Here is a 41,960-nt window from a genome sequence, read left to right on the forward strand (position 1 = left end):
ACCTGGAGCTTCTCCATGGCTTTCAGCCGCTGCTTCACCAGCCGTAAGTCTCGTTTCTTCTCCACCACTTTTCGCTGCGGCCGTAATAATCCTTCGGCCCGGAGTATTTTTAGTACCGTCGTTACACTTACCGGTAGCTCTAATTCTTGCTTCAACCGTGTTGCACTCTTTCGTTTGCCTGCCCGCTGTAGCTCCTCTACAATTGCATGAACGGCTTGGGGCCGGTATAATCTGACCATGGCTGAACGTTTTAACTTCCCTACAGCACTGGTGCTTTCCGATACCCACGGGGTTCTGCAGAACCTGGCGGCGGTTCTGGACTGGGCCAAGGGCTGCCGGGGCATTGAACAGCTCTGGTTTTTAGGAGACGGCATCGCGGACCTCCCCCTCGTGGCTGAACGGACCGGTTACCGCCCCGAATGGGCACTGGTGCGGGGAAACGGAGACTTTGATCATCAATATCCACCAACCCGTATAGTAGAATTTTCAGGGAAGCGGTTTTATCTTACCCACGGTCATATTCAGGGAGTTCACGATAGCCTTGACACCCTGCTCCGCCTTAGCACCGCGGATGAGGCGGATGGTATTATATTCGGTCATACCCATAGACCCTATTGGGAAGAGATAGAGGGCCGGCTCGTCCTTAATCCAGGCAGTCTCGGTAAGCCCCGGAATCCCCAGGGGCCAACCTTTGCGACCCTCACCGTCCCCGCGGACCAATGGTTTATCGTCCGGTTCTGGCATCTTGTCCCAGGCACCTTAGGGCGCCTTGCGGTACGGGAACTGGAACTGTAGGATCTGGGCAGATCCATTTTGGTTTCTTTTATGGCTCAGCATGAGCTATGGGTTCACCAATTTTGCGTGGATTTGGCTCCTCTTAGATCGGGATGGGCATGGGGTTGAATGGTCACTGCTTATAAGCGGCATCCGCCCGCCCTTATGGCAGCCCCTCGTTATCAATTCGTTAATCGAAACAAACTTGGGGATGCCCTATATTTATCTTATTCATAAACAGGTTACTAAAACCTGGAAAGAAGACTTAACAAAACAAGGGTAGATGCGGCGAAGCGGCGGCCTTATTTATCGATATACCGCACCGTCATTGATGAAAACAGCCATAGAGCTGTATCAATTCCCGCGAGACTCGGCCGGATTTCGCCATCCGATCCATCAACAGATCCCACACCAATCGGTTCAAACCGAGCCTCTCGGGGTCCAGATCCAATATCGATCTCCGCCCGGTAAACAACCGAAGGTTGACCGTTCACCCCCGCATTCTTCTTTGTGTATGTCCCGTTCCAATCGTAGGATCGGTTTGTCTCCAGCATTACCACATAAGGCCCCGCAGGAATACGGGAAACAATGTTATTGCCATACACCACATCTTTTCCAACCGTGGTCGGAGAAGAAACCGCGTCTACTTTACCGGACTTCCTCGCAGTCCAAACAGGCAAGGCTTCAGGACGCCCCTTTTGGGGTGCAGCTCGATACTTTCCCGTAACCGCAAGTTCGGTAACATAGATGGTATCAAGGTAACGACCGTCAGGGGTTTCAATCCATGCAGCCACCTGAGGCCATACGGTATAGCGGATCCACAGCATGCGCATATCCTTTGCGTAAAAGGGGCCCGGTTCCAGATGCAGTTCTAAACGGGGCCCTGAGACAATTCCCGTTTTTGGAGCAGGCCGATTTTCTGGTTCGCTTGAGCAAGCCACCGCAAACATACTCACCAGAATAAAAAGGACAATTGTGCCCGCATTACTTCTCATATTCCTAACCATTGTGTTTCCTCCGTGCCAAACCTTTTAATGTTGACACTTCCAACATTATACAGTTTAGTGTTGGCAGTGTCAACATCTTATAATACAGCATAGATTCCCTTTGACGAAACAATCAATGAAAGAGTAAAATGAGGAAGCATAGCATGAATAAACAGCAAACAAAAAAAGAAACCTATCATCATGGCCGCCTGCGGGAAGAGCTTATTAGAAGAGGCTTAGATGCTCTGGAACGCGAAGGGGTCGAAGCTCTGAGTCTGCGTGCCCTTGCAGAAGCAGCTGGGGTTTCCAAGACAGCCCCGTACCGGCATTTTAAAAACAAAGACCTTTTCCTGGGAGCCCTCGCCGACGAAGGATACAGGCTCCTGTATGAAGCTTTAGCGGTTTCCCTTGAAACACAAAAAGATAAAACAGTCGATGAAAGTCCACTCAGCCTTATGGGCAGAACATATATGGAATTTGCGGTCGCACGACCTGCTCTTTACAGGTTGATGAACTCTTCTCTGATATGTGTCATGCCTAATGAGTATACAGGATGGGCACGCAAATCCCTCCAGCTGCTTGCGCAAACCCTTGCAGCCGGAAATGGCGCTGCACCACACACACCAGATGCAGGCGAAACGGAATCCATAGATTTGGACATTACCACCGCAGCCTGGGCTTACATACATGGCCTTACCATGATCCGGATTGATAAGCTTTACCCCACAGACCTCCCTGAGCCAGACTGGGACAGATTAATGAAGATAATGCTGAAGATTCCAATTTCATGAAATAATTCCCTTAATTGTTTTTTATCGGGTATAGGTGAATCCTGAAAGAGTCAATACAAAAGAGCCGTTTTGAACGAATGCGCAAAGGAATAAGGCCGCTGAGCCACACCCGGTCACCTGTTGTGCCCCGCCATCCGGAGGGATAGCGCCACAAGCGGGCACAGGCCCTCCGCACCTCATGGAGTAATTATATAATTAGCCAGAGCCTCGGCAAACTGTGCGTTTTTGCTGCTCCTTTTTGTTGCCATCTCTAAGCCCCGGGCAATAGACTCCCGCACATTGGCGCTTGGCTGCTGGAAGTCAGCCTCGAGGTTTATAAATGGTTCAGTGGAAGCAAGGACTTTAATAAACTCAGTGCCATAGGGAGCGCCGAGCTTGAATGCAAAGGGATCATGTGGGCCGGGGATGGTGAGCAGGGTATTGGCTAAAATACGGCCATCTTTACCGCCATACGAATTGGGCCAAATGAGCGTTGCGGCGCCCGATACATCAATATGATACAACCTCACATAGGCGTCCTGGTTTACATATACATAGATTTTTAAGCTATCCCCGTCACGGTACACCCCGCCAGCCCCCCGATCGGTTGCAACAGATACGGTAAGAATTGTACGCTGGCTCGAGGGGTCATTTACATCGGTACTGATAAAGTTAGAAAGGAGCTGGGCCCGGTCCACGGTCTCCTTATCCGGTACAATGGCTATATTTTTTGGGAGATCCTTAAGCAGAAAGCTTACTTCTTCAGAGCCAATGAGATTACCATTTCTTAAACTTGTCAGGTCAAATTGCACCCGGACGCGGTCCTGTTCCTTAAAAAACTTGCCCGAAAGCATGGCATCCACCTGATTGGTGGCAAAAAAATCAGCATATTGGGCCCGGAATGCGGGATCCATGGCAAACACCGCCGCTCGGTTAAAAAGCCGCACTCGTTTGGAGCTCGGCGCTGCCCGGGTTAATTCGTCTTCCAGCCACCGCGAAAAGGGAGTCGCGATTCCAGAATACTCATAGGTAAAGGACCCAAAGGCTACTTGCAGATGATCTTCGTAGTAAGAAGAGGCAAGCATGTCCATCAATGTGGATAAACGAGTGTTCGGGGCTGCCGGCAGTAATACAGTAAGAATGCTCAATAAATTGATGAAAATTAATGTTCTTTTCATAACCGTACCTATTTTAGGTTAATTTTTCTGCTTGAGCTATTTCAAATAATTTTTTGTCGCATGACAATATTTTGGCTACGTTTCTTCTTGCCACGACAAGATAAAACATATCATATGGAGATGAATTGTTCTTAATTCCTTCTAAATATGCCTCGCGCCATAGTTCTTTTGAATCCACGAATATATCCACTAAATTGATACAAAACTCAATCCCAGCAATACACACGTCATCAGTAAATTGTTGGAATTTTTTATATTTCCAAAATACATTAGTAACCTCAGAAACAAATGTATCGGGAGCTAATACTACTGATGAGTTTTTAACTTTTTCTAAAAAAATTTTAGAGTGTTCTCTTTCGAGAGCAATTTCTATGGCTGCGCTCGCATCAAGCACTACTCTCATCGCGAATCCCGATCTTCTCTTACCATTTGTTCTGGGCTCGGTAAATTTTTTGTATCAATACCGAGGCCTTGAAAGGATTCAAGAAGTTTTTTTCTTCTTTCACGATTATTTAATCTATTTTCAATTCCTTCTTTCAAAAGAACAATGGTCTCTTGCGCTAAGCTACGATGTTCTTTTTCAGCGAGAAAACTTAACTGATTGTATAATTCTTGCGGCAAATCTCTTACTTGAAGCGTCGGCATTCACCACCTCGCATGCATTATACATGCATAATAATACCAAAAAGGAGGGTCGTCAATCTAATTTTCCCCATCGCCTTGCCCCGGCTTGGCAAAAATCAGTATAATGCGAACCAATTCCAAGGAGTATACCCATGCGCAAAATATCGCTTACCGGCATTAAGCCAACCGGTTCTTTACATATCGGCAACTATTTTGGGGCCATCAAACCGGCCCTGGAACTGGCTCGGGATTACGAAGCCCGGTATTTTATAGCCGACTACCATGCCCTGAACTCAGTAAAGGACAGCAAGGAGCTCACGACCTATATCAGAGAGGTTGCCGCGGGATGGCTCGCCGCAGGGCTGGATCCAGAAAAGGTGGTCTTTTACCGCCAAAGCTCGGTCCCCGAAACCTTTGAACTCTCTACCATATTGATGGCCTTTACCGCCAAGGGGCTCATGAACCGGGCCCATGCGTACAAGGCAGCAGTCCAGGCGAACAATGAAAAGGGCGAAGACCCCGATGCGGGGATAAACATGGGGCTCTATACCTACCCGGTCCTCATGGCGGCGGATATACTCCTCTTCGACACCGACGTGGTTCCCGTGGGAAAGGACCAGGTCCAGCATGTAGAAATGGCCCAGGACATTGCGGGGGCCATCAATTTTAACTATAAAAAGGACCTGCTCGTTATTCCCCAGGCCTTAATACAGGAATCCGTGGCGGTAATCCCCGGCCTGGACGGCCGTAAAATGAGCAAAAGCTACAATAACTATATTCCCCTCTTTGCGCCTGAAAAACAGCTCCGCAAGCTTATCATGCGGATTGTTACCAATTCACAAACAGTGGAGGAGCCCAAGGATCCCGATACCTGCCAGATTTTTGCCCTCTACAAGCTGTTTGCTAACAAGGAAGAACAGGAAGCCCTGGCTGCCCGGTACCGTGCAGGGGGCATGGGCTGGGGCGAGGCAAAGGAAGCCCTGTTCCAGGTGGTGAACCGGGAACTTACCCCCATGCGGGAACGCTTTGAGGCCCTCATTGCAGACCCTGCGGGCCTGGATAAGACCCTAAAAGAGGGGGCAGAAAAGGCCCGCAGCATTGCGAGCCGCACCATCGCTCGGCTTCGCAAGGCTATCGGAATCGACTATTGATGAACCTCCGGTCCATCAAATTAGTGGTAGCCTACGATGGGAGCCGCTTTAAGGGCTGGCAAAAGGGTAACGGCAGAACCGTCCAGGCGGTACTGGAAGCGGCCCTCCTTGCGGCCCTGCCCCGCGCTTCGGGGGGCGCGGTAGCGCCGGGGAGCTACACTGCGGAGGCACTGCACCTTGTGGGGGCAGGCCGCACCGACGCGGGGGTCCACGCAGCGGGCCAGGTGGCAAGTGCGGTGGTTCCCGTCAAAGCAGACCTGGAAAAACTCTTCCGGACGGTCAACGAGGAGCTGCCCGCCGACGTAGCGGTGCGCTTCATCGAGCCCGCCCCGGAGCGCTTCCACGCCCGGTACCACGCAAAAACACGGACCTACCGCTACAGTATTATAACGGGGCCCGCTGGAGACCCCTTTCGGGCAGCCTACTCCTGGCATATCCGGGACCAGTTAGACATTGCAGCCATGGAGGCCGCAGCGAAAGTTCTTGAAGGCACCCATGACTTTACCAGCCTTACGGCGGATAAATCCAAAACAAACCGGGTCAGGACTATTCACCGCATCGGCATTAAACAAAAGGGCCCTCAGCTCGACATTTTTTTTACCGCCGACAGCTTTCTTTGGAACCAGGTCCGCATTATGACCATGGTTCTAGTCCAGGCAGGCCTTGGCAAGCTGCAGCCACAGGACATTTCTGCCCTGCTACACGCCCAGGACCGTTCACGGGCTCCCGAACCGGCCCCGGCACGGGGTCTCTGCCTTATGTCCGTATCATACGAATAGTAGCCGAGCCAGCCCATAGTTGATATAGTACCCCTATGAAAGAACGCACCTTTGCCATGCTGAAACCCGGCGTTTTACAGCGCCGCATTGTTGGAGAAGTGCTTTCCCGTTTTGAACGGAAGGGCCTTAAAATCGTTGGATTAAAATTGATGCAAATGGACCGCTCCCTTGTGGAAGCCCATTACCGTGAACATGTGGGCAAGGATTTTTACGATAAACTGGTGGCCTACACCCTTTCCGGACCTGTGGTCGCCATGGTTTTGGAGGGTGACGGGGTTATCGCCACAGTGCGCCGCCTCGTGGGTCCCACAGACGTTACTAATGCCCCGCCCGGTACCATCCGCGGCGACTTTGCCTATCAAACAAGGCTGAACATTGTACACGCCTCCGATTCCCCTGCCAGCGCAGAGCGGGAAATAGGCCTATTTTTTAAGGAATCGGAAATCATCGATTGGGAGGACGGCAATGAACGCTGGTTCTAAACTTCCCCGCTGGAACCTATCCAGTATCTATAGTTCCTTTGATGCCCCTGAATATCTGCGGGACAAGGACCTTTTGGCCGAACAGGCCCAAAAACTCCTGGACCTGCTCCAGCAGCCCTGGCCCGAAGATAAGGACCAGTCTGCACGTCTGGTGCTGACCTGGATTCACAGCTACGAAGATGCCTCTGACCTGGCCGAAAACCTCGAAGCCTACGCTTCGGCTATCTATACCACGGACACCCGTAATTCCCGTGCATTAAACGAAATTAACAGCCTGGAAACCCTCGCCCTCCCCCTGGGGAAAGCCGCAGTTATCTTAAGGACCCGGCTCGCCGAGCGGGCGGACCTGGTACTGAACCTGGCGGAAACAAACGAACAGCTTAAAGCATACAAGTTTTTCCTCTCCGATGCGCTCACCCGAGCCAAATACCAGATGGCCCCGGAACTGGAAGACCTGGCAAATGACCTGAACCGGAGCGGCGGCGACGCCTGGAGTCGGCTCCAGGAGGCAATTTCATCAACCGTAAGCGCCCTCTGGGACCCCGCCACAGGCGAAAAAAAGACCGTTATCGCCCTGCGAGACCTGGCCCACAATCGAGACCGGACAATCCGGGAACGGGCCTATAAGGCAGAACTCACCGCCTGGGACTCCATGAAAATCCCCTTGGCTGCCTCATTGAACGGCGTTAAAGGCTTTGCCATTACGGTCGATAAGCGCCGGGGCTGGCAGTCCGCCCTGGATAAGGCGGCCTATCAATCCCGGATCAGTCGGAAAACCCTGGACGCCCTCATTTCCGTCATGGAAGGCTCCCTCCCCCTGTTCCGCCGGTACCTCAAAGCCAAAGCCCGGATCCTCGGCGTAGACCGATGCGCCTTTTACGACCTCTTTGCCCCCGTCGGCACAGCGAGCCGCACCTGGACCTGGGAAGAAAGCCGGGACTTTATCATCGATAAATTCAGTGCCTTTGATCCCGGCATGGGGAACTTTGCCCGCCACGCCTTTACCTTTTCCTGGATCGATGCGGAAGGCCGGGAAGGCAAGATTGGCGGCGCCTACTGCACCGACTTTCCGCTGGCCAAGGAGTCCCGCATTCTCTGCAACTTCGAAGGCTCCTTTGACTCGGTCACCACCGTGGCCCATGAACTGGGTCATGCCTGGCACCACGAGGTCCTAAAGGACCTGCCGGGAACCCTGGCGGCCTATCCCATGACTCTGGCAGAAACAGCAAGCACCTTTGCGGAAACCATCATTCTGGAAGAGGCCCTTAAAACGGCGAGCAGAGAGGAACGGCTCAGTTTAATTGAGGGAAACCTTAAAGATGCCTGCCAAATTATCGTTGACATTTTATCCCGCTTCTATTTTGAACGGGCAGTCTTTGAAAAACGCGAACAGGGTGAGCTTTCGCCGGAAGAATTCTGCAGCTTGATGAAAGAAGCCCAGCTTGCCACCTATGGCGATGGTTTGGATCCGGAACTGCTGCATCCCTATATGTGGGCCGTAAAAAGCCATTACTACAGTCCGGCCCTCGCCTTTTATAACTTCCCCTATGCATTCGGCCAGCTCTTCGCCTACGGCCTATACGCTCAGGCCCGTGAAAAGGGGCCGGCCTTTGCAGAAACCTACAAGGAAATCCTCAGGCTCACTGGCCGAGCCAGTGCGGAGGATGTGGGCAAAGCGGCGGGCTTTGATCTGGAAGGCCCCAGCTTCTGGCAGAATGGCATCAACCTGATACAGGAGCGGGTTATTGAACTAGAATCACTCTTGAACACTCTGGAGGAAGAGAAAAAATGAGTGCAAAGGTAGGAGTACTGGGCGCGGGAGCCTGGGGAACCGCGGTCGCAAAAGTTATAGCGGAAAAGGGTATCGATGTTGATATCTGGAGCCACGAAGCCTCTACGGCGGAGGATATTAACCTCCGGCACGAAAATTACCGGTATTTACCGGATGTAAAACTACCAGAAAACCTTAAGGCCTATACCGATCCGGCGGCCACTGCGGACGGTAAGGAATTTCTTATCCTGGCAAGCCCCTCCCTGTACTTGCTGGATTCGGTCAAAAAAATACTTTCCGTTCCTTCCATCCGGGAAGGGGAGACCGCTATTGGGGTCATTACCAAAGGTTTCATTCCTACCGCCAAGGGCCCCCGGCTCATCCTGGAAACCCTGGAAGATTACCTTCCGGGTTTTTACCGCCAGTCCCTGGTGTATATCGCGGGCCCGAGCCATGCGGAAGAAGTTTCCCGGGGCAAAATAACGGGCCTTATCGCCGCGAGCGAAAACGCAAAACAGTCCATCCGATTCCGGGACCTTCTTAAAACCAACAGGCTCCTTGTATTCTCTTCTTTTGATGTACGGGGGGTCCAGGTTGCGGCGGCCTCCAAAAACGTTATAGCCATCGCCTTCGGTATGCTGGATGCCCTTAAAACCACTGCGGCTGAACGGGGCCTGGAAGACATTTTTGGCGACGGCACCGAATCGCTCCTCCTTGCGGCGGGACTCAATGAAATCCAAACCCTGGGCCGGGCCCTGGGAGCCACCCACCCGGAAACCTTTACCTCCATATCCGGGGTGGGCGACCTGGACGTAACCTGCCGGTCTATATTCGGCCGGAACCGCCGCTTTGGCCGGGAAATTATCGAAAAGGATATTTTAAAGCCCTTTGCGAACCTGGAAGACCTTATCACCCGGATCGGAGAAGTGGGGTACCTGCCTGAAGGTGTCGTGGCGGCCAAATATGTTAAAATGCTTGCGGAACAGCACAACCTTAAAATGCCGATTTCTCTCGGTTTGTACCGTATTTTAAACCGGGAACTGACACCGATCGAATTTCTGCACGGCTTTATCAAAGACTTAGGATAGGATTATGCTCGAAAAACTGACCGGAAAAATCCAGGATGCCCTGCGGACCATTAGCGGCAAGGCAACCATAACAGAAAAAAATATCGAAGACGCCGTGGAAGCCATCAAAATGGCCCTCCTTGAAGCGGATGTAAACCTTAGGGTCGTGCGGCGCTTTGTAAATGCCACCATAGAGGAAGCCAAGGGTGAACGGGTGCTCCGTTCGGTAGACCCAGGACAACAGTTTGTAAAAATCGTCCACGACAAGCTCGTGGCCTTCCTTGGGGATACCAAACAAGATCTGGTCCTGAAAGGCCCTGACACCCAGTCGATTATTCTTATGCTGGGCCTCCAGGGTTCGGGAAAAACCACAAGCTCCGCCAAGCTCGCTCTGCGGCTTAAAAAAGAGGGCCGCAAGGTACTTCTCGTGGCCTGCGACCTGGTCCGGCCCGCGGCCATGGAACAGCTTTCGGTCCTTGGGTCCCAGATCGGGGTGCCGGTCTACAAAGAAGAAGGAGCTAAGGACCCTGTTAAGGTGTATAAGGCTGCCCTGGACACAGCCCGGAAAAACCTTTACGACACCCTTATCGTGGACACCACGGGCCGGCTACAAATAGACCAGGAAATGATGGCCGAATTGGTCCGTCTGCGGGATGCCGCTAAGCCCGACGAACTGCTCCTCGTGGCCGATGCCATGACCGGCCAGTCAGCGGTGGATATCGCTAAGGCCTTTGATGAACAAATAGGCCTGAGCGGTGTTATCCTGACCAAATTCGACTCCGACACCCGGGGCGGTGCGGCCCTCTCCCTCAAAACCGTGACGGGCAAACCCCTCAAATTTGTCGGTGTCGGCGAAAAACCTGAGGACTTTGAACCCTTCTACCCTGACCGTATCGCAAGCCGTATTCTTGGCATGGGCGACATTGTGAGCCTTGTGGAAAAGGCCCAGCAGGTGGTGAACCAGGAAGAAGCCGCAGCTCTGCAGAAAAAGATGCTCTCCGAGGATTTCACTCTCCAGGACTGGCTCGATCAAATCCGGTCTGTTAAGAAAATGGGCTCCCTCCAGTCTATGCTGGAAATGCTGCCCGGCATGGCAGGCCAAATTTCCGAAGAGGACCTTAACAAGGCGGACCTGAAAACCCAGGAAGCCATTATCTGTTCCATGACCAAAAAGGAACGGCAGAATTATCTTATAATTGGCCCATCCCGCAGGGCCCGCATCGCCCGGGGTTCCGGGACATCCGTAGCCGAGGTTGCTCGGCTCATCAAAAAATTCGAAAAAATGCGAACCATGATGAAAAAGGTTGCAAAACTGGGTAAAAATCCCCAGGCAGCCCAGGCAATGATGAGCCGCATGGGCGGTATGGGCGGCCGTTGACTAAAGCCCGATTTTCGGATACATATAAGGCTTACGCGCCCAACCTAGCGCAACTGCGCAGCGCAATCGCGCAGCATAACCGCGCTGGCAGGTTTTGATAGCCCGCAGCCCTGCCAACGCATAAGTACTAAAGACGGGCCTTCCCCAGATGGGGAAGAGATTGAGGAGGATACCTTTGAGTGCACGCATTCGACTTAAGAAGTTCGGAACCAAAAAACGGCCCTATTACCGGATTGTCATTATGGATTCCCGAGCGCCCCGGGATGGCAAAACCATCGACGAAGTAGGAATCTATCACCCCATTGCAGCTGAGGGTTCCCAGGTTTCTTTTGACGCAGAAAAAGTAAAATCCTGGCTCAGCAAGGGTGCGACTCCCACCGATACGGTCCGCAAGATCCTGAACAACAGCAATTTCACCTTCTAAGTTATAGCAAGGAGCCTCTATGGAAAAGGATCTTGTTGAATATATCGCCAAAAGTCTTGTTGATGATCCTTCCGCAGTGCAGGTAAATGTCATTGAAGGCGAAAAGAGTACCATCCTGGAACTCCGAGTAGCACCGGACGATATCGGTAAGGTTATCGGTAAACAGGGCCGTATCGCCAAAGCAATACGGACCATCCTGCAGGCAGCCACGGTTACAACCGGAAAACGGACGGTTCTGGAAATTCTCGACTAACGGACTACAGGTGTGACCGAACGTTTCATTACCGGCATCATAGGACAGCCCTTTGGGGTCAAAGGGTATGTCAAAGTGAGGCTGCCTTCTGGTGACTGCAGCCATTTTGAACAGCTTGATCAGGTAACGGTACGGTTCGGCTCTCAGGAAAAGACGCTCATAATAGAAAATATCGGCAATGGGCCGACTTCGTTTATCGTCAAATTTAAAGGCTATGACAGTCCGGAATCGGCAAAGGCTTTGCAGGGCGGCGAAATCTTGGTAGACCGGACGAAAGCAGCCCCGCTGGACGAAGACGAATACTATATAGAAGACCTTCGGGGCCTGGCCGTTCATCTGGGACTTGCGTCCGGCCCCAAGGTCGGTACGGTAACTGACGTGGTGGAAGGCGGCGGTGGACAGCTTATGGAAATTGAAACCGCCAACAACGAACGCCGGCTTGTCCCGTTTAGAAACGAATTTATCGGAGATATAGATATCAGAGGTGGAACCGTGGTGCTCAAAGAAGGGTGGATTCTGGAGTGAACTACACCGTTCTTACCCTCTTTCCGGAAATTGTGGATGCCTTTTTTGCGACTTCTATAATGGCCAAGGCGATCCACCGGGGAGTTATTGGGTACCGTTCCATAAACATTCGGGACTTTGCAACCGACAAGCACCATAAATGCGATGATGCACCCTACGGCGGCGGCGCGGGGATGCTCATGCTACCGGAGCCCTTAGGAAGGGCACTGGAATATGCGGGGGCGCAAAAAAAACTGATGCAAGCAGAAGCACAGGAAGCCCCCAATCGACACAACAAGAGAGCCCGGGTGGTGTATCTATCCCCTTCGGGCCGTCTCTTTGACCAGGATCTGGCCAGGGAACTCGCCACGGAGCAGGAACTCATCCTGCTGTGCGGCCGCTACGAAGGAATCGATCAGCGGATTATCGATTCCTATGTGGATGATGAAATCTCCATTGGAGATTATGTCCTCTCTTCGGGCGAAGTTGGAGCCCTGGTACTTATTGATGCAACCTACCGGCTGGTAGAAGGGGTCATTTCAGCGGAATCCTTGGAAGAAGAAAGTTTTTCCGATGGACTTCTCGAATATCCCCAGTATACAAGACCGGAGATTTATGATATGCTACGGGTCCCGGAGGTGTTGCTTTCCGGACATCACGAGCAGATTCGGCGATGGCGCCTGCGGAAACGGGTTGAAAAAACCCTTCTGGTTCGACCAGACTTGATAGCAAAGGGGCTGGCGGCAGGCCGGTTTTCTGCTGAAACACGAAAACTTATTCAAGAACTGCAGATACAGTCCAGTGGCGGGCAAGGTGCTGCAGAGTTCGAAGGGGATACGGATGAACGAAATTAAGGCTATCGAAGCGGCTCAGATGAAAAGCGAGCTGGATTCATTCAAAGTGGGTGATACAGTAAAGGTCCACTTTAAGATTGTGGAAGGGAAAACCGAACGGATCCAGGCCTACGAAGGGCTTGTAATCTGTATGAAAAACTCAAAGATCGGTAAAACCTTCACGGTACGCAAAAACTCCTACGGTGTTGGCGTAGAACGGGTATTCCCCATGCATTCGCCCCGGGTTGTAAAGGTCGAAGTTATGCGGCCCGGTAAGGTTCGGCGGGCTAAACTGTATTACATTCGTGACAAGATTGGAAAGGCTGCCAAGATTAAGGAGCTTATTTCCAAGAAGCCCCACGAAGCTGCTGCAAGTCAGGAAAGCGCCCAGGCCTAACAGGGGCTATGAAAAGCGAAAAATCTGACGGCAATAAGCCTGCATATCCGCGCTTATTGCCATCAGATTCGATACAAAAAAAAGACAACCCTCGTAAAGAATATCATTCTCGTCCTGTACAAGAACAGATCTTCTCTGGATATCCACAAAAGGCTTCTCTTTCTTCTGATGTAATTGCCAAAAGGCTATCCCTTTCTCCTACACCGCTAATTCGGTCCGCAATTAGTTTTGCCCTTCATTTCGGGATCCCGCTTAAAAAGGAAGCTATAGAGGGGCTTATAGCTCAAACAAGCCTGCTTGCAGAGGATCTCAAAGAAGCGGGACTTGTGGCATCTTTAATCGCCCGTACCAAGGGGTTAGGTCTTTCTAAACCCGCTCTTGAAGAACTAGCTGCCCTGCTTTCCGCCTACTCCGAAAGGGCTCAGCACACGAAGGTTCACCAAAAGGGAGAAAAAGCACCGCTAAAAAGTTCGGTTCATGAAAATGGTTCAGCCAATCCAGATGAAGAGCCCGATAAAGAAGCCGCAGACAGGGAAGCCGCAGAAACACCCACCGATCCGGCCTTGGCTGCCCACTATTGCAGCGACGGCGCCAAGCAGCATGCACTCATCAATCTATTGAACCGGTTCCCGCATCATCATAAACAGCGGCTTTTGATTTTACCATTTCAATTTTCAGAGAAAACCTACACGCTCAAAGGAACGCTCCGCCTTCTCTGCACCGATAATCCGCAGGGTATACTGGAAGTCCAAAGTCTTGTTCTGGACGCGGCAACCGAAAAGCGCCGCTGGTATGTACAAGCTGCTGGCAATAATGGGAAAAAACCCAATGTTACCATGTGGATATTTCCCCCGCCGGCAAGCAGCATGGCTAAGGAATCTATTATAAAATCCCTGTCCACAATTTCCGATACTGTACAGGTAAGGTTCGACAAGCCCGAATCATTTCAGGAATTCAAAGAACAAAACTATACAAGCTTTGAATTTCACATATAGAGTGCTATACTTATGAAGATAAAGCGAGCCAGCGCCCTTAAATACACAATGGGAGATTACGCACCTCAGGTGGTTGCCTCAGGGACCGGCAAAGCGGCAGAACACATTATAGAACTTGCTGAAAAATCAGGAATTACTATAATTGAAGATGCAAACCTTGCAACCGTACTTACGGAAGAACTTTCTGTTGGCGATTATGTTCCTCCCTGGTGTTGGGAGCTTGTAGCAAAAGTATTTTCGATTATTAAAAACGAGGAAACATTGTGAGAAAGATACCAGTCAATGCATTGCGGGAAGGGCAGATTTTTACAGAACCGGTATACATCCAGGATAACAATCTCTTTGTCCCCGCGGGGATTCCGGTGAAAAAAAAGGACATTGACCGTCTTATAAAATGGGGCATAGACAACGTTTTAACCAACGGGACTGTTGTGTCCGATACCGCCGATTCAGGGAAAGCAGCCGCAGAAAGCAAAAGCAGCCCTTCCATAGGCGACAAAAAACAAGAGGCCCCGGTCAGTCTACTCTCCCTGCCATCGGTCATGGATAACGCTCCTAGTTATCGAACCTATACAGATCTCATTGCAAAACTCGGATCTCTTTTCCAAAATATAGCCGAAGGTTTATCGGTAGAAAGCCGCAGCATCGACGGTATCGCAGGAAGGCTTCTGCAGGCTGTCCGGGAACACCGGGACCAAATAGTCGGCTATATATTAGGCGGCGAGGTTACCAGCAATCTTCTTGCCAAAAGTTCAGTAAATACGGCTATTCTTTCCACCCTTATTGCCATGGAACTGCGGATTCCGAACCACAAAATACTGCAGATTACCACCGGTGCCTTGCTCCATGACATCGGAATGCTGAAACTACCCAAGGATATTGTGGAAAAAAAAGGCGGTCTTTCTGAAACAGAACTGTCCCGCATCCAGGCCCACCCCTTATATGCCTATAAAATGATCTGCAAGGAACTCCTGTACCCCGAAGATGTAGGGGTCATTGCCCTGCAGCACCACGAGCGGTGGGACGGGGAAGGCTATCCCCGGCGCCTTGCAGGTGAAGCCATAGCTCTCGGAGCCCGGATTGTCAGTGTGGCCGACGCATTCGAAGCCATGGTATGCGAAAAACCCTATCGGAACTCCATGATTGGCTACCAGGCTATGAAAAATCTTCTTTCTGACAATGCCCGGCGTTTCGATCCGGAGGTGCTCAAGGCCTTCATTAAGACCATGGGTATTTATCCTATTGGATCCATCGTGCTTCTTAATACCGGAGCCATAGCCAGGGTTATCGAAGGTCACAGTGATGCCCCCTTACGGCCCAAGATACGCATTCTCGTAGACGAGTTTGGCAATGCCTTTAACAACGACGACGGGGAAATCATCAATCTGCTGCAAGAAAAGAGCATGTTTATTGCCCGGGCGATTGACCCCAAGGAACTCACTAAGGGCCGTGAATAGACGAAATAAAGGGTTCGATGGCGAAGAACGCGCTGCAGCCTACCTAGAATCCCAGGGCTTTAGGATAATAGCCCGCAATTTCCGTTTTACAGGGGGCGAAATTGATATTATCGCCCAGCACGATGATACCCTTGTATTCATCGAAGTAAAAGCCTGGACATCCTTTGGTATAGAAAATTTGGAATACGCTCTTAACAACCAAAAACAAGCCAGAATCATTAAAACGGCTAAGTTTTTTCTTGCAACCCATCGAGAATATAACAGTATGGCTTTGAGATTTGATGTACTATTTATCGGAAAAGAAAGCATTCACCATCTTGCCTCAGCCTTTATGGAGCGTGTATTATGATGGTTCAAACAGAGAACCACCAGAACAACCACAAACTGGAAGAACTAAAACGGCTTATCAATGACGATCTGTATCTGGCAGGGGCGATACAGAGAATTGCCCAGGTTCTCAGTGAAGAGTTGTTGGAAGGACCAAAATCAGGAGCTATACATGGCAGAAAACGGCAGAGATGGATATAACCGCCGGCGAAATAAATATAAAGATCGGGACCGGCAGCAAAACAAAGATAAAGCACCGCAAAAGGCAGCACAGAAACCTGTAGATAAACCCCGGTTTGATAAACAAAAGGGAACGCTCATCGACCGGCCCCAATGGGTGCCGCCCAAACTTGGCCAAAATCAGCTTCCCCGGTCCGAATGCCCCTATTGCGGGAAACCCCTTAATGACCTGTCGAGTGCGTTAACAGATCCGGTTTCACTTGCCCCGGTGCATTTCGATTGCGCCCTGAGACGAATCAGCGACCGGGAAAATCTGCAGGAAGGTGAGAGTCTCACCTACATCGGCGGCGGCCGTTTCGGGATCATTCAGTTCCCCAATCCGCAGGACACAACCCATTTTGTTATAAAACGGGTGATTCAGTGGGAAGATAAAGAAAAAAGAGCCCCCTGGCGCAGGACTGTGGCTGATAATTTTTCGCAGACCTAAAGGGGTTTACCCTGCAAGGAAGGCCGTTATGCAGGATACAGATGAATTCCTGAGCAACCCCAAGGTATTAAGCCAGTACAATCTCCTCCAGGAGCTCGGGGTTTTCCAGTACATCGACACCCTGAAAACACAGATCCGAAACGGCGAAGCCCTCATCAGTTCGGCAAAAAAAATACTGCATTGTACATCTATCGATGATATTTTAGAGAGTACAGTAAAAGAGATTTCAGACCGCTTTCTCCCCTCTTTTCTTATTTTCCTTTGGAAGCCGTCGAGTACCCATAAGGATGTAGTAGTCCGGGGGTATAAAAATTTTAAGAATTTTGATCTTAATTTAAAAATTGAAGATTTATGCCCCTTCGAGGCCTTTTTTAAACAATATTCCCAGCCTATCAGCTTTGATTTGCTTGAATACCAGCTCAACAATCCGCAGCTAACCGATGACATGAAAGAATACAGCCCCGAGGTGGTAATTCCAATACTTGGGCCTTCGGGACTCTACGGAATGATCCTCGTGGGTTCCAAGCTGCTGGAAGAACAATATTCGCTGCAGGAACTGTCCTTCCTTGATAAACTCATGTCATTTACCAGCCTGGCTATTCAGAATTTTATCCACTATCAATATTCGGTACGGGACGGAAAAACAAGCCTCTTTAATCATGGTTTTTTTATGATTCGGCTCAGGGAAGAAATAGCCCGTTCTTACCGTATCAATCAGCAATTTGCGCTTATCATTATCGATGTGGATAAATTTAAAGCATTTAACGATACCTACGGGCATCTTGCAGGAGACGCGGTGCTGGAAGAACTGGCCCGGACAATCCAGAAAAACCTGCGGAGCCAGGATATTCCTTCCCGTTTCGGCGGGGAAGAATTTACCGTATTATTACCCGAAACAAACCGAGCCTCAGCCTGGGTGGTAGCTGAACGGCTAAGGAATGCGGCTCAAGCAATGCATGTTCATTGGGATCAGCCGCTGCCACAGGTAACCATTAGTCTCGGAGTTGCACTGTTTGACGGGACAGAACAACTCGAACCGGAAGAACTGGTAAAACGGGCCGATGAAGCACTGTACCAGTCAAAAGCACGGGGACGCAACCGCACAACCGTATGGGGAGCAGGACTCCTCTATAAGACCCAGCAGCTTAAATCAAATCTCAAAATTAAATAATAAAAACGACATATCGTCCTGTTGTGGCACCCCTTCTCTAAACAGATCGATCTGCTCAGCTAAACGCTCAGTAAGCAGTTGGCCATCTCCCGACAAGGATAGCAGCAGTTTCTTAAGCCGTTCTTCTCCGAATTCTTCCCCCACCCCATTAATCTGCTCAGTAATACCGTCGGTATACACAAAAAGCCGGTCTCCCTGCTGCAGCTGAAGTCCCATAAGAGAGGGCGACACATCTCCTTCTATTCCGATAGGTATATTGAGCAAACGGCCCTTAATAGGCCGTATATGCCTATTCCGGATTAAATACACATGGGAATGCCCCATATCGGCGCACAGCAATTTTGAATGCTCTGGATCAAAGATCATAAAAAAGCCGGTGAGGTATTTTTCCATATGGAAGGTCGATACAATAGCTTTATTAATGGTCACAATAAGGTCCCTCAGGCCCCGCCTAAAATCATAGGTCCGCAGCATACCCCAAAGCATAGAAACAATGAGGGATGCAGAAACGCCCTTTCCCGAAACATCACAGAGGGTAGCAAAGAGCATTCCATTTTGAATTTCCTGCATAAAATAAAAATCCCCGCCCACCCCTTTTGCGGATCGGGACCAGCCAACAACAGAATAACGGCTTCCCTCAATCTTTGTGGTGGACAAAAGCCGTTCCTGTATCCTGCCGGCCAGCTCTATATCATTTCTGGTAATGGTAGCAAGATATTCGTTCAAATCATACAGGGAAAATATCCCCTGAAAAATACCGTTTTCATCAACAAGGGGATAATATTTATTGGGTTTTCCTATCTCTCCCGTATCGCTTGTAACTTTAGAATTCTCTTCGTCCTTTCGGTGAATCTGCTGGGCTACGGTTAAAGAATTTTGCCGTCCGTCAAAGGGTGAGACATGGGTAAGCAATTCTTTTATTAGACTCCGCTGCAGAACTTCCCGGCCGAAGGGCTTACCAACCAAAGAAAATAGGGCCTCCCGTTCAACAATTCCAAGGTACCGTCCTGCCCTGTCTACCACCGCGAAGACCGCAATCTCTGGGTGTAGCTGCAATTCATCAGTCAGATCAAGGACCTTGACCGATGCCGGCGCATACCACAGATATTTTGCAATATTTAAAATTGAGTTGGAGTAGCGTCTCTGTGGATTGGTTTGGGAAAGAATTGTTTCCCTAGCTTCTAAAGTTTTCATAGCATAACCAGATTCGCATATCATTGTTAAAAGAATATTAGACTTATCTTTTTTTACGGTTTTCTCACATTTCTTTGATAGTTTTTTGACAGTAGTACTTTTAATTACAGCCATGGAAACTATGGATATGATAGACAAGAACCATGGCTGGTATTCACTGGCGATCAGCGGAGACGTGGATCTCTATTCCGCGGCGGATTTACTTAAAAAGACTCAGGAAATTCTGCAGCAGAATATTTCGCACCTGCATATTGACTGCTCCCGAGTCAATTACCTCGATAGTTCTGGAGTGGGCACCATTATTCGAACCATGCAGGCCGCTAAAACAAAGGGCATTAAAATAACCTTTTCGGGTATCCAGGGAACTCCGCGAAGGGTCCTTTCCATGGCAAACATTCTGCCCATCATCACGGAAGCGGCCCCGCCGCATCAGAAACAGGAGACCCGTTCATGAAACAGCTTATAGTACGGAAGCTCATTGTTGATGAACATAACGAGCTCTTCGATGCCCAGGGCATGCGGTATATTGAATTCCCCAGTGACTACCAACGGATCCGGGAATATACTGCTCTCGTTCTTAAAGACTGTCCCGAAGAATTCATGGAAGGGAACCTCTTGGAACAGCAGCTTTCTGAAATTATTAAAAACGGAATAAAACACGGGAACAAAAAGGATCCAACAAAAAAGCTCAAGGTGTGGTACGACCTTCGCAAACGGGTCCGCTTCATTGTAGAAGATGAAGGCGAAGGATTTACTAACCTTGAAGAGTGGAACGAATATTACCGTAAACGGCAGGAAGCCCTGTACCGCGAAGACTTCGATACCTTTCTCAGTATGGCAAGCTACCGCGGTCCCCACAGTGAGGCGGATGACGGCGGTAACAGCCTTATTGCAGCCCTGGAATATTGGAACGGCGGCATGATATACAATACAAAGAAAAATAAAGTCGGCGTCGTTCGCTGGTTCACTAACGGATCAGGCATCACCCATCAATAAAGCCCCCGGTTCAGAGGGGGCCTCACTTCATCACGCGGTGGCATTTCTCAGATAAATCACCTCATCAGGGGCTCCCCCTCGCCACACGGCCATTCGTAACGCAACCCCTCGCCAGGGAGCCTGTTTTTTTGCTACAATGACAGCCAGAAAGGAGCCCAGCGTGATAGGAATTATAGGAGCAATGGAAGCGGAGGTAGAGCTTCTGCGTTCTGCCATGAAGGACCTCAGAGAGACACGTATCGGGTCTTTTACATTTTATACAGGCCGCATACAGGATAAAGAAACGGTCCTGCTCCAATGCGGTATCGGTAAGGTACAGGCCGCCGTCGGCTGCGCCCTCTTGCTGCAGCATTTTAAGCCCCAATGTATTATCAACACGGGGTCCGCAGGGGGTATCGCAGCGGGCCTGCACTTCGGCGATGTGGTCATTTCAGAGGGGCTCCTCTATCACGACGTGGATGTGACCGCCTTCGGCTATCTCCCGGGGCAGCTCCCCGGACACCCCCAAATTTTCGCAGCCGACGGCGGCCTGCAAAGCAAGGCAGAACAGGCGTTACAAACCCTTAAAGAACGGGGCCGCCTGCCCGATAGCCTCAGTTACCAAAAGGGAATCATCGCATCAGGAGACATCTTTATGCATGAGCCAGAAAAGATTATACAGCTCCGGAAAACCTTCCCCCAGGTAAAGGCCGTCGAAATGGAAGGAGCAGCCATAGCCCACTGCTGCACCCTTTTTTCTACACCCTTTTTGGTACTCAGGGCCCTCTCGGACATCGCCGGGGAAGAATCACCACTTAAGTTTGATGAATTTCTTCCCATAGCTTCCCGCCATTCAAGCGAAATCGTCATGGAGCTCATGCTTCAGCTTTAGCATAAGGAGACCCGCAATGGAAAAAATTGCCAGTTTTACCGTGGACCACACTAAAATGAAGCGGGGCGTCTTTGTGTCCCGCAAAGACCGTTTTGGCGACACGATTATCACCACCATCGACATCCGCATGAAAGAACCCAACCGGGAGCCCGTACTCGACGTACCCGCATCTCACACCATTGAGCACCTGGGGGCAACCTTCCTCCGGTCCCATCCCCAGTGGGGAAACCGGGTCGTCTACTTCGGCCCCATGGGCTGCAGAACCGGTTTTTATGCCCTCTTCGAAGGAAACCTATCGTCTTTAGATATACTGAGCCTTATCACCGAAATGTACGAGTGGATTGCTTCTTATATTGATGAAATTCCGGGTGCTCAGGCGGCGGAATGCGGGAACTGGCGGGATCATAACCTGGATATGGCACGGTATGAGGCGCTCCGCTTTCTGGATGTGCTCAAAAAGCCCCTCACGGAGAACCTGGAGTACCCGTCATAAAACGCTGCCCCCTGGAGCGGCCGACGGGAGTCGAACCCGCGTCACGAGCTTGGGAAGCTCGGGTAATACCGTTATACGACGGCCGCTCCAGGGGGCAGAATGTAGCAGCACTATACCTAAAAAACCATTTTTCTGTCAATACTGAGGCACTTTCAAAACTCTAAAAATCCCGTTCTATCGCAAAACGCCGAAAGGAGCCTTGTGGCATAACCTTTCGCACGTGTACACGCTCAACACGGGCACCAGGAGGTCCCTTATGCAGCCATTGCACAAATTGCTGTAATTGAGCGGGCTCCCCTTCTGCATAAAGCTCTACTGAGCCATCAGCGCAGTTTTTTACCCACCCTACTAGTCCAAACCGGCCAGCCTGAGCTTGAGCGGAATACCGAAATCCAACGCCTTGAACAATACCAAAAATCTGGCATTCAACCGCTTCAGAAGGCATAGAACTAGCCTCGCTGCTTTTTATCCCTTATTTCTGCAAGCATGGCAGCCATTTCGGCATAATCAAAGGGTTTGTACACCACCGGGTAAGTTATTTTAAAATCGGGCTTTAAGTAACCAGAGGTAATAATAACATCAAGGTTAGAACAAAAGGTATTTAAGAATCGGATCCAGTAATCACCGCCAAATATATCCATCCGGTAGTCCGATACAATGACATCAACCTTTGTATCCAATAGTATTTTAATAGCCCCAACTCCATCGGAGGATACGAGCACCGTAAAGCCCTTGGCTTTGAGATAATCCCTCAGGGACAGACGAATGTCATCATCATCTTCAACTAAAAGTACGATAAAATCAGAATTACTCATGGATACCTACAGAGATCTTGGATAAAAGATCCTTTACCGTATTGATAATCGATTCAAAATCGAGGGGTTTTCCAAAAAAGGCATCGGCCCCTTCGTCTAAAATTGCCCGCTTTTCTTCGGGAATATCCAGGCCTGTCATGGCGATGATAAAAGGCTTACCAAAGGCCGGATCTTCTTTAATTTTTTTGCACAATTTATGTCCATCAACCCCGGGGAGATCGATATCGAGGAAAATAAAACCGGGTCGAATGTCAGAAAGGGCCTTTCCCGCTTCGAAACCGTCATAGGCTTGGTGTACCGTGTAGTCTGGAAGCTTCTTTTCCAAGTATCTTCTTAATAAATCATTAAGATCCTTATCATCATCCACAATAAGAATGGCCTTCCATTCTACTTCATCCTGCATAAGTTCATTTAACTCATCAGGAATCCGCATACCCCGTTCTTCCAGAAAGGTTTTTAAATCCTCTGCATAAACCCTATATTGACCACCCGGGGTGGTAAAGGCCTTAAGATACCCATTGCGAATCCAATTAATTGCAGTCTGATTAACTACACCGCAGATATTGGCAACTTCAAGAGCGGAAAATATGCGGATTTTACGACCATTTTTTGCCATAACAGCTTCCTCGTTCGATTATTGCGGGCAGATTTATCGCTGCCGCTGCGCCTAATCGCGGATTTCAAGGTTGCTCTTACAAAAGCACTCCATTACATCCAATTGTGCCAATTTCAAAAGTCTATAACTACTCTTCAGGTTTTGAAATTGGCTTTGCGATTGCTTGCGGTTGCGTTGCAACCACTGCGCCTAATCGCGTATTTTAAAGAAGCTATTTTAAAACTACCTAAGTTTTAAAATAGCTTCAATTTCTAAATTATATCTATAAAATCCATATAGTCAATGTTATAGATATTAAATTTTACCATATTTTGTCCTATTTGTATATGTCTTTTTCTAGATACTGTCGAATAGCCTGTTGAGAAAAGCCTGCTTTTCGTAAGGTCTGCATGATTTCAAATCGATCCATACTGCCGAGGTCAAGGCGTTTTTTCTTTATATAACGGGGAATTGCCGTGGCTTCACAGTTGGCTGGATACAATTCATTTACCACAGAACTAGCGGTTCGGGCATCGAGGCCCCTTTTAACGAGCCCAGAAACAAGCTGCATGTTACTTTTAGTGCTGGATATACCAAGCTGGGTATGTATCCAGGCCTCTGCGAAACGGCGATCATTAATTAGGTCCAAGTCTGTAAGACGGTCAAGGACCCTGCGAACAACCGGTTCAGAATGACCTCGTTGTTCTAATTTTAGCATAAGCCCCTGATGGGATTGTTCTGCCCGGCCAATGAGTTGGAGGGCCTTTCGTTCAGCCCTGAGACATTCTGCAGAGCTCTCTAACGCCTGATATTCTTCTTCCGAAATCTCGATAGGGATGTTGGCAGACAAAGAGATCCAAGAGGCTATTTTAGATGCCAAGACTGCAGGTAAATAGCTGAGGCGTATAAAAAACAAAGAGCCGTCGGACAACCCAATTTTGAGTATATCCGAATCGGCTCCTGTCTTGACGGAAAGTACCGTCATGCTGCAAAAGTAAAATTAACGCTTGGAGAACTGGAAGCGCCGGCGAGCACCAGCCTGACCATACTTTTTGCGTTCGACCATTCTCGGATCCCGGGTAAGGTATCCATTAGCCCGCAATGCGGTATAGTTGGTATGATCGACCTGGCACAAAGCCCGGGCAAGACCATGCCGGCAGGCACCAGCCTGTCCGTTCGGGCCGCCGCCGTACACGTTGATCAGTATGTCGAACTTGTTTTCGCTCGAAGTAACCATAAGCGGCTGACGAACCATCATGGCGTGTTCGTTAAGGGTAAAATACTGGTTCAGTTCTTTGCCGTTAACCACAATTTTTCCGCTTCCGTCCCGAACAAAAACCCGGGCTACGGCAGTCTTTCTTCTTCCGGTTCCAATACCGAGATTCTTAATCACCTTGCTACCTCTCGCTTACAGTTCAATAACCTGCGGATTCTGGGCCGCATGGGGATGATTGGCACCCGCATAAACCTTTACATTCTTAAACAACTTCCGTCCCAGAGGACCCTTAGGAAGCATACCCTTTATTGCCAGCTCCAGCGGATCAGCGGGATGCTTTGCAATAAGACTTTCAAAGTTGGTGGACTTCATACCGCCCACATAACCGGTGTGACGGTAATACATCTTCTGAGTTGCCTTCCTGCCGGTTACGACGATCTTATCGGCATTGATAACAACCACATAATCACCAACTTCTTGATGAGGTGCATATATTGCTTTTTCTTTACCTCGGAGAATCGATGCAACCTTGGCAGCTACACGGCCAAGTACCTTGCCTTCCGCATCGATTACATACCATTTGCGTTCCGCCTCAGCGGGTTTTACGAACACAGTCTTCATATCATACCTTTAAAAAGGGTTTTCCAACCACGGATTTATAAGACTACCCAGCTTGGGCATCGTGCGGATAGTCCTGTATACGGGGCAATGTCGAATAATCCCATAATATGGAATCTATGTCAAGATAAGCAAAACCAAGCCGCGCTTCTATGAGTGTCTCTTACTTAGATTCTTCAGAGGAAGCGTTTTTAGCCTTTTCTTCAGCTTCTTCCTTTTTAGCCTCTATTTGGTCCTTAATATCCGCAATACCGATAAAAACAGCTAAAAGTCCAATGAGGACAGCCATGACGGGAACAGAACCGCGCAAAAATAAGAGTACATCCTGCCACCAATTCAAGCCCACAGGAATGACCGCCACTACAGCAAAGGCAATTGCGACAAGACCTACGATTAATGCTATCATACGGTAACCTCCAGCTTTTTAATCCGGCATCCTATCGGCGCCGTGTCTTTCTGATGATCATAATAAGGAACGCTATACTATAAAAGATTGTAGGCAGGTTTGGCAATATGATGGCCGCAACTGGTACGGAACCAATTTTTGGCTCAAAACCTTCGGTAATTCCCAGATTCTTTAAAATTGAATATACCGTCTCCGCATAGGCAGCAATGGTTCCAATAACCATAAGCATCCACGGAATATCCCGGATTTTAGACCACAGCATGATCGCAAAAAACGATGCCAGGGCACCCAAGAAAAGACGGCTCACGATAAAAATAAGCTGGCCCGTATCCATAGTTATAGTATCTATGCTTCACCGGCAAAAGACAAGAGCTTGCCGAGTTTTACATCGAGCCCCGGACTGAGCTGCCAGGGCAGTATCAGCGGATCCGACAAATCGGGAGGCAGCAGAAAGCCAGCTTCGAGGAACTGCAGAAAAAGCTGCTTGTAGGCATCGCCACCGAGATCCGGACGGAGAAACCAATAGAGGCCCGAGCCCTTCCAGATTGAAGACTTCTCAAGGGCCCTCATCGTTTTAGGCAGCTGAGGGAGCGCCAAGGTTTCTAAGGCCCTCTTAAGGTCGTACAGCGCCCGTTGGGCATATTCGGCGAGTACCGGCGAAACAAGTTCACTAGGCGGGAAATACGGGTCTGCAGAATCGGGGAGCAGAACCGCCGCAATTTCCTCTGGCCAGGCAACAGGGAGTAAGGGTACAATTATTTCTGTTTCATATTGATGAATAGCTAGACCCCAGGGCCGCCAGAGTACAAGCGGTGAGGACCGGTCAGCGGCTGGATTCCCAGAATTTGAAAAAAGCCAGGGATTGGCAGGATCGCCAATATCTTCTCGCCGTACCGGCTGCTTAAGCTCACAACCTATATGATGCAAAGCCCGATGTAAGCCCCGGTAAACCCGAACAGTTTTCCCCGGGAAAAGCGCACCGATGGCTTTTTCCAGGTGCCGCATCCCCGGGTGAGGGGCGGGCATCCACACCCCTCGAGAAAGGGTGTTTTTAAGACAGGTAAGCTCCTGGCTTTTACCGTGGCCTAATATGGCTCGCCCGCCCTGCTTCCAAAGATCAACGAGCCTGGTTCCACGATAGGTATATAAAAAGTCCCCCCGGGCCCTGCGAATTGGTTCGACTAACTTGAGCAGTTCATAGTCCATCCCGATCTATCCTCATAAAACGTTCACTTTGATACTTGCTTAAGAAACGGACCTGTTTTCCAGTTTCAAACCTGGCTTCGATAAGGGGGCCCTCAGGACCTTCCGAAATACCGACCACCTGTCCGTACCCATAATCGTCGTGAAAAAGGGCGGAACCGAGCTGCCAGCGGCCATCGCTGGAAGTGCGGGATACTCGGTCTCTGTTTCTGGCAAGCGAAGCGGATCTCGCGGCAGGGGTCCCTCCCAGAGGCTGCCTTTGAACAAAGGTTCGCGGGACTGTTCCCAGGGTTTTAACATACTCCAAAGGGACTTCTAATAAAAAACGGGAGGGCTGATTCATATTCGTTCGCCCGTACATTCGGCGCATGGCGCAAGTTGTTAGATAGAGTTCGTCCATGGCCCGGGTTACCCCCACATAAAAGAGCCGCCGTTCTTCTTCCAGGTCCTCATCTTCCTTATCTTCCCGGGGGAAAACACCCTGTTCCAGACCGGTAATGATAACCTTTCGGAATTCTAGGCCCTTAGTGTTGTGAACGGTGATCAGGGTCACTGCATCGCTTAAATCCTCGCCGCTTTCCATAGAACGGTCCAGTTCGATATGTTCAAGGAATTCGGCAAGCCCTTCTGCGGTAGAGGGATACAGGCTCGCTGCGTTGGCTAGTTCCTGAAGGTTAGAAAGCCGTTGGGTGCCGGCGATTTCATCCTCGGTGGCGTGGTATTCTGCAAGGCCGCTTGCTTCCATGAGATACACTATCAGGACAGAAAGGCCATCGCCGGCGCGCAGCCGATTGCCGGATACAGTATTTGATAGCGGCCGTGGCTGTTCTGGGGAGAGCAGCTGTGTTCCCTGTTCCAGTATGGATAAAAAGTTTTTTAAGCCAGTCTGAGCTTTTTTGGACAGTTCTGGCAGCACCAACTGGGAGGCAGCCACAAGATTTCCGCGCTGTAAAGCTGAGCCTCTGGCCGATTCTTGCAATATTTTATCTACGCTTGCCTCTCCAAGCCCCCGGCTTGGCTTATTAACAACCCGCTTAAAGGCAATCTCGTCCCGGGGATTAACCATAAAAGATAATAAGGCCAGAGCATCCTTAACCTCTTCCCGTTCGTAGAATTTTAAGGAACCAACGACTTTATAGGGAATATGCCGGCGTAAAAATTCGGTTTCAAAGGTCAGTGATTGGGCGTTGGTCCGATACAGGATGGCCCAATCGGCATAGGAGCCGCCTTGTTTTTGCATAGATTTTTGTATCAGTTCTGCACAAAACGAAGCTTCCGTCTCCTGGTCAGGCAGGAACACCAGGGTTGGCGGCTTGCCGTCTCCCCGTTCAGCCTGCAGCTTCTTTCCGAGTCGGCCCCGGTTATTGTCCACCACCGTGCCTGCCACAGCCAATATGGGCGCTGTAGAACGATAATTTCGTTCCAGCCGTATGATATCGGTGCCGGCAAAACGGTCGGGAAACTCTAAAATATTGCGGACCTCCGCTCCGCGGAACCGATAAATTGACTGGTCATCGTCCCCAACCACACAGAGATAAGTCTCTGGGGTAAAAAGCTCCTTAAGCAGCTCAAACTGGGCCACATTGGAATCCTGATATTCATCAACCAGAATGACCTGGAACCGTTCCTGAAACCTTTTTTTTACCTCCGGGAAAGTGCGGAGAATTTCCACCGGTTTTTTAATCAGGTCTCCAAAATCTACATTTCCAATTGAACGAAGTTTTGCTTCATACTGGCTATATAGTTTTCTGAACTGCGGCCGGTGATCTATAAGGTCAAGTTCTGGGTCTTCGGGGCTAAGAAAATAATCCTTTGCCCGAGCTATAAGATGGGCTGCCTTTGCGGCTTCTGATCTTGGTTTTTCGGGCATTAGGCTCGCAAGCAGGGTCACCGTATCATCATCATCGTAAATAACAAAGTTGCTTTCCAAACCAAGGAGGGATCCGTTCCGCCTCAGGAACCAGGCTCCAAATGAGTGGAAGGTCCGTATCATCGCATCGGCAGCCCGGCCATCGATGGCCTGGGCTCGTTCGGCCATTTCGCGGGCTGCCTTGTTGGTAAAGGTAACCGCGAGGATTGACCGGGGGTCAACGCCCCGTTCCCGCACAAGATAGGCAATCTTAGTGGTAATGACCCTGGTTTTTCCCGAGCCCGCACCGGCAAGGATAAGCAGGGGGTTTCCCCAATGCAACACAGACTGCCGTTGTTCAGGATTTAGGACGGAAAGGTAGTTTTCCATACAGAATCCTCTTACAGAGTATGTCGATACGCTGCGTCCAGGTCAAAACCTGCCCGTGAAAATATTTTAGCAAACACAATAGAACCGAGTTTCAGATCCGTATCAGAACTAAGCACCGTGGCCCCATCTACTTCTGGAGCCTGGCAGACCGTACGGCCCAGGTAGAGGCCCTCTTCATTTTCAATTCGCTCTTCCACAAGGACCGGCAGGGTTTTACCGACAAAGCGGTCCATTTTGGCCTCGGTTATCGGGATCTGGGCGGCCTCTATTCGTTGCTTCCGGGACTCGGCTACTTTTTTGGAGGGCCGCCCCTTCATGTCATAGGCAGGGGTGTTTTCTTCCCGTGAATAGGTAAACACACCAAGCCAATCAAGCTGGGCTTTCTGCTGGAAGTTCAAAAGAGTTTCCATATCTTCATCGGTTTCTCCGGGAAAACCGACCAAAAAGGTGGAACGTATAGTTGCCTCAGGCAGTGCATCTCGGATGGCCGCAAGCAAGGCAAAATAGGTTTCACTATCCCCCCGTCGGTTCATCAATCTGAGGATCTTCGCTGAAGCATGCTGGAAGGGAAGATCAAAATAAGGAAGGATGCGGGGGTCGCGCTGCATGAGGGGGAGAATGTTATAGGGGAAATGGTCTGGGTGAATGTACAGGAGCCGAATCCAAAAGTTCCCCGGAAGCTCTGAAAGGGCAGCTAAAAGTTCTGAAAGCCTGCAATGGCCTGCATCAAAGGATCCTGCGGCGCCATCTTTTCCATAGGAGCCAAGATCCTGACCAATAAGACAAAGTTCTTTCACACCCCGCTGAATAAGGCCAGAACATTCAGCCACGATCGAATCGATGCTCCGGCTCCGCAGGTTGCCCCGGATAAGGGGTATAGCGCAATAGGTGCAGCGGTTATCGCAGCCTTCGGTTATCTTTACATAGGCAGAACCAGGAAGAGAAAGCAGGGGACGGTCGTCGGAACAGCGGGCAAAATCGGTTTTGCCCGTGGGGTCCAAAGGAGGAACCAGGGCGGTATGGGCTGCGGCCATGGCCAGATCCGCTGCTTCAGTAATGCGGGACAAATCGGTGTTGCCAAAGAGGGCATCCGCTTCCTTTAGTTCCGCCGCAAGCTCTTCAGCATATCGCTGGGCTAGACAGCCGGCAAGCAGTATTCTTTTGCCTGGATAGAGCTGGCGGTACGAAAGGACCGCCTCTATCGATTCCTTTTTAGCGCTTTCTATAAAACCGCAAGAATTAACGATAATGAGATCCGCCGTATCCGAATCAGCGCTGGACTCCCAGCCGGCATGCTCCAGCACCGACATAATAACTTCACCGTCGACTTGATTTTTCGCACATCCGTGGGGGTCTAGATAAAACCGTCGCTTCATCAATCGAGCCGTACCGTGGTTAGTTTATAACGACCATCATCATCCTTGACCCATTTGAGATCCGTGACCACGACTTCGCCGGGAGATCCTATTTCTACATCCACGGTTTTCCCGCCGCCAATGACCTGGAATTTGACAGCGCTGGCGTTGGAGAGCCAGAGCCGTATGCCGTTCTGGGCTTGCACATTTAAAATATCGGCCTTCTGGAAATATCGTTCATCCCGGTCTTTCCGATCGCTTTCCCAGCGCAGGAGGCAATTGCCCTTAAAGGTAGCTTGCAGGGTAAAGGGATAGGGGTTGGGAGAAGACAGAAGAACCGGCGCATTGGCAGGGGCCGGATTTGCCGCAGTGGGCTCCGCAATTGGGGTAGCCACAGCGCCTGCAGCGCCCGCAGCGCCCGCAGCGCCCGCCGCACCCGCGGCGCTTGCAGGGCTTGCCGCAGCAGACTGCTCATTCGCCGCAGCGGTACCAGTGCTAGCAGCCGACGCAACTGCTGCTGCCTCCAAGGACATCCGCAACAAGACCCCCTTGTCGCTCTTATTTTTTACAAGGTCAGCTACAAATATTTTAACATCCGCGCGGCCGTCGGCATTGACATCCAGGGGAATTTCCTGACCAAGTTCTACCGAGCTTTCTCCTGCAGGACTAGTCAGAATAACCCGGTCGGTAATCTGGCTCACTTCTATCCTATATTTTTGAGCACCAAGCTGCACAATTGCCACATCTGATAGATAATAGCGTTTTTCCAGTGTTCCAGAGGAAAGCACATATTCTACAGGTTTACGTACATTCTGTTCCGTTGCGGTTACACCTGGCTTGGGTCTTAAAACAAAGAAGAGCACCACTCCAATAACTACCACCGCCGCGCCAGCTCCAGCAAACAGGAGCCAGCGATTTGTGGGCTTTGGATCCCGCAGCAATTGCTCCATGGGAACCGGCTGCTCCTGAATCTGAATTGCCTTGTACATGGCAACGAGTTCTTTAGTATCGAGCCCCAGGTAATCACCATAACTTCTCATAAAACCTAACAAGTAGGTATCTCCAGGGAATTGGGCAAAGTCTTCAGCTTCCAAAGCTTCCAGGTATTTTTTAGGAATGTTTGTATCTCTATATATTTGATCAAAGGTTATGCCCTTTGCTTCTCGAGCAGACCGTAATTTTTCTCCAATCGATTCCACAGACGCCTCCCCTATTATTCCGCATCCTTAAAAAGAAAATTATTATATACGTTTGCCGAAGCAGGAGAATCATAGGCGAAACGGGATTCGCCGATACCCTGGTTCAGTTTTATTTCCGTAAAATTAAAAACGATTAAGTCGCCGGCAAGGGTGGTTCCTTCGATGCGGCGAATCAATTTTGTTTCCGGATCGATGCTGAGTTTAAGTTCCCTAAAACCTTCCGAGACACTGCGGCGGGTAAGAGTAAGCTTTATCACCAGCTCCGCAGAGCCCTGATCCAGCGGTACCGGATCCGGCCCGATAGTGTATGCACTATTGTAGTTTTTGCGGAGCAATCCAAGTCCCTGGGCCGAAGCAAGGGCAGCCCCGGAGGCGCTGTTATTTTTGGAGGTTGTCTGGCTTAATACGGCCCGATATTCGGGGAGGTATACGGTCAGCGTGTCTCCATTATAAGCAATAACCTGTTCCTCAGGCTTTGTGAAATCTATTCTGACAAGATTGGGATTTTTATAAATGATGGTGCCGAACATATCGGTCTTTCCGGCGCTTACCACAATTTTGGCGCTGTAATCCTTGACTGTGCCATACACTTCAGCAACCAGAGACAAATATTTATCAGCTGTTAAAATTTCCTGACCATGGACGGCAAATACACTCACCAATCCCACAAATACCGCAAACACAAAGGTGGACACTCGTCTCACAGCTTGTACCTCGTTTGAATAATGTAGGCTTACATAGTATCCGTTAGGGCTTCAAAGCGCAAGAGACTAAAGGCAGGGCCTTGGTATCAGCGGCTATAAGGGCAGATTGATGGACTTTTTTTCAGGATCATCGGACTGTTTATAAAATATTGCCACATTACCGATAACCCGCACCAGTTCAGCACCGAGGGCTTCAGCAATATGCTCAGACAATGCGCGGCGGTCTTCTTTGGATGCAATAAATCTTAGTTTTACCAGCTCCCTATTCTGGAGTTCCGCCTCCACAGCTCGCACCACACCTTCGGAAAGGCCTTCTTTTCCAATCATAACGGTGGGCTGTAGGGTAGATGCAAGGCCGGAAAGATAGCTCCGTTGTTTGCTGTTTAACATGTATTCCTCCGGCCTTATTTATGACCGAAGAGGGCTTTTTCTGCAATAAGCTCGTCGGTAAAGGGCCAGGGGATTGTGATACTCGAATCAATAAATAGGCAAGGCAGCTGCCGTGCATCTGAACGATGCACCCAGTTGGGAAAATCTTCGACGATCCTGATTGAACCGATAATATGCTCCGTACCAAGACCAGCCTTTTCGGCCTTAATGATCCGCCAGAGGGCGGCAGCAGCTTCTATAGAGGTATTCTGATAGCGTGATACGAGGAGATCGATAGTAACCAGAGAACGCGAAGCCTGGCCTGCATGGTTCTGCATATAGGAAAGGAGTTCCGGTTTTGCTTCTGCCAGTGATCCGAGACCAGTTACTATATCCAGTAAAATATCAAAGCTGTAGACCAAAGGGAGCCCATATAGGCGCACCTCGGGGGCATCTTTGGTAGTCAGCACCAGGGCTGGAATCGTATCCAGTCTGAATTTTCGGAGCAAATCGCCGCTTTCTGTGGCATCGCTGATTTCTACGGAGACCCGGCTGGAAAGCTCAGCCAATTCCTCCGCCAGCTGCCTCACTTCTCGGGACAGGCTGTCTTCGAACCGATGGGTAAAAACATGGATACTGACGGACCGGCGGATCTGGCCTAAGCGGAGTTCCGCCTCCTTCCGGGCGGCTCTATTTAATACCATAGGTTAAGCATAGGACGAGCCGCCTTTTCCGTCAACTAGCCGACAAGAGGGCCTTGAATTCCTGTTCTTCCAAGGTTTCCTTTTCCAAAAGATGCTGGGAAATGGTTTCCAGCAAGGGCCTTTTTTCTGCAAGTAAGGTCTTCACCTTAAGGTAGCGCTCGTTTACTATCCGGGCAATTTCCTCATCTATATACTGCTGAGTCGACTCAGAATATTCCCGGTGCATGACCGGATCGGCGGCAGAAGGACCAAGCATGGAAGCTCCCCGCTGGGTCAGCGCCACATGACGGAACCGGGGACTCATACCATAGTCGGTAATCATCCTGCGGGCAATGTCGGTCGCCTTGGTAAGGTCATTGGCTGCTCCAGTAGAAATTTTACCGAACACCACATCCTCAGCAGCCCGGCCCCCAAGAAGCACATCAATTTTACCTAACAGTTCTTCTTCGGTCATCAGATACCGGTCTTCTACAGGCATCTGAAGGGTATAGCCAAGGGCCCCAAAACCGCGGGGGACAATAGAAATTTTCTGAACCGGATCGGAACCCTTTGTGAAGGCGGCCACCAACGCATGGCCCGTTTCGTGGTAGGCCACAATAGTCCGTTCCTCTTCATTAATAGCTCGGTTCTTTTTCTGGAGGCCCGCTACGGTTTTTTCAATGGCTTCATCAAAATCCTGCTGTTCAACCATTTTTCGACCGGCCCGCACCGCAAGCAGGGCGGCCTCGTTTACTATATTCGCTAAATCCGCACCGGCAAAGCCTGATGTTTTGCGGGCCACCTTGCTTAAATCCACTTCGGGAGAAAGCTTTACCGTCCGCGCATGGATTTTAAGAATCGCTTCCCGCCCTGCCAGGTCGGGCCGGTCCACCAATACCTGCCGGTCAAACCGTCCGGGCCGGAGCAGGGCCGGATCCAATACATCGGGCCGGTTGGTGGCCGCCAGTATTATGAGCCCGCTTGTGGCATCAAAGCCGTCCATTTCCACAAGGAGCTGGTTTAGGGTCTGCTCCCGCTCGTCATTGCCGCCGATAGCACCGGTGATACGGCTTTTGCCTATCGCATCAAGTTCATCAATAAAAATAATACAGGGAGCTTTTTCCCGGGCCTGCTTAAAGAGATCCCGCACCCGTGCAGCGCCCACGCCGACAAACATCTCCACAAAATCAGCGCCGCTCATCTTAAAGAAGGGAACCCCCGCTTCTCCGGCCACTGCCCGGGCAAGCAGGGTCTTGCCGGTCCCCGGAGGACCGACTAGAAGCACGCCCTTGGGTATTTTACCCCCAATTTCCGTATACTTCCGTGGGTTTTTCAGGAAGTCTACCACTTCGACCAGCTCTTCCTTGGCCTCGTCCACACCGGCCACATCAGAAAAGCGGGTAACTACGTCTCCTTCGGCTACAATGACCGCTCGGTTTTGGCCAATAGACAGGACGTTGTTTCCCATGTTGCCCATCCGGCGGATAAGAAGCCGCCAGATAAAGAAGAAAAACGCGAAGGGAAGAACCCAGCTAAAAATAAAATCCAGAACGGCGGTGCCTTCCTTAGAGACCGCATAGTAGCTGACCTTTTTTTCGTCCATCAATTTAATCAGTTCCGGATCGTAAATAGGCACAGTCCGGTATGCCGCTTCTGGCGGAGCATACTTTCTGGTAAGTAGATCCGGAGACTGTTTTTTTTCGCTGGTGTAGCCCGTGTAATAGTTAGAATCCAACTCTACCCGCTTAATTTCACCGGAGGCGATTTTTGCTTTAAACTCAGAAAAATCTATGGTTGGATTTACATTATTAAGGAATACATAATTAAAGAGGCTCATCAATACAATGAGCACGACCACATAACCTAAAGAAAAACGCCACTGCCAATTGCCAAAGGGGCTATTGCCCGGCACCGGATCGGGGCTGCCTCCGAAGGGGAAATTAAAGTTCTTTTTAGGGGACCCCTTTTTGGGCCGTCTCACCGTTTTGCGTTTCTGCTCATTATTCATTAATACAACACTCCTTGTATTAAAATACCTCTTTTTCCCTCCGGAGGCTATCTTGAATGATAAAAAACAGCTTTTACACGTTCTTAAGTACTGCAGTTATTACTCTTCCCTTATGCTATGGGCTGTTTCATATACACATCCAGCTTGGGATAGGGAATTTCAATTCCTTCCTGGACAAAACGACGGTGAATATCGATCATAATGGAGTTTTTTAAGTTGAGGAATTCAGATTTCTCGAACCATAAGCCGACCAAAATGTTGATACCAGAACTGTCAAATTTATCAAAGACGATAAGAGGTTCGGGATTATCCAGAACATAGGGATTTTTAGCAGCCACATCCAGCAAAATGGTGCGTACATGCTCTAAGTCAGCTGTATAGCCCACAGTTACCCATATATCGAGCCGCCGAATAGGAAAGCGGGTAATATTGGTCACGTTTGTTTTGATGAGCGTTTCGTTCGGTATACGAATATACCGGTTGTCGAAGGTTTGTATTTTTACAGAAAGAAAATCAATAGATTGAACCACACCACTCACATTTCCTACTTCAATAACATCTCCAACCAGAAATGGTTTTTCTGAAATTAAAAACAGGCCGGAAATGACATTAGATACCGAGGTTTGAGCCGCAAAACCGACCGCGATACCCGCAATACCTGCAGCGCCTAAAAGAGCGCTCAAGTCTACGCCCAGGGCATTAAAGAGGGTCATTACCGCGACGACATAGCCCGTATACCGGATAATCTTTTTAATCACAAAAACACGCTGTTCTGATACAGCGGAGGAAATCATTTTGCCAACAACCCTGCGCGTAATACTAAAAACCAGCAATACGAGAACAATAGCGATGCTGGTACCGAGAACCTTATTGTAAAAATCCGCCGAGGTAAATTGAGATAGAAAATGTAAAATATTAGAAAAAACAAGTTCCGTATTCATACATGGCTCCTACATGCCGGTAATAGATTTCAGAAAATTCATGCCCCGCCGGACTAACAGTTCACTCAAACCCGACCGGTTCCCCGTATGGACCTTTTTTCTATTACGATGAGCGCCTGAATCTACACTCATTCTCAAGCCCCCATCAGCGGTTGTATCGATCAGTACCGTATCACCGGTCAGGAAGCCATCCTGCTCATAAATGTTCATCAGGTCTGTATAGATAGCAAATCGTTTAAGATCCAGTTCGTTCTTGGAGACATTACGGACGATGATGTCGCAATGGATAAGGGATTTACATGCCGATGCAGCGGATTTTATATCAATCCCCGTATTGCCATCGGAACCTTCTTTGGTAGGGACTTCTCCCTTGCATTGGGGATCCAGCATCAGCGGCAAGGAAAGGCAGAGGTCTCCCGATGTCTTGTCCCCAAACCAGGTTGGCGAAAGATTAAAATGCTGTTTTTCCGCTAATACGGTTCCATCTTCCAACTCAAACCGGAGAAGTGGTGGTAGAGCTACAGAAAAACGAGCCTCTGCCCCTGGGAGCAGTTTAATTTCGTTCCGGACTGTAATAAGATACGGCCGGTTTGCATAATAGGGCCTGAGGGCTACTTTTTCACCTCTGCTGACCGCAAAAGACACCGGAGACTGTCCAGGGTGTTCCACCGGTTCAGGCCCTCCCGCGTCAGGGTTTAGATCAAGAAAGGATCCAGAAAGAAAGGCAAGCCGCCATTCTTCACCGTTCTTACGCAAAAAGGCGCGGCCCCCATCGAGCCGCCACTCATACCAGGTTATTTCCTGAGGTGCAAAATAATCCCACATGCTGTTAATTATAAAGAAAAATCAGTATTCTTGTCACTTGCGAAGTGATCTTCATTCCATCACAAATCTATGGTACCATCGAGGTACCTTTTCAAACCCTTTTAATGGAGCATATTATGATGCACTTAGCGGACTATCCACAACGTCGTTACAATCCCTTGGCAGGCGAATGGGTTTTGGTTTCGCCCCACCGTACAAAACGGCCCTGGCAGGGACAGGTAGAAAAACCAACCATTGATAAGCTGCCTGAATATGATGAAACCTGCTATCTATGCCCCGGAAACGAACGGGCCGGGGGCGTAAAAAATCCAAAATATGACGGAGTCTTTACTTTTCCCAACGATTTTGCCGCTCTGCTTCCCGAAGCTCCGCAAGAATCAATGAACGAAGCCAATGGCCTATTCCAAGCCGTAACAGAACGGGGCCGCTGCGAGGTACTTTGTTTTTCTCCTCGGCATGACCTGACCCTGCCCCGCATGGACCTTGCTTCGATAGAAAAGGTAGTCCGCGTATGGCAGGAAAAATATAAAACCCTCGGCTCGGATCCCCACATCTCCTATGTGCAAATATTTGAAAACCGCGGGTCCGTCATGGGCTGCTCCAACCCCCACCCCCACGGTCAGATCTGGGCTACCGAACACCTGCCTGACCTGCCTGCCAAAGAAGACAGCCGCCAGCGGCTTTACAAACAGGAGCATGGAAGCTGCCTCCTCTGCGATTATGTACAGCAAGAACTTAAAAAGAACGAACGGATTATCTTCCAGAATGATTCCTTTGTTGCCCTGGTTCCCTTCTGGGCTGTATGGCCCTATGAGGTCATGGTACTGCCTAAGCGGCATTTTGCATCCATTGACCAGATGACCGACAAGGAAGTCAGCGATTTTGCGGATGCCCTGAAACGGATGGGGACCCGCTTCGACAACCTATTCCTTACTTCCTTCCCCTACTCCATGGGCTTCCACCAGAAACCCACAAAACCAGTGCAGGACACCGAAGCGGATACAGCATGGCACTTCCATGTTCATTATTTCCCGCCCCTCCTGCGAAGCGCCACGGTGCGGAAATTCATGGTCGGCTTTGAACTGCTCGCCATGCCCCAGCGGGATATTACCCCCGAATCTGCCGCAGAACGGCTGCGCTCCCTTTCAGAAGTCCACTATATGGAGCAGCAGCAATGACAGGCCACGAACTGCTTCAGCGTCTTTCCAAAGCAAGCAGCCGGGACCGCCTTGCAGAACTGTACGGAGTATCCCAGGTTGATGAAGCCCAGCGGCGTTACCGAACATTGCTCGAAGCTACGCTGCAGGCCTTTCCCGAAACAGAAGGAAACATCCATGTATTTACCGCCGCCGGCCGAACCGAACTGGGGGGCAACCATACGGACCATAACCATGGAAAAGTACTTGCCGCATCTATTCAGCTCGATGCCCTGGCCTTTGTGAGCCCCCGACAGGACAACAAGGTTATTTTCAGGTCCACCGGCTACAGCGATGTGGTGGTAGATATCTCTGATACCGAACCAAAGGAGCAGGAAAAGGGCACGACAGAGGCCCTCGTCCGGGGAATTGCCGCAGAATTTAAAAACCGAGGGGTGCCAATCCGCGGATTTACCGCCAATGCGGCCTCCACGGTGCTGTCCGGCTCGGGCCTTTCGTCCTCCGCGGCAGTAGAGGTCCTCTTCGGCACCATATTTGACCGGCTCTACGGCGGCGGGAACCGCAGCGCCGTAGAAATTGCCCAAATCGGTCAGCGTGCCGAAAATGTTTACTTTGGCAAGCCCTGCGGGCTCATGGACCAGGTTGCCTGCGCCTCAGGAGGCGCAGTGGCCATCGACTTTAAGGATCCGGCCCGCCCGCTCGTAACCCAGGTTCCCTTTGACCCAGGCCTCTCTGGCTATGCCCTCTGTGTGGTCGATACGGGCGGGAGCCACGCTGACCTGACCGATGAATACGCTGCGGTTCCCGCCGAAATGAAGGCCGTGGCAGCCCACTTCGACAAAGCGGTCCTCCGTGATGTTGATAAAAAGGACTTTTATGGGGCCATACCCGCCCTGCGGCAAAAGGCCGGAGACCGAGCCGTACTGCGGGCCCTGCATTTTTTTGCTGAAAACGATCGGGTGGATGCCATGCTTCGGGCAGTACAGGCCCATCACGAAGCACAGAACACTTCTGAGCGGCAGCAGGCTATGGAAACCTTCCTCAGCCTTGTGAACGAGTCTGGCAATTCATCCTGGGAACTTTTGCAGAATGTTACTTCCGTAAAGTCCGTAGGGGAACAGGGCCCCGCCCTTGCGTTAGCCATGACCCGAGACTTTATACAGAGCCTGGGCCGCGGCGCATGCCGGGTGCACGGCGGCGGATTTGCCGGCACTATCCAAGTGTATATCCCGACAGAATCGGTCGGCCTGTACCGTGAGTGGATGGCCGGGACCTTCGGCGAGAAAGCAGTTACCCAGCTGCGCATTCGGCCCGTAGGGGCTGCAGAGCTTCATTTTGACTAACAAAGTACAATTGCTTGCGGTTGTGCGCGATTTCAATAAAACCGCATGCAATCGCTGATACTAATCGCGGTCCAACAAAGCAACTTTTTCGGCGGCTGAGATCAAAGCCGCTGGCTTTCGCGGCTCAAGCTCTTAAAAAAAGCATTTACTTCGGGTATTATAGGGTCGATACTAGAACTATCAGACCTTTGAAAGACAACAGAATACGCAAAGGCTTGAAGCACCGTGTATATTTGGAGGGGAAACGCTTTGGCTTATCCTAATGCACTATCTGCTTACCGAGAAACGAGGGTTCGCACCGCCAGCCAAGGACAGCTCATCATTATGCTCTATGATGAAGCAGTCAAACAGATGGATCACAGCATAGAACTTTTAACTCAAAATAAAAAGGGCAAACCCGATCCATCCCGGATCGAACCAATAAACAAAGCTCTGGTAAAAGCCCAGGAAATTATTACCGAATTGATGGTTTCTCTGGACTTTGAACAGGGCGGCGACATTGCCAAGAACCTGTTCTCCCTGTACACATGGTTTAACCGTGAACTGCTCGAGGCAAACCTAGCAAAAGACGTGGAACGCATTAAGGCTGTCCGCACCATGATGAACGAATTGCGGGGAGCATGGCAGGAAGTGGTCGCAAAAACCGCCGCAGAACACCGGGGAAATCCTTCTTCCGGAATCAACATCGCAGGGTGAGGTATACCGATGGCAAGCACCGAATCTGGACAGAAACAACTTACGTTAACAGAGGAGGAACTTGCCCATCGGGTTGCGGTTCTTAAACGGTTCCGGGAGTTATTGGTAGAACAACGGAACCGTTTCCAGGAATACCTGGTAGTCCTGGACAAGCAAAAGGAAGTCATCGAAAAGGGTGATACGGATGCCCTCCTTTCCCATGTTGAACTGGAAGAAAAGATCGTTTCCGATATTTTTGCAATACAGAAAGTAATAGACCCACTGGAAGACCTCTATAGGGCCAGCTATCCTGAGCGGGAAACAGAGGTCCCAAAACTAAAGGCGGCCCTGGAAGAGTTAAAGAACGAAGCTGTACAGCGATCCCAGCGGAACCGGAATCTCCTTTCAGAACGAATGGATAAGCTGCGCAGCGAAATTAAGACCCTCAGAAACAACCCGTTTGCCGCCCGGCGCTCCGTTTATGACAATTCCGGAGCCGCTTCGCTAGTTGACATTAAGGGATGAACAATCACAAATCGCCCATTTATCTCATTGACGCCTACGGACTCATATACCGGTTTTACTTTGCCTTTATAAGCCGGCCTCTGCGAAACAGCAGGGGAGAAAATGTATCTGCCCTATTCGGCTTTGCCCGGACCATGAGCAGTCTGCTCAATGACGGAGCCCCCCTGGCAGACACGGAGGGCAAAGTATGCCCCAATCGGGTAAAGCCCAGTCATCTTGCAGTAGCCTTTGACGCCCCGGGACCTACCTTCCGGCACGAAAAGTTCGAAGCCTACAAGGCGACACGGCAGAAAGCCCCTGATGATCTCCATGCCCAGGTTCCCCTGGTAAAGCAATTTCTGGAACTCCTTAACGTTCCGATCCTGCAGGTTCCCGGCTACGAAGCGGATGATATTATCGCCACCATAGCGGAACAGTGCCGCCGGGAAGGCAGAGCCTGCTACACTATTTCGTCTGACAAAGATTTGCTCCAGCTTGTTGGGAATGGGATTTATCAGCTCAGACCTGGAAAGAACAGTCTCCCCCAGGAGGGTATTTCCCTTGAACTCGTGGGACCTGACGAAGTTAAGGCCGAATGGGGTGTCCCGCCCGCAAAAGTGTTGGACATCCTTGCCCTCATAGGAGACAGCTCAGACAACATCCCCGGTGTTAAAGGAATTGGGGAAAAAACTGCGGAAAAACTCATGGCTCGCTATGGTTCGCTGGATGAAATTTACAAAAATATCGCCAGCATCGAAGGCTCTGTGGGGAAAAAACTTGCGGAAGGACGGGAAATGGCCTTTTTTTCCCGTTCACTCATAGAGCTGTGCAGTACTGTTCCTCTTCCCATCAATACACTGGAGGACCTTTCCCTGCATAAGCTGGATACCCGGTCAGCGGCCCGTTTCTTGTTAGACCAGGGTATACGGCAAGCAGCGCTCAGCCTGGATCCCAATGCAGCGGCTCACGGGGCGGCCAACACTGGCTCCGCTCTTTCGCAAGAAACAAGCACCATTACCGGGACCACTGCTGCCCCCCACAGCGGGAAGGCAGGCGCCGAAATGAGCGCTGAACTGAGCTCTGAAAATAGAGACAAGGGCGAGACTAAAGTAGAATCTCTCAATGCTCCTGAAATGAAAGCCCCTGGCCGTTACAAAACGGTACTCGAATTGTCAGAGCTGCGCCACATTCTGGACCAGGCCCGCAAGCAGAAGCTGCTGGCCCTCGATTTCGAAACCGATTCTCTTGAACCATGGGATGCCCGGGTGGTGGGCTTTTCCCTTGCCATCCAAGCAGGAACAGCCTGGTATGTTCCGGTCATGGCCCACCAGGGGATAGCCCCTCATATTGATGGCTCAGCGGCAAAACAAGCGCTGGAAGAAATCCTTTTAGATCCTGTCATGACCATCGTTGCCCATAATGCAAAGTACGATTATGCCGTATCCCGTCATTGGGGTATAGCGCCCTGGTCTGCACGCATCTGGGATACTATGGTAGCTGCCTGGATTCAGGATCCAGAACGGGGCAATTATGCCCTCGATTCGCTCATAGGATCCCACTTAG

General features: G+C 50.2%; 54 protein-coding genes and 1 tRNA gene. 30 read left to right on the top strand and 25 right to left on the bottom strand.

Annotation, left to right across the window (positions count from 1 at the left end; translation table 11 throughout):
• Positions 1-239: hypothetical protein (locus Q7P68_RS09185; RefSeq protein ID WP_304224952.1), on the bottom strand; the 239-nt coding region annotated here is incomplete at its 3' end.
• Here Q7P68_RS09185 and Q7P68_RS09190 point away from each other — a divergent pair.
• Complete coding sequence (locus tag Q7P68_RS09190; protein WP_304224954.1) at positions 238-795, top strand: metallophosphoesterase family protein; 558 nt, start codon at positions 238-240, stop codon at positions 793-795. The two genes, Q7P68_RS09185 and Q7P68_RS09190, sit on opposite strands and share 2 nt — an antisense overlap.
• A 40-nt stretch (positions 796-835) precedes the next feature.
• On the top strand, positions 836-1,057 hold the full coding sequence (locus Q7P68_RS09195) for a hypothetical protein (protein ID WP_304224955.1): 222 nt from the start codon (positions 836-838) through the stop codon (positions 1,055-1,057).
• 19 nt (positions 1,058-1,076) lie between these two features.
• Here Q7P68_RS09195 and Q7P68_RS09200 read toward each other — a convergent pair whose 3' ends face one another.
• Positions 1,077-1,769, bottom strand: a complete 693-nt coding sequence (locus Q7P68_RS09200; protein WP_304224956.1) for a hypothetical protein — start codon at positions 1,767-1,769, stop codon at positions 1,077-1,079.
• A gap of 155 nt (positions 1,770-1,924) precedes the next feature.
• Here Q7P68_RS09200 and Q7P68_RS09205 point away from each other — a divergent pair, with 155 nt between their 5' ends.
• Entirely contained in the window at positions 1,925-2,551 is a 627-nt protein-coding gene (locus tag Q7P68_RS09205; RefSeq protein WP_304224958.1) for a TetR/AcrR family transcriptional regulator, read from the top strand.
• 176 nt (positions 2,552-2,727) lie between these two features.
• Here Q7P68_RS09205 and Q7P68_RS09210 read toward each other — a convergent pair whose 3' ends face one another.
• Genes Q7P68_RS09210 through Q7P68_RS09220 form a run of 3 tightly spaced genes read right to left on the bottom strand, consistent with a single transcriptional unit; the run spans position 2,728 to position 4,353 of the window.
• A complete protein-coding gene (locus tag Q7P68_RS09210; RefSeq protein ID WP_304224959.1) occupies positions 2,728-3,708 on the bottom strand; it encodes a DUF4384 domain-containing protein in 981 nt (326 codons plus the stop codon).
• A 13-nt stretch (positions 3,709-3,721) separates the two neighbouring features.
• On the bottom strand, positions 3,722-4,111 hold the full coding sequence (locus Q7P68_RS09215; RefSeq protein ID WP_304224960.1) for a type II toxin-antitoxin system VapC family toxin: 390 nt from the start codon (positions 4,109-4,111) through the stop codon (positions 3,722-3,724).
• Positions 4,108-4,353: a hypothetical protein gene (locus Q7P68_RS09220; protein ID WP_304224961.1), complete on the bottom strand. Its 246-nt coding sequence runs from the start codon at positions 4,351-4,353 to the stop codon at positions 4,108-4,110. Before Q7P68_RS09220 ends, Q7P68_RS09215 begins: the two co-directional genes overlap by 4 nt.
• A gap of 131 nt (positions 4,354-4,484) precedes the next feature.
• On the opposite strand from Q7P68_RS09220, the gene Q7P68_RS09225 reads away from it, so the two are divergent.
• From Q7P68_RS09225 to Q7P68_RS09310, 18 genes are all read left to right on the top strand, one after another.
• A complete protein-coding gene (locus Q7P68_RS09225) occupies positions 4,485-5,483 on the top strand; it encodes a tryptophan--tRNA ligase (RefSeq protein ID WP_304224962.1) in 999 nt (332 codons plus the stop codon).
• Positions 5,483-6,262, top strand: a complete 780-nt coding sequence (truA, locus tag Q7P68_RS09230) for a tRNA pseudouridine(38-40) synthase TruA (protein ID WP_304224963.1) — start codon at positions 5,483-5,485, stop codon at positions 6,260-6,262. Before Q7P68_RS09225 ends, truA begins: the two co-directional genes overlap by 1 nt.
• A 35-nt stretch (positions 6,263-6,297) precedes the next feature.
• Complete coding sequence (gene ndk / locus Q7P68_RS09235; RefSeq protein WP_304224964.1) at positions 6,298-6,744, top strand: nucleoside-diphosphate kinase; 447 nt, start codon at positions 6,298-6,300, stop codon at positions 6,742-6,744.
• Positions 6,728-8,536 carry a M3 family oligoendopeptidase gene (locus tag Q7P68_RS09240; RefSeq protein ID WP_304224965.1) on the top strand — a complete coding sequence of 603 codons (1,809 nt, stop codon included), beginning with the start codon at positions 6,728-6,730 and terminating at the stop codon, positions 8,534-8,536. Before ndk ends, Q7P68_RS09240 begins: the two co-directional genes overlap by 17 nt.
• Positions 8,533-9,603, top strand: coding sequence for an NAD(P)H-dependent glycerol-3-phosphate dehydrogenase (locus Q7P68_RS09245; RefSeq protein WP_304224966.1), 1,071 nt, complete (start codon positions 8,533-8,535; stop codon positions 9,601-9,603). The genes Q7P68_RS09240 and Q7P68_RS09245 overlap by 4 nt, the downstream gene beginning before the upstream one ends.
• A 4-nt stretch (positions 9,604-9,607) precedes the next feature.
• On the top strand, positions 9,608-10,960 hold the full coding sequence (ffh, locus tag Q7P68_RS09250; protein WP_304224967.1) for a signal recognition particle protein: 1,353 nt from the start codon (positions 9,608-9,610) through the stop codon (positions 10,958-10,960).
• Positions 10,961-11,108: 148 nt separating this feature from the next.
• Positions 11,109-11,384 carry a 30S ribosomal protein S16 gene (rpsP, locus tag Q7P68_RS09255; protein ID WP_304224968.1) on the top strand — a complete coding sequence of 92 codons (276 nt, stop codon included), beginning with the start codon at positions 11,109-11,111 and terminating at the stop codon, positions 11,382-11,384.
• Positions 11,385-11,403: 19 nt separating this feature from the next.
• Positions 11,404-11,637: a KH domain-containing protein gene (locus tag Q7P68_RS09260; protein ID WP_304224970.1), complete on the top strand. Its 234-nt coding sequence runs from the start codon at positions 11,404-11,406 to the stop codon at positions 11,635-11,637.
• A 12-nt stretch (positions 11,638-11,649) separates the two neighbouring features.
• Complete coding sequence (gene rimM, locus Q7P68_RS09265; RefSeq protein WP_304224972.1) at positions 11,650-12,162, top strand: ribosome maturation factor RimM; 513 nt, start codon at positions 11,650-11,652, stop codon at positions 12,160-12,162.
• Complete coding sequence (gene trmD / locus Q7P68_RS09270) at positions 12,159-12,995, top strand: tRNA (guanosine(37)-N1)-methyltransferase TrmD (RefSeq protein ID WP_304224998.1); 837 nt, start codon at positions 12,159-12,161, stop codon at positions 12,993-12,995. The genes rimM and trmD overlap by 4 nt, the downstream gene beginning before the upstream one ends.
• Positions 12,982-13,371 (top strand): 50S ribosomal protein L19, encoded by a 390-nt coding sequence (rplS, locus tag Q7P68_RS09275; protein ID WP_304225001.1) that lies wholly within the window; start codon positions 12,982-12,984, stop codon positions 13,369-13,371. Before trmD ends, rplS begins: the two co-directional genes overlap by 14 nt.
• A gap of 8 nt (positions 13,372-13,379) precedes the next feature.
• A complete protein-coding gene (locus Q7P68_RS09280) occupies positions 13,380-14,366 on the top strand; it encodes a hypothetical protein (RefSeq protein ID WP_304225003.1) in 987 nt (328 codons plus the stop codon).
• Between the two features lie 12 nt (positions 14,367-14,378).
• Entirely contained in the window at positions 14,379-14,633 is a 255-nt protein-coding gene (locus Q7P68_RS09285) for an EscU/YscU/HrcU family type III secretion system export apparatus switch protein (protein ID WP_304225005.1), read from the top strand.
• Positions 14,630-15,823, top strand: a complete 1,194-nt coding sequence (locus Q7P68_RS09290) for an HD-GYP domain-containing protein (RefSeq protein WP_304225007.1) — start codon at positions 14,630-14,632, stop codon at positions 15,821-15,823. The genes Q7P68_RS09285 and Q7P68_RS09290 overlap by 4 nt, the downstream gene beginning before the upstream one ends.
• Positions 15,816-16,172, top strand: coding sequence for a YraN family protein (locus tag Q7P68_RS09295; protein WP_304225009.1), 357 nt, complete (start codon positions 15,816-15,818; stop codon positions 16,170-16,172). The genes Q7P68_RS09290 and Q7P68_RS09295 overlap by 8 nt, the downstream gene beginning before the upstream one ends.
• On the top strand, positions 16,169-16,351 hold the full coding sequence (locus Q7P68_RS09300) for a hypothetical protein (protein ID WP_304225011.1): 183 nt from the start codon (positions 16,169-16,171) through the stop codon (positions 16,349-16,351). The genes Q7P68_RS09295 and Q7P68_RS09300 overlap by 4 nt, the downstream gene beginning before the upstream one ends.
• A complete protein-coding gene (locus tag Q7P68_RS09305; RefSeq protein WP_304225013.1) occupies positions 16,323-16,817 on the top strand; it encodes a hypothetical protein in 495 nt (164 codons plus the stop codon). Before Q7P68_RS09300 ends, Q7P68_RS09305 begins: the two co-directional genes overlap by 29 nt.
• 28 nt (positions 16,818-16,845) lie before the next feature.
• The gene (locus Q7P68_RS09310; protein WP_304225014.1) at positions 16,846-17,988 is read left to right on the top strand and encodes a GGDEF domain-containing protein; all 1,143 of its coding nucleotides are present in this window, start codon (positions 16,846-16,848) and stop codon (positions 17,986-17,988) included.
• Here Q7P68_RS09310 and Q7P68_RS09315 read toward each other — a convergent pair.
• On the bottom strand, positions 17,968-19,182 hold the full coding sequence (locus Q7P68_RS09315) for a SpoIIE family protein phosphatase (protein ID WP_304225016.1): 1,215 nt from the start codon (positions 19,180-19,182) through the stop codon (positions 17,968-17,970). The two genes, Q7P68_RS09310 and Q7P68_RS09315, sit on opposite strands and share 21 nt — an antisense overlap.
• Before the next feature lie 112 nt (positions 19,183-19,294).
• Between Q7P68_RS09315 and Q7P68_RS09320 the strand changes: the two genes are divergently transcribed.
• The 4 genes from Q7P68_RS09320 to Q7P68_RS09335 all read left to right on the top strand — a co-directional run bounded on the left by Q7P68_RS09320 (position 19,295) and on the right by Q7P68_RS09335 (position 21,542).
• Positions 19,295-19,636 (top strand): STAS domain-containing protein, encoded by a 342-nt coding sequence (locus tag Q7P68_RS09320; protein WP_304225018.1) that lies wholly within the window; start codon positions 19,295-19,297, stop codon positions 19,634-19,636.
• On the top strand, positions 19,633-20,178 hold the full coding sequence (locus Q7P68_RS09325) for an ATP-binding protein (RefSeq protein WP_304225019.1): 546 nt from the start codon (positions 19,633-19,635) through the stop codon (positions 20,176-20,178). The genes Q7P68_RS09320 and Q7P68_RS09325 overlap by 4 nt, the downstream gene beginning before the upstream one ends.
• Before the next feature lie 160 nt (positions 20,179-20,338).
• Positions 20,339-21,049: a 5'-methylthioadenosine/adenosylhomocysteine nucleosidase gene (locus tag Q7P68_RS09330; RefSeq protein WP_304225021.1), complete on the top strand. Its 711-nt coding sequence runs from the start codon at positions 20,339-20,341 to the stop codon at positions 21,047-21,049.
• 16 nt (positions 21,050-21,065) lie between these two features.
• Positions 21,066-21,542: an S-ribosylhomocysteine lyase gene (locus Q7P68_RS09335; protein WP_304225022.1), complete on the top strand. Its 477-nt coding sequence runs from the start codon at positions 21,066-21,068 to the stop codon at positions 21,540-21,542.
• A gap of 12 nt (positions 21,543-21,554) precedes the next feature.
• Here Q7P68_RS09335 and Q7P68_RS09340 read toward each other — a convergent pair.
• From Q7P68_RS09340 to Q7P68_RS09430, 19 genes are all read right to left on the bottom strand, one after another.
• A tRNA-Gly gene (locus Q7P68_RS09340) sits at positions 21,555-21,628 on the bottom strand.
• A gap of 74 nt (positions 21,629-21,702) precedes the next feature.
• Positions 21,703-21,987: an acylphosphatase gene (yccX, locus tag Q7P68_RS09345; protein WP_304225024.1), complete on the bottom strand. Its 285-nt coding sequence runs from the start codon at positions 21,985-21,987 to the stop codon at positions 21,703-21,705.
• A 4-nt stretch (positions 21,988-21,991) separates the two neighbouring features.
• Entirely contained in the window at positions 21,992-22,357 is a 366-nt protein-coding gene (locus tag Q7P68_RS09350) for a response regulator (protein ID WP_304225026.1), read from the bottom strand.
• The gene (locus Q7P68_RS09355) at positions 22,350-22,973 is read right to left on the bottom strand and encodes a response regulator (RefSeq protein ID WP_304225028.1); all 624 of its coding nucleotides are present in this window, start codon (positions 22,971-22,973) and stop codon (positions 22,350-22,352) included. Before Q7P68_RS09355 ends, Q7P68_RS09350 begins: the two co-directional genes overlap by 8 nt.
• Before the next feature lie 316 nt (positions 22,974-23,289).
• Positions 23,290-23,937, bottom strand: a complete 648-nt coding sequence (locus tag Q7P68_RS09360) for a regulatory protein RecX (RefSeq protein WP_304225030.1) — start codon at positions 23,935-23,937, stop codon at positions 23,290-23,292.
• Between the two features lie 15 nt (positions 23,938-23,952).
• On the bottom strand, positions 23,953-24,345 hold the full coding sequence (rpsI, locus tag Q7P68_RS09365) for a 30S ribosomal protein S9 (protein WP_304225032.1): 393 nt from the start codon (positions 24,343-24,345) through the stop codon (positions 23,953-23,955).
• A 15-nt stretch (positions 24,346-24,360) separates the two neighbouring features.
• Positions 24,361-24,789 (bottom strand): 50S ribosomal protein L13, encoded by a 429-nt coding sequence (gene rplM / locus Q7P68_RS09370; protein ID WP_304225033.1) that lies wholly within the window; start codon positions 24,787-24,789, stop codon positions 24,361-24,363.
• A gap of 160 nt (positions 24,790-24,949) precedes the next feature.
• Positions 24,950-25,192: a hypothetical protein gene (locus tag Q7P68_RS09375; RefSeq protein WP_304225035.1), complete on the bottom strand. Its 243-nt coding sequence runs from the start codon at positions 25,190-25,192 to the stop codon at positions 24,950-24,952.
• Between the two features lie 31 nt (positions 25,193-25,223).
• Positions 25,224-25,526 (bottom strand): hypothetical protein, encoded by a 303-nt coding sequence (locus Q7P68_RS09380; RefSeq protein WP_304225037.1) that lies wholly within the window; start codon positions 25,524-25,526, stop codon positions 25,224-25,226.
• Positions 25,527-25,537: 11 nt separating this feature from the next.
• Positions 25,538-26,398 carry a hypothetical protein gene (locus Q7P68_RS09385; protein ID WP_304225039.1) on the bottom strand — a complete coding sequence of 287 codons (861 nt, stop codon included), beginning with the start codon at positions 26,396-26,398 and terminating at the stop codon, positions 25,538-25,540.
• Positions 26,388-28,634 (bottom strand): ATP-dependent helicase, encoded by a 2,247-nt coding sequence (locus Q7P68_RS09390; RefSeq protein ID WP_304225041.1) that lies wholly within the window; start codon positions 28,632-28,634, stop codon positions 26,388-26,390. Before Q7P68_RS09390 ends, Q7P68_RS09385 begins: the two co-directional genes overlap by 11 nt.
• A gap of 11 nt (positions 28,635-28,645) precedes the next feature.
• Complete coding sequence (rimO, locus tag Q7P68_RS09395) at positions 28,646-30,010, bottom strand: 30S ribosomal protein S12 methylthiotransferase RimO (protein ID WP_304225042.1); 1,365 nt, start codon at positions 30,008-30,010, stop codon at positions 28,646-28,648.
• On the bottom strand, positions 30,010-31,188 hold the full coding sequence (locus Q7P68_RS09400) for a helix-turn-helix domain-containing protein (protein ID WP_304225044.1): 1,179 nt from the start codon (positions 31,186-31,188) through the stop codon (positions 30,010-30,012). The genes rimO and Q7P68_RS09400 overlap by 1 nt, the downstream gene beginning before the upstream one ends.
• Positions 31,189-31,202: 14 nt before the next feature.
• The gene (locus tag Q7P68_RS09405) at positions 31,203-31,892 is read right to left on the bottom strand and encodes a LolA family protein (RefSeq protein WP_304225046.1); all 690 of its coding nucleotides are present in this window, start codon (positions 31,890-31,892) and stop codon (positions 31,203-31,205) included.
• Between the two features lie 93 nt (positions 31,893-31,985).
• Positions 31,986-32,282: a YhbY family RNA-binding protein gene (locus Q7P68_RS09410; RefSeq protein WP_304225047.1), complete on the bottom strand. Its 297-nt coding sequence runs from the start codon at positions 32,280-32,282 to the stop codon at positions 31,986-31,988.
• A gap of 14 nt (positions 32,283-32,296) precedes the next feature.
• Positions 32,297-32,965 carry a thioredoxin domain-containing protein gene (locus Q7P68_RS09415; RefSeq protein WP_304225049.1) on the bottom strand — a complete coding sequence of 223 codons (669 nt, stop codon included), beginning with the start codon at positions 32,963-32,965 and terminating at the stop codon, positions 32,297-32,299.
• A gap of 31 nt (positions 32,966-32,996) precedes the next feature.
• A complete protein-coding gene (gene ftsH / locus Q7P68_RS09420) occupies positions 32,997-34,952 on the bottom strand; it encodes an ATP-dependent zinc metalloprotease FtsH (protein ID WP_304225051.1) in 1,956 nt (651 codons plus the stop codon).
• Between the two features lie 110 nt (positions 34,953-35,062).
• Positions 35,063-35,893: a mechanosensitive ion channel family protein gene (locus Q7P68_RS09425; protein WP_304225053.1), complete on the bottom strand. Its 831-nt coding sequence runs from the start codon at positions 35,891-35,893 to the stop codon at positions 35,063-35,065.
• A 9-nt stretch (positions 35,894-35,902) separates the two neighbouring features.
• A complete protein-coding gene (locus Q7P68_RS09430) occupies positions 35,903-36,718 on the bottom strand; it encodes a hypothetical protein (protein WP_304225055.1) in 816 nt (271 codons plus the stop codon).
• A gap of 116 nt (positions 36,719-36,834) precedes the next feature.
• Between Q7P68_RS09430 and Q7P68_RS09435 the strand changes: the two genes are divergently transcribed.
• From Q7P68_RS09435 to Q7P68_RS09455, 5 genes are all read left to right on the top strand, one after another.
• Entirely contained in the window at positions 36,835-37,896 is a 1,062-nt protein-coding gene (locus Q7P68_RS09435) for a UDP-glucose--hexose-1-phosphate uridylyltransferase (RefSeq protein WP_304225057.1), read from the top strand.
• A complete protein-coding gene (locus Q7P68_RS09440) occupies positions 37,893-39,218 on the top strand; it encodes a galactokinase (RefSeq protein WP_304225059.1) in 1,326 nt (441 codons plus the stop codon). Before Q7P68_RS09435 ends, Q7P68_RS09440 begins: the two co-directional genes overlap by 4 nt.
• 249 nt (positions 39,219-39,467) lie before the next feature.
• Complete coding sequence (gene fliS / locus Q7P68_RS09445; RefSeq protein WP_304225061.1) at positions 39,468-39,914, top strand: flagellar export chaperone FliS; 447 nt, start codon at positions 39,468-39,470, stop codon at positions 39,912-39,914.
• Positions 39,915-39,923: 9 nt separating this feature from the next.
• Positions 39,924-40,418 carry a flagellar export chaperone FlgN gene (flgN, locus tag Q7P68_RS09450; RefSeq protein WP_304225063.1) on the top strand — a complete coding sequence of 165 codons (495 nt, stop codon included), beginning with the start codon at positions 39,924-39,926 and terminating at the stop codon, positions 40,416-40,418.
• Positions 40,415-41,960: 5'-3' exonuclease H3TH domain-containing protein (locus Q7P68_RS09455; protein ID WP_304225065.1), on the top strand; the 1,546-nt coding region annotated here is incomplete at its 3' end. The genes flgN and Q7P68_RS09455, both read left to right, overlap by 4 nt.

Origin of the sequence: Gracilinema caldarium (genome assembly GCF_029265695.1) — a bacterium.
GTDB lineage: Bacteria > Spirochaetota > Spirochaetia > Treponematales > Breznakiellaceae > Gracilinema > Gracilinema caldarium_A.

Bases quoted from the DNA above. Each gene is read 5' to 3' on its own strand.
- Q7P68_RS09425 (WP_304225053.1), bottom strand. From the start codon at position 35,893: ATGAATACGGAACTTGTTTTTTCTAATATTTTACATTTTCTATCTCAA.
- Q7P68_RS09440 (WP_304225059.1), top strand. From the start codon at position 37,893: ATGACAGGCCACGAACTGCTTCAGCGTCTTTCCAAAGCAAGCAGCCGG.
- ftsH (WP_304225051.1), bottom strand. From the start codon at position 34,952: ATGAATAATGAGCAGAAACGCAAAACGGTGAGACGGCCCAAAAAGGGG.
- Q7P68_RS09380 (WP_304225037.1), bottom strand. From the start codon at position 25,526: ATGGATACGGGCCAGCTTATTTTTATCGTGAGCCGTCTTTTCTTGGGT.
- Q7P68_RS09320 (WP_304225018.1), top strand. From the start codon at position 19,295: ATGGAAACTATGGATATGATAGACAAGAACCATGGCTGGTATTCACTG.
- Q7P68_RS09225 (WP_304224962.1), top strand. From the start codon at position 4,485: ATGCGCAAAATATCGCTTACCGGCATTAAGCCAACCGGTTCTTTACAT.
- Q7P68_RS09435 (WP_304225057.1), top strand. From the start codon at position 36,835: ATGATGCACTTAGCGGACTATCCACAACGTCGTTACAATCCCTTGGCA.
- Q7P68_RS09305 (WP_304225013.1), top strand. From the start codon at position 16,323: ATGGCAGAAAACGGCAGAGATGGATATAACCGCCGGCGAAATAAATAT.
- flgN (WP_304225063.1), top strand. From the start codon at position 39,924: ATGGCAAGCACCGAATCTGGACAGAAACAACTTACGTTAACAGAGGAG.
- Q7P68_RS09190 (WP_304224954.1), top strand. From the start codon at position 238: ATGGCTGAACGTTTTAACTTCCCTACAGCACTGGTGCTTTCCGATACC.
- rplM (WP_304225033.1), bottom strand. From the start codon at position 24,789: ATGAAGACTGTGTTCGTAAAACCCGCTGAGGCGGAACGCAAATGGTAT.
- Q7P68_RS09350 (WP_304225026.1), bottom strand. From the start codon at position 22,357: ATGAGTAATTCTGATTTTATCGTACTTTTAGTTGAAGATGATGATGAC.
- Q7P68_RS09375 (WP_304225035.1), bottom strand. From the start codon at position 25,192: ATGATAGCATTAATCGTAGGTCTTGTCGCAATTGCCTTTGCTGTAGTG.
- Q7P68_RS09195 (WP_304224955.1), top strand. From the start codon at position 836: ATGAGCTATGGGTTCACCAATTTTGCGTGGATTTGGCTCCTCTTAGAT.
- Q7P68_RS09410 (WP_304225047.1), bottom strand. From the start codon at position 32,282: ATGTTAAACAGCAAACAACGGAGCTATCTTTCCGGCCTTGCATCTACC.
- ndk (WP_304224964.1), top strand. From the start codon at position 6,298: ATGAAAGAACGCACCTTTGCCATGCTGAAACCCGGCGTTTTACAGCGC.
- Q7P68_RS09430 (WP_304225055.1), bottom strand. From the start codon at position 36,718: ATGTGGGATTATTTTGCACCTCAGGAAATAACCTGGTATGAGTGGCGG.
- Q7P68_RS09240 (WP_304224965.1), top strand. From the start codon at position 6,728: ATGAACGCTGGTTCTAAACTTCCCCGCTGGAACCTATCCAGTATCTAT.
- rimO (WP_304225042.1), bottom strand. From the start codon at position 30,010: ATGAAGCGACGGTTTTATCTAGACCCCCACGGATGTGCGAAAAATCAA.
- truA (WP_304224963.1), top strand. From the start codon at position 5,483: ATGAACCTCCGGTCCATCAAATTAGTGGTAGCCTACGATGGGAGCCGC.
- Q7P68_RS09260 (WP_304224970.1), top strand. From the start codon at position 11,404: ATGGAAAAGGATCTTGTTGAATATATCGCCAAAAGTCTTGTTGATGAT.
- Q7P68_RS09205 (WP_304224958.1), top strand. From the start codon at position 1,925: ATGAATAAACAGCAAACAAAAAAAGAAACCTATCATCATGGCCGCCTG.
- rpsP (WP_304224968.1), top strand. From the start codon at position 11,109: ATGGGGAAGAGATTGAGGAGGATACCTTTGAGTGCACGCATTCGACTT.
- Q7P68_RS09210 (WP_304224959.1), bottom strand. From the start codon at position 3,708: ATGAAAAGAACATTAATTTTCATCAATTTATTGAGCATTCTTACTGTA.
- Q7P68_RS09335 (WP_304225022.1), top strand. From the start codon at position 21,066: ATGGAAAAAATTGCCAGTTTTACCGTGGACCACACTAAAATGAAGCGG.
- Q7P68_RS09415 (WP_304225049.1), bottom strand. From the start codon at position 32,965: ATGGTATTAAATAGAGCCGCCCGGAAGGAGGCGGAACTCCGCTTAGGC.
- Q7P68_RS09200 (WP_304224956.1), bottom strand. From the start codon at position 1,769: ATGAGAAGTAATGCGGGCACAATTGTCCTTTTTATTCTGGTGAGTATG.
- Q7P68_RS09325 (WP_304225019.1), top strand. From the start codon at position 19,633: ATGAAACAGCTTATAGTACGGAAGCTCATTGTTGATGAACATAACGAG.
- Q7P68_RS09385 (WP_304225039.1), bottom strand. From the start codon at position 26,398: ATGGACTATGAACTGCTCAAGTTAGTCGAACCAATTCGCAGGGCCCGG.
- Q7P68_RS09215 (WP_304224960.1), bottom strand. From the start codon at position 4,111: ATGAGAGTAGTGCTTGATGCGAGCGCAGCCATAGAAATTGCTCTCGAA.
- Q7P68_RS09300 (WP_304225011.1), top strand. From the start codon at position 16,169: ATGATGGTTCAAACAGAGAACCACCAGAACAACCACAAACTGGAAGAA.
- Q7P68_RS09315 (WP_304225016.1), bottom strand. From the start codon at position 19,182: ATGAAAACTTTAGAAGCTAGGGAAACAATTCTTTCCCAAACCAATCCA.
- Q7P68_RS09220 (WP_304224961.1), bottom strand. From the start codon at position 4,353: ATGCCGACGCTTCAAGTAAGAGATTTGCCGCAAGAATTATACAATCAG.
- Q7P68_RS09280 (WP_304225003.1), top strand. From the start codon at position 13,380: ATGAAAAGCGAAAAATCTGACGGCAATAAGCCTGCATATCCGCGCTTA.
- Q7P68_RS09245 (WP_304224966.1), top strand. From the start codon at position 8,533: ATGAGTGCAAAGGTAGGAGTACTGGGCGCGGGAGCCTGGGGAACCGCG.
- ffh (WP_304224967.1), top strand. From the start codon at position 9,608: ATGCTCGAAAAACTGACCGGAAAAATCCAGGATGCCCTGCGGACCATT.
- Q7P68_RS09310 (WP_304225014.1), top strand. From the start codon at position 16,846: ATGCAGGATACAGATGAATTCCTGAGCAACCCCAAGGTATTAAGCCAG.
- rplS (WP_304225001.1), top strand. From the start codon at position 12,982: ATGAACGAAATTAAGGCTATCGAAGCGGCTCAGATGAAAAGCGAGCTG.
- Q7P68_RS09355 (WP_304225028.1), bottom strand. From the start codon at position 22,973: ATGGCAAAAAATGGTCGTAAAATCCGCATATTTTCCGCTCTTGAAGTT.
- yccX (WP_304225024.1), bottom strand. From the start codon at position 21,987: ATGCCTTCTGAAGCGGTTGAATGCCAGATTTTTGGTATTGTTCAAGGC.
- Q7P68_RS09285 (WP_304225005.1), top strand. From the start codon at position 14,379: ATGAAGATAAAGCGAGCCAGCGCCCTTAAATACACAATGGGAGATTAC.
- Q7P68_RS09390 (WP_304225041.1), bottom strand. From the start codon at position 28,634: ATGGAAAACTACCTTTCCGTCCTAAATCCTGAACAACGGCAGTCTGTG.
- Q7P68_RS09360 (WP_304225030.1), bottom strand. From the start codon at position 23,937: ATGACGGTACTTTCCGTCAAGACAGGAGCCGATTCGGATATACTCAAA.